Origin of the sequence: Lactobacillus sp. wkB10 (assembly GCF_000760615.1) — a bacterium.
Classification (GTDB): domain Bacteria; phylum Bacillota; class Bacilli; order Lactobacillales; family Lactobacillaceae; genus Lactobacillus; species Lactobacillus huangpiensis.
Window position 1 is genome coordinate 115,343 of record NZ_JRJB01000003.1, and the last position, 57,671, is coordinate 173,013.

Sequence of the window (57,671 nt, forward strand, 5' to 3'; positions counted from 1 at the left end):
AAACATATAATTTCACAATTTCAAGTGAGCAAAATTAACGATTATCACAAGGTGTAAGCGCTTTGTAAAAATATTATCTTCACAAAGTTAAGCAATTAATTTATAACTTTTAGGTAATAGCAATAATCATATTTGTGATTATTTGATCATTACGACAAAATTTGTGCATTCTTTTGTGTGCATTATTTAAAGAAAAATATTTTTTATAATTTTTAAGTTTTTACTAAATTTATTTATGAATTTTAACATAGCGACCATTTTGCACATAAACACTCAAAATCGCCATGTCTGCCGGATTAACCCCCGAAATACGCTCGGCCTGGGCAATTGTTTCAGGTCTGATTTTTGCAAACTTTTCACGTGCTTCTGTTGCAAGGCCATCAATTGCACCGTAATCAATGTCAGCTGGAATTTTCTTTGCCTCCTGTTTGTGCAATTTATTGATCTGCTGCTGCTCCTTCTTAATATAGCCAGCATACTTAATGTTGATTTCAATTTGTTCTCTGACATAACGCTCATCTGAAATATGCATCCCCGTCAAGCGTTCAATATCCACTACTTTGACCTTGGGTCTTCTTAAGAAAACATCAGCCTTAACACCAGCTTTGAGCTTCTCTTCTCCTATACTTGCAAGGTATTTCTGTACTTCTTTAGTGGGGTGAACCGTAATCTTTTTAACTGCGTTAGCTGCCTGAGCAATCTGTTCTTTCTTTGCCAAAAACTTGGAATAACGTTCTTCAGATATTAGGCCCAGCTGATAACCATAATCTGTCAACCGCAAATCAGCATTATCATGACGCAGAATCAGGCGATATTCCGCTCTTGAAGTCAATAAACGATAAGGCTCTTCTGTCCCCTTAGTTACTAAATCATCTATTAAAACGCCGATATAAGCTTCATCACGACCTAATGTAAATCCAGGCTGACCAGCAGCTCGCAAAGCGGCATTAATACCGGCAATTAGTCCTTGCCCCGCTGCTTCTTCATAGCCGGATGTACCATTCATTTGTCCAGCGGTGAATAAATTTTTGATATTTTTCGTTTCCAAGGTATGTTTTAACTGCCAGGGATCGATTACATCGTATTCTATAGCATAACCAGGCCGCATCAATTCCGCATCTTCAAGACCAGCAACAGAATGCAACATCTTTAACTGTATTTCTTCAGGCATTGAGGTTGAAAAATCACCAACATAAACTTCTTTAGTATTTTTCCCTTCCGGTTCTAGAAAAATCTGGTGACGAGGCTTGTCCGCAAAACGAACAACTTTAGTTTCAATTGACGGACAATAACGCGGTCCTACTCCCTTAATTTCTCCTGAAAACATCGGGGACCGGGTCAGATTTTGATTGATTATTTTATGTGTAGTTTCATTGGTGTATGTCATCCAACAGGAAACCTGATTTTTGAGGTAGTCTTCATCTTTAGTTTCATAAGAAAAATGACGTGGAACTTTATCACCAGGTTCTTCTTCAGTTTTAGAGTAATCAATGGTGTTGCTGTTAACGCGTGGAGGCGTACCGGTTTTAAAACGGCGCAGTTTGAATCCTAATTTTTCCAGATTCTCTGATAATTTAATTGCTGGAACTGTATTGTTAGGTCCGGAAGAATAATTTAATTCACCAATAAAAATGCGGCCACGAGCTGACGTACCAGTGGTTAGAACAACACTTTTAGCGTGATATTTAGCCCCAGTATTAGTAATTAGGCCTTTGCAAACACCATCTTCGACAATCAGTTCATCAACTGTTGCTTGTCTTAAAGTCAAATTGGGCGTCTCTTCAATCACTTTTTTCATTTGTTCATGGTATTGCCATTTATCGGCTTGTGCACGTAATGCTCTTACAGCTGGTCCTTTACCCGTATTTAACATGCGCATCTGAATATAAGTTGCATCAATATTTTTACCCATTTGACCGCCTAAAGCATCAATTTCACGCACCACCGTACCTTTGGCAGGACCTCCTACTGATGGGTTGCAGGGCATGAATGCTACCATATCCAGACTAATTGTTAAAAGCAATGTCTTTTGACCCATTCTGGCACTAGCTAAAGCTGCCTCACTGCCAGCGTGACCAGCCCCAACTACAATGACATCATAATCATTTGAGTCATAACTTTTAATCATTAACTTACACCTATTTTCCTAAACAAAATTGACTAAACAATTCATTAACTAATTCATCAGGACTACTTTCTCCTGTAATCTGGCCTAAAGTATCCCAGGCACCGTTGAAATCTATTTGGGCAATATCTAAAGGTACTTCGTCTTTTAATGCCTGAACGACATCTTGAAGCTGCTTTTTGGCCTTTTCCAAAAGACCAACTTGCCTCTGGTTAGTTACCATAACTTGATCATTAGAATTCTCGATACCCTGGAAAAACAGTTCCTTAATTGCATCTTCTAACTGATCAAGATTTTGTTTCTGTAAGATTGAAATAGCGATTACTGGACTCTTGGTCAACTTTTTAACCTGAGCAGCAGAAACTTTTTGTCCCAAATCCGTTTTATTCAAAATGACAATACGCTTTTTCCCGCTAGTAGCATCAATTAAAGCATAATCTTCAGAGGATAATTCCTTACTTGAATCAAACAAGAGCAAAACTAAATCAGCTTTTGCCAGTGCTTTTTTAGAACGTTCAACCCCAATTTTTTCCACCTTATTATCAGTATGTCTGATACCTGCAGTATCAATTAATTTTAAGGGGACGCTTTCAACTGAAACATATTCTTCCAATGTGTCACGGGTCGTACCTGCAACATCGGTCACGATAGCCGTATCGCTTTGAGTCAGATAATTAAGCAAAGATGATTTTCCGACATTAGGCTGACCAATGATTGCAGTAGCCAGGCCGTTACGTAACGCCGTTCCTTCATTTGCTGTTTTAAGCAATTTGTCTATTTTAGCAATAACTGTCTGGGAAACACTCGTCATCTGCTTGGCTGTGACAGTATCTGCATCATATTCAGGATAATCAATATTAACTTCTACATTGGCTAGTGTATCTAAAATTTCCTGCCGCATTGCCCTAATTTTCTCAAGCAGACCACCCTGCAGCTGAGTTTCAGCCACTTGTCTGGCTTTATCAGTTTTAGCACGAACAATATCCATTACGCTTTCAGCTTGCGTTAAATCAATGCGGCCATTAACAAACGCCCTTTTAGTAAATTCACCAGGATCAGCCATGCGCGCACCATTTTTTAATAATAGCTGCAAAATATGGTTAGTGACAACAATACCGCCATGACAGTTAATCTCAACAATATCTTCCCTGGTAAAAGTTTTAGGTGCCAGCATTACAGACACCATAACTTCGTCAATGACTTGCTCACTTGCAGGATCAACTATATAACCATAATGAATAGTGTGTGTAGGCACTTTAATTAAATTAGCACCCTTGAAAACCTTATTGGCAATTTTAACTGCTTCTTCACCAGACATGCGGACAATAGAGATTCCACCTTCACCAATTGGCGTTGAAATTGCTGCAATCGTATCAAACTCCGTTAAAGTTTGTGCCATGATTTTCTCCTTTTCAATAAAAAAAGCGCATTACTCCACCATGAATAATCACGATGGATAAAGCACTTTGACTACTTTATCTAAATCATTAATTTAGATTAACATTATTTTCTACGTTTTAATCGTTTATACGTTCTTCTTAGCTGCCGTTTTCGTTCGCGCTCCTGGCGTTCTTTTTCTTCCAGTTCACGCCGATACTTAATTGGGTTTTGCAGAATGAAAGTCTGAACTACCTGGAACAGGTTGGAAATTACCCAGTAAACTACAATAGCTGACTGGAAATATATACCCATTACACCAACCATAATTGCCATACCATAAGTCATAATCTTGGTTGACAAAGTTTGTGATTCTTTAGGCGTGGATAACTGACTGATATAAGTTGATATAAAAGTCAAAATCATAGACAAAATTGGCATAATAAAGTATGGATCTGGCTTACCTAAATCCATCCACATAAAGTGGCCAGTTTGCAGCTGCGGCGTTTGCCAAATTGCACCATACAATGCATACATAACCGGTAACTGAATAATTAACGGCAAACAGCCAGCATAAGGATTAATTCCAGCTTCCTTATAGAGTTTGTTTGTTTCTTGCGACAGCAAAGTTCTAGATTCGGTATCGCTGCCAGGATATTTCTTACGCAAAGCATCTATTTCTGGCTGAATTTTTTGCATCTTAGTAGTGCTCTTAATCTGAATCGCACTAAGTGGATACAAAATTAGCCGTACAATGATCGTAAAGATAATAATTGCCCAGCCATAGTTATTGCCTACCAGTTTAGACAGCCACAGCAAAAACGTGGACATGTAATAAATGACCCAGCGATTCCACCAGCTGCCACTTGTATGAGAAATAGGCACCGGCTTAGCATTTGACGCACATCCTGTTAATACAACTGCTAATGCAACTACTGTAAGCAGCACAAGTAGACGCTTGACATTCTTTTTAGTTAAAATGTCTTTCACTCTAATCTTCCTCAACTTTATTCGGTATCTCTTCAATTATATTGGCTAAAAAGAGTGCATGCAAGAGGTTCTTACGAACATCATCCCATCTAAAGTTACGTGCATATGGCCTAGCAATCACTAAAAAATCAATATGCGGCTTAATTAAAGGTTTATTTTCAGTAAGAACTGCACGAATATAACGTTTGAGGCGATTACGAACTACAGCAGTATGTCCGACCTTTTTACCAACAGAAATACCAACGCGAAAATGTTCGTTTTCCGGTTTCTCTAGTTGATAAATAACAAAAGCCCGGTTTGCTATTGAATTACCTGATTTAAAAACTGTTTGAAAATCATTTTCTGTTTTAACACGATAAGACTTTCTCAAAACGTTTCATTCCACTCTTATAAATTAAAAAAACCACTGGGATTTCAGTGGTTTAAGCAGATAAGACTTTTCTACCCTTTGCACGGCGTCTAGCCAAAACCTTACGGCCATTAGATGTACTCATCCGTTTCATAAAGCCATGAACTCTTGAACGGTGACGCTTTTTAGGTTGGTAAGTTCTTTTAGTTGTCATTAAACTACACCTCCAATTTTTTGTATGCAGACTGCACAATTTAATATCTAGAATACCATGATTAAAGTAAAAAACCAAGTAAAAAGACAAAAAAATGCGAATTTATTACCTGAATATACAGTCTCGTTCTAATAGATTTTAACCTTTTCCATTAAAGTGCTTGGTCAACCTTTTAATCTTTATTTTCCTCTTTCAAAGATGCAAGCTGTTTTTATTTTTTACCTTTAATATCTAGAACTTTTTCTAGGACAAGTCATCTTGCGTAATTTCAATTGACGGATAGTGCCCGAGATCTGGTAAATATTTATCTAAAGGGCAGCTATAAACCATGTAATAGTCTTCTTCTTTTTTACTGGCATTTAATTCACTTATCTTTTGTTTAGCTTTTGCAACATCTTTTGTAATGTAAATAACGCTGACGACCCCTATCTTATTCTGACCGTTATTTTCTACATTTCCTTTAAGGATCAGCTTTAAATTGCCATCATCTTTTAAGCCTAGCTCAACATAATCTTGATAATTCATATAATACCTTCTTAGCAGTATAAACTTAATAAAATAAAAATGTTTTAATTTATTATAATTATACGCTTATTGGTACTTTTAAAAAATCCCGCAATTAATCAGATAATTTCGGGACTTAATTTTTTATACTATATATAAAATATAAAGATATAAAACTTATTCTAAATACATATTTCTTAATTTTTCAACGTCATTTTTACTTATTTTCAATTCATTCTTTAAATATGAATCAATGCTACCTGAAATATTAATCATTTCAGCAAACGACGCTTCCAGATATTCCGACCTGGTATCAAGCATGGAAAACAGGTAATCTAACACATTTTGATCACTAGTTTCGTTTGCATACTGCGCCATTCGTCTTTTATTTCTTTGAATACGCAAAGTTTTAGTTAACATGTAATCTTCTAGAATAGTATCCATATTTACGTCAAGTAAATACAAAATCAGGGCTACACCGTAACCAGTCCGATCCTTGCCACCACGACAATGCTGATCAAGTGGTATATTCTTTTCGTCTAAAACAACAGTCAACATCTTACGATAAATCTTTTTATTTTCATCTAGCCGAACAAAGTCTTTCCCCTGATCAATCATTGTTTTACCAGAATTATCAAACTTAACATTTTTATCAACCTCACGTTGTACTAGTTGGCGTACCTTTTCTTTAGTACTACCTGCCTTTGCTGCTAAAACTGCTCTTTGTGCTTCAGGTACTAAATGCACAGTCTGTTGCAAAGTTGACCAAGTTTGATTCGGCTGTGACTGATACTCATCTTTACTGCGATAATCAATCACTGTTTTTATTCCGATACCATCTAAAACTTTTTTATCGTGTTCAGTTAAACGATGCAAGTGATCTGAACGAAAAAGTTTACCCCACTTAACACGTTTGCCATTTGCACCAATATAACCTCCTAAATCACGAAAATTATTACTTCCTTGAAGTGGTAAAACTCTGTTAGTATAAATTATTTGATTATCCTCATCCTTTAGCAAAAAATAAGGCCGGTAATATTTAGTTATTTTAAATTCTGCATGATTTGCCTTTGTTTCCGTTAAAAATTCGGATACTTCTTCATCAGGTCGAGGTAATAAATAGATTGCCACACTTTTAGCACTCTTCCATTTTAATGAATAGTTATTCTGATTCAGATATTTAACTTCAACTTGTGAAATCATCTATTTCCCCCTTTACTCGGCAGTTTGTGCCTTAGCTGCTTCTTCATTACAACATTGTTTATCAATTAGCTTCATAAACGGATACCATACTGCAAGTAGAATTAACAATTGGACGACATGCCAAATGACCATACGCCAACCGCCTAATAGAAAGGCTCTAAAGAATTCTGGTGTCCCAGCAGTTTGTACAGGGATACCATTAGGTCTTGGGATTAAACCTATATACGTTGCTAAGTATGTAGCGGCCACACTAATAGTTCCACCCATAGTCAGAGGAATAAAAGCCAATGGATTTAAAACCATAGGAATACCGAACTTAAACGGCTCACTAATACCAAAGAAGGCTGGGATGAAACCTACTTTACCAAGTGAACGTAATCTTTCACTCTTAGAACGCAAGCATAAAATCGCATATGCTAGTGCACGAGGGCCCTTTTGGTTAGTAATGAATGTCATTGTCACAATATAAGGTAAGGCTACTCCTGCCTTAAATGCATTTAAATTAGCCACATCGAACGGATAAAACAATGTATATAATACGGCTGTTGTTGCCATCGTACCATGTATTCCGAAAAACCAGCAAAATTCAGCGAAGAAAACCAAAACCAAAGCTGCAAACGGACTTGAACCTAAACCCTGAAGTGGTATTTGGATCAATTTCATAATCATATCATCAATGTTATGGTACGGTGTCAAAGCAAACAAGAAATTAACGATTGCATAAATTATTGTAATCAAAAAAATCGGTAGCATGGAAGCAAAAGTCTTTGAAACAAACTCTGGAACACTATCCGGCATTTTAATTACCAAATGCTTGTTATTAGCAAAAAGTGCAAATAATCTGGTTGCAGTTAGTGCTACTACCATTGCAACAAGCATCCCTTGTGAACCAATGTAATTCATATCAAGTCCAATAAATTTACCTTTTTGAACTAGCATTGGAGTAACCAATAAAAAAGCGACAAGAGAAGAGATTATTGACATAAACTTATCGACTTTTAGTTCTGCTGCTAAACTATTAGACAATGAAATAACAACATATATTGATAAGATATCTGTAGTAACTGCTGTAATAATATTAAAAATATTTTTTAAACCACTTTGAGTAATGAAAGCTTGATATGGGCCTATATTTAAACTGAAAAATATTGAAGCAAATGATCCTACCATTAAAACAGGCAGAATAGCCATCATACCACCAGCAATAGCAGAAACGTATTTGTTACGCTGGAACTTGCCCATTCCTGTTTGTATCTTATCTCGTAATTTACTTAGATTAGTTTTACTTGCTGCTGTCATTAGCTTTCCCCGCCTCTTTCAACACTTTCATTGCATCATTTAAAACTTTTTCGCCATTCATCATTCCGTAATCCATTTGGTCAATTACTCTGACTGGAATTGAAAATTCTTTTTCCAGTTCAGGCTTGATATGTCCAACTTGCGGTCCGAGTAAAATAATGTCCAAATCATCATAATTATTCAGAGCAGATTCAGCTACAGCATTAATTTCTACATCAATGTTTTCCTTCTTAGCTGCCTTTTTCATTTGTGTCACTAACATACTTGTAGAAAAACCGCCTGCACAGGCTAACATAATTTTATAAGTCATCTTTTGTCTCCTTTGAACTTAAAATTGCAATTATTTCTTTTGCCAAATCATTTACTGTCATTGCATTCATTAAATGATCTTGTGCATGTACCATTAATAAAGTTGGTGCTTCACCCTCACCATTAACTTCTTTTTGTAACAACTTAGTCTGTAAGTTATGTGCTTTGACTAGATCATCGTGCGCTTTTTGCATTAATAGTTCACTAGCCTTTAAATCTCGCTCACGGGCTTTTCTAATTGCCTCAATGCTATTAGATCTGGCACTACCTCCTTGTGAAATTAATTGCATTATTACTTGCTCATCACTCATCTTTACGCCTCCCTTTGTTGTTTCAAATGCAATTATAAGCGCTTACATTTTTTTACCCTTGATTTTTTGGAAAAGTACACTCGTAATCCCTTAAAAAAATAACAAGTGTGTAATATTACACACTTGTTATTTTCTTATTTAATTTTTCAGCGTATTTTTTAAATAAATCATTCATCACAAGTAATATCGGTGTTTTATCAGTAACATTGTAATCATCCACTCTTTTATCGGGAGAATAGCAATAAAGCCTTTCATCAGCCAATTTCGCTAAAGGATTGATTGAAAGATGAGTTAATGTAATCAGGAAGTTGCCATGACTTTTAATTTCCTTGGCCAATTCAATCAATTGCTTTTTGTTACCGGAAAGACTAATTAAAAAGAAAACATCGTCATTTTCACGCCCTATGATGTGAGTCAGGTCGTTCGGATAATCATAAAAAAACGACTTATAATCAAGTGCATAGAAATTGCCTACCACAAGCCTTGTTGCGTAAGCAGTCTGGCCCATTGAATAAAAATTGATTTTTTTGGCATTTACCAACTTATCTAACACTTTTTCGCTTTTCATCTGATTGATTAGTTCTAAGTTTATTCGTAATTCCTTCTGCTCGTAATCTTCCGTTTTAATGTTTCCCAGATTTTCATTTTTAATTGAACTCTTTAGGTCTGAAAATCCCGTATACCCTAACTTATGACAAAGCCTGGTAATTGTATTAGGGTAAGTATAAAATTGGCGAGCCAAATACGTAATTTTTAAATCACTAATATGTTCCTTATTTTTAAAAAAATACTTAACAATTTTATCTTCTAAATCTGTCAAATTTATTGATTGACTAATAACTCGTTCTTCAAAATTCATTAAATTTACCTTCTTTACATAATCAAAATTTTACTTAAGATGACTGTAAACTTAATTAATATGTAAACAAGTTATGAAAACATGTTCATATGACTCTTAGCTTTAACAATGTCATAACAATATCAAAGTATAATAAAAATAAACTAAAAATACATTTTCTAATATTAAGTGCTTATAATCAAAACAATAGTAATTAGATAAAATAATATATTCTTCGTAAAATAAAACGCGTACCCATTAAAAGAAACAAAATAAGTCCCAAAAGTTGTCTGACTTTTGGGACTTATTTCAAATATACGCTTTTTTCATCTAAAATTGATAATGAATCATATCACGGTATTCATTAATTAGTTTTTTGTTCTTTTGATCTCCCCCATCAATATTAGCTGAATAAAAAATTGGAGCCTCTTTATTTCCATGTTCTATTAATCTTTGACTTGCTTCTACAACAATATTATCTAAAATAGCTGCACCTACCACAGTAGAAGTTGGCCCTGCTTTTTGCTCCGTACCTTTTATAGAACATGCAGCATCCCCTATATCACCATGATTATCAATTACTACATCTGCAATTTCAAATAATCTTTTTCCTGATGAATGCCGGCTTGTTACTGATTTTGAATATTTTAAATTAGTCAACCCAATAATTGTTACGCCCAGTTTTTTGGCAGCAAGTGCAAGGTCAATAATAACGGGATTTCTTCCAGAAACAGAATGAAGTATTAAGACATCATTCTGTTTAAAATTCACTGTACTAGCCAGTGCAGAGCCGTAGCCTTCAAGTCTTTCCATTTTACTAGTAAAAGTAATAGGTTTCCTGTCAAGCATTACCTCTCTACCAAATATGGCATTAATTGTTATCATTCCTCCGGCACGATAGTACATCTCATCTGCCAATATACCTGCATGACTGGCACCAAATATATAAATAGAGTTCTTGTTAATGTTTGCTTCAGTAATTATTTTTATCGCTTTTTCAATATTATCCCTTTCGTCTCTCTTCACTGCGTCAAGAATGCTTTCAACTTTATCAATATAGCGATACATATTATTAAATACCTCCAAACAAACTTCCAATAAGTTTACTAATAATGCTCCATAAAGAAAGGTCATTTCCTCCAAAAATAAGGATCCAGTTTCTAATTGTGCTTCCCATCATCATAGCTGAGACTCCAACCAGGGCTACCATGGCAACAGATGCAACTGCGGTACCAATAATTGCACCCTTAATTCCACCTTGTCCTTCACCTATTACGGCTGCTCCCCCACATTCGAAGAAGCTTGTGATCATCAACGGCACAATCAAGATTCCAAAAAGATTAGTTACATTGGCAATCAGCACCAGAATAGTTGAAGTAATAAAGGCAGAAAGAAAGCCTATAATCACAGCATTAGGCTTGTAGTTGAACAAAATCGGCACATCAAAAGCGGGCTTTGCTCCTGGAACCAGCTTTTCAGAAATTCCTTGAAAGGCTGGAATAATCTGGTTGACCAGCAAGCGTACTCCATAAAGCAGAATCAATAATCCGCCGCCGAAAGTTAAACCGGCATTTAATGCAACAGTAAACAAATTGCTGCCTTTTGGAACCAATGTAGGGGCAATTATGCCCACGATAATATCTACCGTAAACATTACTATGCCACCCGTAATTGAAATATCACGGAAAAAAGATAACCCCTTTGGAACATTCAAGTCTTCTGTAGAATGTTTCTTATTACCAACATGTTTTGCTACAAAACCTGAAATTAATGAAAGTATTGTTGTCGGATGACCAATTAAGAAAGAGTCATCACCAGTAGCCGCCCAAACGTACTTCCGCATAATCCACGGAGCGATCGAAAAGTATAGTGCAGAAAGGATAGCACTCATAACAATTAAATTAATGCCTCTTAATCCACCTTCTACACCACCGGCTACAATAACAAAAGGAACCCACCAAAGCATATGACCAGTTAAGAAAATGGTTTTTATTGGAGTGAATCTGGCAATCAAAATGTGAATCACAAGTGCTAAAAACATAGCCATACCAACATCTCCGCCATATTGAGCTGTGAAGGTAATATCTGTCATGCCTTTTGCAACTGTAATACCCATTTTGGTTTGAATAGCAGTATTAATTGCTGATACCACACCAGTTAACATATTTACACCTTCAGTAAGAATTATCATACCAAAGGCAGCTGACATACTGCCTTTCACTATTTCTGCAATGGGCTTTTTCTGAACAATTAACCCTAGCATTGCAATTAGCCCAAGCAAAACAGGTGGATCTTGCAGAATATTATTTGAAATAAATTTTAGAATGTCCATAGTTAGTTACCTTTCTTATTTGCTAAAAATGCATTCATTGCCTTAAGGACTTCATCTTTATCCATGTATCGTTTAATTGCATAAACTGGTTTGTCTGTTGATGATTCAAGATCTGGCTTTAATTCAGCACTGGTAAAGTAAACATCTGCTTGTTCTGCTTTAGCTGATGCAATATCTGTATTCTTTACTTCAGCATCTAGTCCCAATTCTTTAACTGCTTTTTCCAATGTCATCTTTAAAACCATTGAACTGCCAACTCCAAAACCACATACTGCTAAAATTTTCATACTTAACCCTTTACTTTCTTAAACATTGAAACAATTGCCGACTTATTTGCACTCAAAATAGTTTTATAAGATTCTCTATCCATAAAAATCGAAATAACTTTCTGCAAACTTTGTAAATGACTAGTATTATCAATTGCAGCCATTACCAAAAAGATTTTGACTGGTTTACCTTCAAGATCAATTGGGTTACGTGAAACCAGTAAACTCATACCCATTTTATTAACACCATCACCTGGTCTGGCATGCATCAGAGCAAAATAATCAGTCAGGACCATATAGGGTCCATTTTTTTTAATGCTCTCAATCATGCTCGCAACATATTTTGGCGTAATAATATTTGCTTTTAATAGAGGCTCACTAGCTTTTTGTAATGCAATCTTCCAATTCATAGCACTATCTATTATTTGAACGTTATCTTCATTAAACAAAGAACATGTCACTATTATTTGACCTCCATCATTTTTGAAATAAACCATTCTTTATTTTTTATTCCATGCATAATTAGATTCATAAATGGTTCAACTATTTTTTTATCAGTTCTTTTAATCATTAACATTGCTATAATATCAACACGATTATTTCCCCAGTTGACAGGTTTATCTAAAATCGCGACAGCAATAGAACTCTTGGTAATAAATTTAGGATCGCCGTGAGGTATGGCAAAACCGTTACTGATATAGGTAGACTGTAATTCTTCACGTTTTTTCAGTGATTTTTTATAACTTTCAAAACTTTTTTCATCATTCCAAGTACCACTTTTTAATAAGACATCAATGATGTTATCAGTTACTTTTTCATCCATAAAAAATATGTTTCCCTTTAAGAAAGGTCCGACATCATTAATAACTATATGCTCGTCTTTTTTTTCAACACTTTGTTTTGTCACTACATCAATATAAGAACTGGCAATTTTCTTCATATCTGAAATTGTCATAATAGGTGAAATATTCACTACAGGTACATGTTGTTCACTTAATTTAACAGTTGAAATAATCAATGAAACATTCGACAAATCTTTTTTTACCAAATCATGCTTAGAAGTAACCTCAGTCAAAGCTGCGGCTGGTAATATTCTTTTCATTTTTGCACAAATTAAGGAACTCATTCCTATACCATTTGGACAGACGAAAAGAATTCTGTTTATTTCTTTATTACGTTCAACGGCCGCCTGAAAATGCAATGTCACAAAACCAACTTCATCATCAGAAACAACTAAATGATTATTTTCACTAAATTCACTCAATGCATACCAAACTACTCCATATAAATCAGGATAGTTATTTTTAATTTCTTGTAATAAAGGATTGATAACCGTAGTTTTTGATTCAAGCCGCAGTTTCATCTGATAAAGATGCACTAATAATTTTTCTAATAATGATGAATCTTTTGTTAAATCTATATTTAAGCTGTCACTAACATTAACTATTAACTGCTTCACTTCTGACTTAAATTCAGCAGGAATTTGTCCATTGTTCATGAAAAAATTAAAGCCATTGCCAATTATTATGTAATAAAGGTACTGCATTTCCGTATCATTAAAATGATATATTTCGCTTTCTTCCACGGTTTTCAACAATTGGTAAACTAAAGGATACTTATCAAATTGCATCAATACGCTGTCAAGCTGATCCTTCTTTTTCCAACTAATTTGATATCCATTCATACCTCTGAAAACTAATATTGCTGTAGAAATAGAAATATCGCCTATATTATTTTCTGGAACTTCAAGTTTCCAAGCTTGTAATTTTTGATGAAATAATTTAAAAATGGTTTTCAGCAATCTACTATCAATATATAAACTAATTAATTGCTTTCCTTCCTTATTACCTAACAAATCAATTACGACTCGTTTTATTATTTTTTGTTTATCTATTTCACCTCCGCCAATGTATGATCCAGAATTATTAAAAAGCAGAGGGATATTATCCTTAGATAGTCTCTTTTTGATACTAATAATGTCATTTGCAATACTGCTGCGGGAAACAAAATAATCATCAGACAATTTTTGATAGCTAACATTTTCTCCATTGATCATTCGGGCTAAAATGTAAAATTTACGTTCTTTACTGTTTAAGAGTTTTTTTGCATCCAAGAATATCACCCTCTAATTCAATGTTATAAATTTGCATTCATCTCAGGAAGAACAAAGAAAAATCAAATTTGTACTGGAAAAACTGAACACCCAAAAATCTTATCGTAAGAAGTACTTTTTTTGTTTAAAGTTTTTACTAAATACTTATCCACAAAATCAAAGTCACAGTATTTTGCACAGTTTTATCCACAATCTACAGCCTGTTTAAAAAGTTTTACACATCATGTGTATATTATGTTTCACGCTTTGTTAAAAACACTGCTGTTATAGCAAAAGATTTCCACAACTACTTATGTAAATAAGCAAAAAGTATTTCAAATTTACTTAGTTTTTGTGTATTTTTCTGTAAATTATATCCACAGCTTGTTAATTCTGAATTCTTTTTGTGCACTTGTGGAAAACATTTTTATTAGATGGTAAAATAAGTTTTGCTTAACGTACGCGGAGGGAATTATTTTGTTTGACATTAATAAATTTTGGCATCATTTTAACAGTGAGATGCGTGAACATTTTAATGAAGTTGCTTATAATGCATGGTTTAAAAATACAAGACCAATTTCTTATAATAAGGAAACTCATGAACTAAAAATTGCCGTGCAAAATCCTGTAACCAAAGGGTATTGGGAAAAAAATTTGGCCTCACAACTGATTCAATCTGCCTACGGCTATGCCAATATTGAAGTCATGCCAGTTTTTCAAATTGAAGGTGACAAAAGCACTGAGCGCCTTGTAACACCTAAGCCAAAAACAGACTCAATGTCAGAAAATGCGCGACCTCAAATGGAAAATGCATTTGTCCGTAATCTTAAGCTTAACGAAAAGTATACGTTCGACAATTTTGTTCAGGGTGAAGGCAATAAATTGGCTGCAGGTGCAGCCTTGGCAGTTGCTGACAGTCCGGGCAGCTTTTACAACCCTCTTTTTATTTTTGGTGGCGTAGGGCTTGGAAAGACGCACTTGATGCAAGCTATCGGACATCAAATGCTGGCAGAGCGTCCCAATGCCAAAGTCGTTTATATTCAAAGCGAAACTTTTGTTAATGATTTTATAAACTCAATCAAAAACAAAACTCAAGATCAATTTCGTGCAAAATATCGCACTTGCGATTTGCTGCTTGTAGATGATATTCAGTTTTTCGCTAAAAAAGAGGGTATTCAAGAAGAATTTTTCCATACTTTTGAGACTCTCTACAATGATCAAAAACAAATAGTCATGACAAGTGATCGCCTTCCTACTGAAATTCCTGATCTGTCAGAAAGACTGGTATCTCGTTTTACCTGGGGTTTGCAAGTCGAAATTACCCCTCCCGATTTGGAAACGCGCATCGCGATTTTACGTAAAAAGGCAGAGGCTGAAAATCTAATAATAGATGATAATACACTCGACTATATAGCTTCCCAAGTTGATACCAATATTCGTGAACTTGAAGGGGCCCTGGTAAAAGTTCAGGCACATGCCACAATTGAACACGAAGATATCAATGTTAATTTGGCTAGAGAAGCCTTGGCAGATCTCAAACTAGTTCAAAAGAATCAAGGACTGCAAATTTCTAAAATTCAAGAAGTTGTTGCTAACTATTTCCAGACTTCAACCTATGAATTGAAAGGTAAAAAGCGCGTTAGACAGATCGTTGTTCCCAGACAAATTGCAATGTATTTGTCACGCGAATTGACAGATTCCAGTCTTCCCAAAATCGGACAGGAATTCGGTGGCAAAGATCATACAACAGTGATGCATGCTTACGAAAAAATCAGTCGGGAAATTAAAACAAATGCTGATATCAAAACTGCAGTATTTGATTTAAAACAAATGCTTGATCGCTAAAAGTTATTAATTGTGGATAAGTAACGAACTTGTTCACATCTTCTTAACCGTAATAATTACGTTATTTTAAGAACTGTATAACTTTTCAACAGAAATCACAGGACCTACTAATACTACTAATTAAATATATAATTAATATAAAGGAAACAGACAAAACAACAGGAGGCACCAAATGAAATTTACAGTAAACAGAAATCTTTTCTTAGACAATTTAAACAATGTAATGCACGCAATTTCTTCAAGAGCAACTATTCCTATTCTTAGTGGCATTAAAATTAATTTAACTGAAGATGAATTACTTCTAACAGGCAGTGACACTGATATTTCAATTGAGATCAAAATACCGGTAAGTGAAGATTTAACAGTCGTATCAACAGGTTCAATTGTTTTACCAGCTCGATTTTTCAGCGAGATCATCAGACGATTGCCAGGAAAAGAATTTTCATTAGAAGTTAAAGAAAGTTTTCAAACACAAATTATTTCTGAAAACAGTGAATTTACTATCAATGGTTTAGATGCCAATAACTATCCAAGATTACCGGAAATTCCAGACGAGTCCTCTTTTGTTATTTCGGGGAAAACTTTTCGTGAAATAATCAACGAAACCCAATTTGCAGTTGCAACACAGGAAAGCCGTTTAGTGTTAACTGGAGTACACTTTACTTTTAGTCCAGACAAAATCCATGCTGTAGCAACAGACTCACACAGATTATCTAGTCGAGCATTGACTTTGGAAAATGGACCGCAAGCTAAAACGGATCTGATTATACCTGGAAAAAGTTTACTTGAATTAGCACGAATTATTGGTGAAACCGATCCGGAAATTAAAGTTTGTCCTGGTGAAAATCAAGTACTTTTTGAGATTGGCAATATTCTGTTTTATTCACGCTTACTTGAAGGTAGTTATCCTGATACTGAGCGCTTAATTCCGACTGACAGTACAACAACTGTAGAATTTGATTTAATGGAACTTTCGAGTGCATTAGACCGGGCAAGTCTGTTGACACATGCAGGACGCAATAATGTGGTCGATTTAACGCTAGATACCGAAAAGCAAAGTGCAAAATTGTCCGGTGAGTCAGCAGAAATTGGTAATGTGGAAGAAGACGTTAGTTTTAAGAAACTTGAAGGTAACAATCTAAAGATTTCGTTCAACCCGGATTACCTGCGAGACGCACTAAAAGCTTCAGTAACAGATTCTGTCATTATGGATTTCACGCAGCCACTGCGTCCGTTTACTGTCAATCCAGATAAAACTGATATTGATTTTGTTCAATTAATTACACCAGTTAGAACATTTTAATCATTGTCAAAACCACAAAAGATAAAAAGTCATCATTTGATGACTTTTTTTGTAGTCAAATTTTTGTAATCGACCAAAAAAGCTTGCTGGTTTATTTTTAATGTCGATCACTATGAATTGTTTATTTTGGAAAAATCCGTTTATATGGCTTTATATGGGCTTTTAGTTGTTTTTTGTTTGTGAAACGAATATACTTATTATAGGTATTTAAAGTGGCGAAGGTGGTTATGATCAAAGAAATAAAGTTAACGAGTGAATATATTACTCTGGGTCAATTTTTAAAAAAAGAAAGTATCATTTCTTCTGGTGGTCAGGCTAAGTGGTATTTGCAGGATAATCCAGTTTTATTAAACGGAATTAAGGAAAATCGCCGGGGTAAGAAGTTGCGTTCTGGCGATAAGCTTGAAATTAATCAAGAAACTTACGAATTGCGGTAGCATTAATGTATCTCAAGCATTTTATTGCCCAAAATTACCGCAATTTACAGCAATTTGAGGTTGATTTTGATCCTAATGTGAATATTTTTATAGGACAAAACGCTCAAGGCAAAACTAATTTGCTAGAAGCGATTTATTTTTTGGCTTTAACTCGGTCTCATCGAACTAGTAATGACAAAGAACTGATTGCTTTTGGCAAAGATTATGCCAATGTTTCCGGGCACATTTACAAAAGTCAAGTTGATTTGTCCTTGCGGGTTTTAATTACTACCAAGGGCAAAAAGGTTTGGGTTAATCGAGTTGAACAAGCAAAATTATCTAATTATGTTGGCGAGCTAAATGCTATTTTGTTTTCTCCGGAAGATTTAGACCTGATTAAAGGTGCTCCTAATTTAAGACGTCGGTTTATGGATCAAGAGTTTGGTCAAATTAGTGCAGAATACCTCTATTTTGCGGGGAAGTATAAACAGGTTTTGCAGCAAAAAAACAATTACTTGAAGCAACTAGCTAAAGGTGATACGCATGATACCCTGTTTTTAGAGGTTTTATCTGATCAATTAGCTGGAGTTGCTGCAGAAGTAATTGTTCGTCGCTTTCAATTTTTAAATTACCTAGACCAATATGCTAGGGATGCATATGCACATATTAGTACCAGTGCAGAAAAATTGGAGGTAACCTATCGACCATCAGTAAAGGAAATTTCTGCAAAAGACAGTGTCGAAGAAGTTTACCATAAAGTATTAAATAATTTTCAGAAAAATAAAAAGATTGAAATCCTCAAAGGTACGACATTGAGCGGACCTCACAGGGATGACATTGAATTTGGACTTGATGGAAAAGATGCACATTTGTATGGTTCTCAAGGACAACAAAGAACTATAGCACTTAGCATCAAACTAGCAGAAATACAACTTGTGCACCAAATAACTGACGAATATCCATTATTATTGCTTGATGATGTAATGAGCGAGCTTGATCATAACCGTCAAAGTGCTCTACTTAACTACATCCACGGCAAAACGCAAACATTTATTACGACAACAGATCTTGAGGGTATTTCCTGGGAAATAATTAAAAAGCCGAAAATATACCGCATAAAATCTGGACAAATTTATTTAGAAGAGGGGAAATTGCATGGCAGATAATAACAAAGAAAATCTTAATCAAATTAAGCAATACGAAAAAGAAGCCGATAAATATAATGCCAGTCAGATTCAAGTCTTAGGCGGACTTGAAGCAGTTCGTAAACGTCCAGGAATGTATATTGGCTCAACCAGTTCTCAGGGATTACACCATTTAGTATGGGAAATAATAGATAATGGTATTGATGAAAGCTTAGCAGGCTTTGCCAGCAAGATTGAAGTTACTATCAATGAGGATGGCAGTGTTACCGTTCAAGATGATGGGCGTGGAATTCCGGTAGATATTCAAAAGAAAACCGGTCGTCCGGCACTTGAAACGGTTTTTACTGTCCTGCATGCAGGCGGTAAATTTGGCGGTGGCGGCTACAAAGTATCCGGTGGCTTGCACGGAGTTGGTGCGTCTGTCGTTAACGCTTTGTCAACCAAACTAGACGTTACAACAATGCGTGATGGTAAAAAGTATTTTATCGACTTTAGTCGTGGTCGCGTAGTTGATGAAATGAAAATGATTGGAACCGTGCCCTTATCTGAACATGGAACAATAGTACACTTTTTCCCAGATCCTGATATTTTTACTGAAACTACTTCTTTTGATGATAAAATTCTCAAAAACCGAATTCGTGAATTGGCTTTTTTAAACAAAGGCTTGAAATTAACCTTTACCGATAAAAGAAAAGATAGTGCAGAAACCGATGTTTACCACTATGAAGGTGGCATTCAGGAATATGTGTCATTCTTAAACCGTGACACAGAAGTATTATTCGATGAACCAATTTACGTAGAAGGTAACGACAACGATATTAACGTTGAAGTATCTTTGCAATATACAAAAGGCTATAAAACAACGTTAATGACCTTTGCCAATAATATTCATACTTATGAAGGCGGAATGCATGAGGCAGGGTTCAAGACAGCCTTAACGCGGGTAGTTAATGATTATGCCCATAAAACCAAATTGTTAAAAGACAGTGATGATAATCTTTCAGGAGAAGATATTCGGGAAGGAATGACCGCTGTAGTTTCTGTCAAACACCCTAACCCCCAATTTGAAGGCCAGACTAAAACTAAATTAGGCAATTCAGACGCTCGAACAGCCGTTGATCATGCTTTTTCTGAAACTTTCAACCGTTTTTTAATGGAAAATCCTCAGGTTGGTCGCAAAATTGTTGAAAAGGCTCAGTTAGCTGAACGTGCTCGGACAGCTGCTAAACGCGCTCGTGAGGTTACACGTAAAAAATCAGGACTAGAAATTGCCAATCTGCCTGGTAAGTTGGCTGACAACACCAGTAATGATCCTAGCATTTCTGAATTATTCATAGTTGAGGGTAATTCTGCCGGCGGTTCTGCTAAACAAGGACGTTCAAGATTAACTCAGGCAATTTTGCCGATCCGTGGTAAAATTCTGAACGTTGAAAAAGCTTCAATGGATCGTATTTTGGCTAACCAAGAAATTCGTTCACTTTTTACAGCTTTAGGTACCGGTTTTGGTGCAGACTTTGATGTTTCTAAGGCTCGTTATCATAAGTTAATCATTATGACAGATGCTGATGTCGATGGGGCTCATATTCGGACCTTGCTCTTAACCCTCTTTTATAATTACATGCGTCCAATGATTGAAAAAGGCTACGTTTATATTGCACGTCCACCTCTATATCAAGTGCGTCAGGGCAAGGTTGTCAGATACTTAGATACCGATGAAGAATTGCATGACTATTTAGGTAGTTTACAACCAAGTCCTAAGCCGCTGGTACAGCGCTATAAGGGACTAGGTGAAATGGATCCGGAACAGCTATGGGATACAACCATGAATCCTGAAAATAGAAGACTCGACCGTGTAAGTCCGGAATACGCTAAAAATGCCGATGAGGTATTTGAATTGCTTATGGGCAATGAAGTAGGACCGCGGCGCAATTTTATTGAAACTAACGCTAAATACGTTGAAAACTTGGATGCATAGGAGGTTTAAATGGATAACGACAATCAAGGTCAGGATCACAGAATAAGAAACGTTGATTTGACCAGCGTAATGAATAGTTCATTCCTGGATTATGCCATGTCCGTTATCGTAGCACGGGCTTTACCCGATGTACGCGATGGCTTGAAGCCGGTTCAACGCCGGATTCTATATGGCATGAGTGAACTAGGAGTTACACCAGATAAACCATACAAAAAATCAGCCAGAATCGTTGGGGAAGTTATGGGTAAGTTTCACCCTCACGGTGATTCCTCAATTTATTTAGCAATGGCTCATATGGCACAAGATTTCAGCTACCGCTATATGCTTGTAGATGGTCACGGAAACTTTGGTTCAGTTGATGGTGATGAACCAGCCGCAATGCGTTATACTGAGGCGCGCATGAGCAAAATTGCAGTTGAAATGCTGCGCGACATCAATAAAAATACTGTTAATTGGCAACGTAATTATGATGATTCTGAAAATGAACCAGTAGTTCTGCCGGCTAGAATACCAAACTTATTAGTTAACGGTACTAGTGGTATTGCGGTTGGTATGACTACCAACATTCCGCCGCACAATTTATCAGAAGTGATTAAGGGCCTGCACATGCTAATGAACAATCCTGATGTCACTACTAAAGAACTAATGAAAGCAATCCCGGGTCCAGATTTTCCTACAGGTGGTACTATCATGGGTCGCGGTGGCATTTATCGCGCCTATGAAACTGGTCGTGGCAATATCGTTGTTCGTGCTAATACTAATATTGAAACTGAAAAAAGTGGCCGTGAAAGAATAGTTGTCACTGAAATACCATACTTGGTCAATAAAGCAGAACTGGTTAAGAAAATTGCTGATTTGGCACGTGCTAAAACAATTGATGGTATTACCGGTGTGCGTGATGAATCAGATCAAACGGGGATGAGAATTACTATTGATATTCGCCGTGATGCCAGTGCCAGTGTGGTTTTAAATAACTTGTTTAAGCTGACCCAAATGCAGGCTAATTTTGGCATGAATATGGTAGCAATTGTCGATGGTGCACCACACTTTCTCAGCCTCAAGCAAATGTTGCAATATTACTTGGAACACCAAGAAGATGTTGTTACTCGCAGAACTAAGTTTGAGTTGGAAAAGGCTGAAGCTCGGGCTCATATTCTTGAAGGTCTGCAGATTGCTCTTGATCATATTGACGAAATTGTTCATATAATTCGTCAGAGTCAATCAAGTGATATTGCAAAAGCTGCTTTAATCAGTCGTTTTGGTCTTGATGACAAGCAGTCACAAGCTATTTTAGACATGAGACTGGTACGGTTAACCGGACTGGAACGTGACAAGGTTGAGGCTGAATACAAAGAACTACAAGCCAAGATTGCTGATTATAAAGATATTTTGGCAAAACCAGAGCGAATTAATGAGATCATTTATAATGAATTGTTAGATATTCAAAAGCGCTTTGGTGATGATCGGCGGACTAAAATTGGCGCCAGTGAAGTTGTTTCAATTGAAGATGAAGATTTAATTGAAAAACAAGATGTTTTACTAACTTTAACCCATAGTGGCTACATTAAGCGGATGCCAATTACTGAATTTAAGACCCAAAATCGTGGCGGCAAAGGTATTAAAGGCATGGGCGTTAAAGATGGCGACTTCATTGCCAACCTAATTTACTCAAGCACGCATGATACGTTGCTGTTCTTTACCAACAAGGGCAAAGTTTATTCTAAGAAAGCCTATGAAATTCCAGAATTTGGCCGTACTGCCAAAGGATTGCCAATAGTCAACTTGTTGCAACTGGAAAAGGGTGAAAAGATCCAGACAATCGTCAATATTCCTGAAGATGCCGATGACCAGTACCTGTTCTTTATTACGAAGATGGGAACGGTCAAACGTACACATGTCAGTGAATTCGGCAATATTCGCAATAGCGGCCTAATTGCATTGACATTGCGCGATGGCGACGAGTTGAATAACGTTTTGGCTACAGATGGCAGTCAGGATATTTTAATCGGCACTCACTTAGGTTATGCAGTACGCTTTAATGAAAAAACTGTTAGATCTATGGGTAGAACTGCTGCCGGTGTTCGCGGAATTAATTTGCGCGAAAATGATTATGTTGTTGGTTCTGGGGTCGTTAAGAATAGTGATGAAGTTTTGGTCATTTCTGAAAAAGGTTATGGCAAGAGAACAGCGGCTTCTGAATATCCAACAAAGGGTCGTGGCGGTAAAGGTATTAAAACCGCAAATATTACCGAGAAAAATGGTCCATTGTCAGGAGTAACAGTGATTGATGGCAGTCAGGATATTATGGTTATCACTGATGATGGCATCATGATTCGCTTCAAGACAAATGACGTCTCTCAAACAGGTCGCAGCACTCTTGGTGTACGCTTGATTAAAGTTAATGACAACAATAAAGTTGCAAGTCTTGCAATTGTTCCTGCTGAAGAAGACCAGGAAGTAGCAGCTTCAGAAGAAACTGATGAAGAGCAAGATTAATTACTAAATCAAAACTTTTAAAAATTATCAGATTATTTTACGTACTTACTAGTAAGAAATAAAAATTTCTTATTGGATCACGTGAAGATAGTTTGGTAATTTTTTGTTTATGTGCTAAAATTAGAGACTGCGAGTAATAAAATTACTCCTTGTTCTTGATTTTTAGCAAGAACCATTTAGTCCAGAAGGAGGTGCACTAGTATGACAACTACTAAGTACGAAATAACTTATATTATCAAGCCTGACATTGATGAAGAATCAAAAAAGGCATTAGTTGAAAACTATGATAAGGTTATTACTGATAACGGTGGTACGATGGTTGAGTCAAAAGACTGGGAAAAGCGTCATTTCGCATATGAAATTAATAAATATCGTGAGGGATTATATCACGTTATGACTTTCACTGCTGATAATGCTGATGCAGTTAACGAATTTGACCGTTTGTCCAAGATTGATACTGCTGTTTTACGTTCAATGACCGTTAAAGTTGGATAATTACTAACAAAAACTTTATCGTTTTCGTGATTTAGGAAAGGAAGGACCTAAAGTATGATTAATCGAGTTGTACTTGTTGGCCGTTTAACACGTGATCCTGAATTGCGTACTACTGGGAGCGGAATCTCGGTTGCTACGTTTACTCTTGCTGTAGATCGTCAATATACAAACGCACAAGGCGAGAGAGGTGCAGATTTTATCAGTTGTGTCATTTGGCGCAAAGCTGCGGAAAATTTCTGTAATTTTACGTCTAAAGGTTCACTTGTTGGTATTGATGGCCGAATTCAAACCAGAAGTTACGATAATAAAGATGGGCAAAGAGTATATGTAACAGAAGTTATCGTTGATAACTTTGCATTGCTTGAATCACGTAAAGATCGTGAAGCCCGTGGTCAAAATGGTGGTTATACACCAAATAATAATGGCAATTTTGGTAATCAGAATACTAATAATACCCCTAACATGGGAGCATCTAACCAGAATAACTCCGCTAATAATGGACCAGACGATACTCAGGATCCATTTGCAGGTTCAGGTGATACCATTGATATTTCTGATGATGATTTACCATTCTAAATTAACAGAAAGGACCTAGGATATGGCTCAACAAAGAAGAAGCGGCGGCGCTCATCGTCGTCGTAAGGTTGACTACATTGCTGCCAACCATATTGATTACGTTGACTACAAGGACGTTGATTTGTTGAAACGTTTTATCTCTGAAAGAGGTAAAATCTTACCACGTCGTGTCACTGGCACCAGCGCTAAGAATCAACGTAAAGTAGCTAAGGCAATTGAAAGAGCTCGCATTATGGGCTTGTTGCCATTTGTTACTGAAGACTAAGATAAAAACTAAAGTAACCCTTTAGATTGGACTATTTCCTATCTAAAGGGTTTTATTATGCTTAAACTGGTTATTGCATATAATGGTTCTTTTAACCGTGGATATTTTATCAATTTATACTTGTTGTCTTTAACTAGTAATAGTATAAAATAATTATGTCCCGATAAAGAACGCAAATCTTAAAATAACAATATAAAAAACAGTAAATGACTATAAATAGTGTAATGTTTATAGAAATATTTGTTCGTTTTCAGTTTAGCTGAAAGTTATTCAACATAAAGATAAAATTTATAAGCATTATGAAGTATTAAACAAAAAAATATAAATGATATAATTGAAAAACGAAAGAGTACAGTTTTCATATCCAAATATTTTATTATTTCTTGGTTTATAGCGATAGACTCGGGAGTTTTTGTTTACCTTAGATAAATTTATATGAATTAATAGATTTGCCGTTTTTAGATTGAGAGTTTGAATTATGATGGAAAATAAAGCAAGAACTAAGTACCAAAAGGTAATGCTAGATTTACGTGAAAAAATTCTTACAGGTATATATCCGATTGATACAAAATTACCAAGTGAAGAAGAATTAAAAAAGATTTATGGAGTAAGTCGAATTACTGTACGTGAAGCCGTTAATGGATTAGTTTCAGATGGTATCGTGGAAAAGGTTCAGGGAAAAGGCAGCTTTGTTCGAGAATTACATCACGTCAAACGTTTACTAAAAAGTAATTCTATTGAAAGTTTTTCAAAAACCGCAATCAAAAATGGTTTTAAGCCAAAGATGGAAGTTTTAAAACTGGAAAAAATTAAAACTAATGCAGAGTTAAGAGACGGCTTAAAATGTAATAGTGACTACGCAATTCATTCTCTTAGAATTTGTTACTTAGACAATGACCCAACGGTTATAGAAAGTAATTACTACCCTCTTCCAAGATTTGAAGGATTAACAAATTATGATTTAAGTGGCTCATTATATCAAGTGCTTAAGGATAATTATGGAATAGATAATTTGAAAGATTCTGAAAGTATTTTACGTGTTGTTCTGGCTGATAAAGAGCAAGCAAGATTACTAAACCGCTCTGTGGGATTTCCGTTGTTTTATTTACGAAATCAAGTTTTTGACAACAATAAAAAGGTAATTCAATTTGGTACAGAGTTTATAGCAACAGATCGTTATGAATTCATGATTTAAGTTATTTGCAGTGTAAAAAATAGTAAACTAAAGGTCTTTTTGGTCTTTAGCTAATTTTTTGATAGGAAGCAGTATAGATGCAAAAAAGCCTCTTTACTGCTTTTTTATTTAATGATTAAACTCTAGATCTCAAAATTATGCTCAAAAGTCGTTGACAATTTCTCTTGAAAGCGTGTACAATCTAATTGTAAAAATATAACGACATATGATGTTATAAATATGGAGGAAAAATGGATAATAAAACAATTGTAAAAAATGTTGTAAAGCACAACGATGGAAAAATAAGTAATGTTTATTTCACTGCTTGTGGTGGCTCTTTAGTAGACATGTATCCAGCATATTATTTCTTAAAATCTGAAGCAGAAAATCTATCAACTGGGTGGTACACAGCAAATGAATTTGTACATGTTACTCCTAAAAAGATAGGAGCACAATCCATTGTTTTTGTTTGCTCACATAGTGGAAATACTCCTGAATCTGTGAAAGCAGCTAAAGTAGCCCAAGAAAAAGGCGCAATTACTATCGGATTAACATTTAACCCAAAGGCTGATCTATTAAAATACTCAGATGAAAAAATTATTTATGAATGGGGCAATGAAAATGAAGTTGTCAAGAACCCAATGGCAATAGTGCTTGATATTACTTCTCAAATTTTGGGTAAATTAGAGGGGTATGACAAGTTGGCTGAATTTGAGGATGGCTTTAATAAAATTGACACAATTGTTACTAATGCCTTAACTCAGGTGCAAGACCGTACCAAGAGATTCGCTGATAAATATCAACATGAACCTATGTTTTACATCTTAGGTAGCGGAGCTTCTTTCGGTCATACATACGGCTTTGCTATTTGCAGTTTAATGGAAATGCAATGGCTTGATGCAGCTCCTATTCACTCCGGTGAATACTTCCATGGACCTTTTGAAGTGACCGACAAAGACAAGCCTTACATTGTAATGGAAAGTATTGGCAGAACGCGCCCATTAGATGAAAGAGCAATTAAGTTCTTAAAGAAGTATGCTGAGAAAATAGAAATAGTTGATGCTAAGGAATTAGGATTAGACTTAATTGATAGTAGTGTTGCTGAATACTTTAACCCAATTTTGTTCTACTCAGTACTATGTGAATATCGAGCAAGACTTGCAGATATTCGTAACCATTCTTTGGAAGTAAGAAGATATATGGGAAAAGTTGAATATTAAAATAAAACCAAAACGATCGCTTTAGAGCTAATATTTATCAACTGCTTAATGATGGGGCAAAATAGTGATACTTTTTCTAAATTAATTAAAAAATCAACATAGCGATCGCAATAAATATGAAAGTTACTAATAGGAAAGGAGTAACTGAAAATTATGATAAAACTTTTTCGCGTAGATCACCGATTGCTTCATGGTCAGGTAGCAGTCTCGTGGTATGGGGCAGTAGGTGCTGATTGTATCCTGATTGCTAATGATGATGTACCAAAAGATCCCATTAGAAAAGCATCAATTAAAATGGCGAAACCTTCTGGAAGTAAGTTGGTGATGCAAAGTATTGACCGCAGCATTGAATCTTTGAATAGCGGAATAACAGACAAGTATCATTTAATGATTATAGTAGAAAGTATTAATGATGCATACAGAATTATAAGCAAAATGAATAACAAACCAAAGGTTCTTAATTTAGGCGGTACTAAAGAAACAAGCGAAACTAAAATTTTAGCACCTTCTGTTAATACAAGCTCAAAGGATGAAAAGCAGCTAAAAGAATTAATTGAACAAGGCGTTAAAGTTGAAGTGCAGCAAGTCTCAACATCGTCGATAAAAGTAGTTAAAGAAACTGATCTTTCTGCAGAATAGAGGATAAAAAATGCTTGTAAAAACACTATTAATTGGCTTAGTGGCTTTAGTTGGGTATAGTGAATACTTTTTAACCGGAGCATCAATGATTTTTAGACCAATTGCTTTGGCACCACTAGTCGGCATTGTTTTAGGCAATATACCTGAAGCAATTAAAGTTGGAGCAGCGATGGAATTAGCATACATTGGTGTTGTTGAAGTTGGAATCTCTACTCCTCAAGATATGGTATCAGCCTCAGTTTTAGGTACTACTTTTGCTTTATCTACTGGAAAAGGAATTTCCGCGGCTTTAACATTTGGATTACCTTTGTCTATGCTGGTATTGATTGTTCAAAATGTTATGTACATTTTTGTAGCGCCGTTATATGTTAACAAAATGGATGAATATGCCAAAAAAGCTGAAGATCGCAAATTAAGTTTAATGGCTTTTTGGGGTGGTACTGCAGTTAATTTCTTACCATCAGTATTATTCATCATGCTAGCCTATTATTTCGGAACAGGTTTTTCTAAGCAAATAATAAGTGTCATTCCCCAATTTGTTCAAGATGGACTAGTTGTTGCTAGTGGTTTGTTACCTGCCTTTGGATTTGCCTTGCTAATCCAGCAGATGCTGCGCAAGGACATCGTTCCATACATGATTCTTGGCTTTGCATTGACTGCCTACCTGAAAATTCCAATTATAGGAATAGCAATCTTTGGCCTGGTTATTGTAATGATTTTGTACTATAACGAGAAAAAATTAAAACAACAAATGGATTTGATTGGAAAAGGAGCTACAGACGATGATGAAAGTTTCTAATAATGAGATGCGCAAGGCTCTGTGGTCAACGTTTTGGCGGTCATTTGCAGCTAATGCTCCTTGGGAATTGACGCGCCAAGAAGCTACTGGATATGCTTTTAGTATGGTTCCATCACTGCGAGTAATATATAAAGACGATAAAAATGGTAAAGCCCAGGCTTTACAAAGACATATGCAATTTTTTAACATTACTAATGTGTTGCTACCCTTAGTTCTTGGAACGTCCATTGCTATGGAGGAAGAAAATAAAGCCAATCCTGACTTTGATCCGGCTATTATTAACAACGTCAAAGTAAGTCTTATGGGACCTTTGTCTGCAATTGGAGACTCAATGTTTTTGACGACCTGGAGAGTTATTTGTATGGGTATTTCTCTAGCTCTTTGTCAAGCCGGAAACATTTTAGGTCCTATTCTGTTTATGGCTTCCTACAATGTTGTGACTATCGCAGTAAGATGGTTTGGTCTGAAAATTGGGTATGAACAAGGTACCAAATTTATCCAAAGAGTAAGCGATTCTAACATAATTCAAAATATTTCTAATAAAGCATCAATTTTGGGAATGATGGTCGTAGGCGCTATGATTCCAAGCTATGTGGTTGTTAATTCACCGATTAAAATCGGCACAGGAAAATCAGCTGTTTCTTTAGTTAGTACCTTAAACCAAATTGTGCCTTCAATGTTGCCTTTAGCAGCTACTCTGATTGTTTTATGGATGATTAGAAAGAAATGGAAAGTTTCTTGGATTTTGGTTACTATCGTTGCTTTCAGTATCATTGGTACATGGTTACATATTTTATCAGCATAATTGAAATTGGAGGCTAATGTGACTGATTTGGTTTTACTTAGTCATGGTACTTTTTGTAAAGGTATTAAAGAAGGTGCCGAGATGATTCTTGGCCCTCAAAAAAGTATTCATACAATTGATCTAAAAGAAGGCGAGAGTCCGGAACATTTTCAAACGCGCTTTTTAAATTTGACAGGTAGTTTAGAAAAATTTGTTGTGTTTACTGATATTCTTGGTGGTACGCCCTATAATGTTGCTTATAAATTACTGCTTTCCTCAGAAAACAAATTTGAGCTTTATACTGGAATGAATCTCCCAATGATTATTAGTTATGTTAATGCACAACTTGTTTCAAATAGTCCTAACTTAATTGGCGATGCTAAAAATGGAATAAAGTTTATTGAAGCAAAATACGAAGATTCGCCAGATGACGAATTTTAGTATCATAGTCAAATAAAAGAAAAATTAAAAATATAACCTTGGACTATTTATTCGAGGGTTGTGATAACTTCTCGTCACAAGCAGATAGAAGTATGATAATACAGCTATCTGCTTTTTCTTTTGTTCTTAAGATTGATTGCTATAAGGTGTTGCTAACATAGCCTTTTGACATATTTAAGTATAAGTTGCCTAGTTTCTTATCCAGAGAATACAATGTATAATAATAATGATGTATTATACATTATTTTAGGAAGGACCTTACATGAAAGATTTTTTACGTAAGCTTGAATTTCCTGCTTTTATTAAAGATTCCAGGCTCACGGCCTCAGTCATTATAATTTTAGCGTTATCGCTTTTGGGTAGCATTGTTGCAATGATCATGAACCCTTTATTTGGCTTAGCCATGGTTTTGATCTTTATTTTGACTGTAGCATGTGTTGCTTATGGTGCATATATCTTAGCTGGCAATGCGAATAATTTTGCTGTTAGTTTGTCTTACCGGATTAAGCGCAGCGAACAAGAGGCAATGATTAAAATGCCACTCGGCATTTTGCTTTATGATGAGGATCGGCAAATTCAGTGGGCCAATCCTTACCTGCAGCTTTATTTAAAAAATGAAGATTTGATTGGACATACAATTGCCTCTGTTGATCCTGAACTAGATAAATTAATTGATGAATCATTGAAGGCTAAAACAGCTGAAAATCATGTAGTAAATTGGGATGGTCATCAATTTGAGATGGTTATCCAGGACAATCTCGGTGTTGTTTATTTACTTGATATTACGCGTTATGCCAAAATCGAAGAAAGATACAACAACGAATTATTGGCTATTGGCCAGATTTTTATTGATAATTACGATGAATTAAGCGAAACAATGCATGACCAGGAGCTAACGACTACTAGTGCATATGTTCAGAATACTTTAAGTGATTATGCTAAAAATTTTAATGCCTATCTTAAGCGTATTGATGAAGATCACTTTTTGTTGTTACTGCACATGCAAGATTTGGTTAAAATGGAAAAAGACAAGTTTTCTGTTTTGGATAAAATGCGTTTGGAAACCAGTCGTAATAATACGCCTCTAACTTTGTCAATTGGTATTGCTTTTGGCAGCAGCTTGATTACCGAGTTAGCTGATCAAGCACAGTCAAACCTTGACCTCGCGTTAGGCAGGGGCGGTGATCAAGTTGTTCTCAGTCAACCAGGCAAGGCTGCTCGTTTCTTTGGTGGTAAATCGAATCCGATGGAGAAAAGAACCAGAGTCAGAGCCAGAATGGTTTCACAGGCGATTAGTGAGCTGTTCAAAGAGGCAGACCGCGTTTTTGTAGTTGGTCATGCCAGCCCTGACATGGACTCAATCGGCAGTGGCATTGGCGTTGTTAAAATCGCACGTCTGCATCATGTGAAGGCAAATTTTGTCTTAGATGTTAATAAAACCAATTATGATGTCAGCCGTTTAGTTGCTAAAATGGAAAAGGTAAAGGGAGATAATGATATTTTTATTGCTCCTGGGGATGCCTTGGAAGCAGTGACTGACAAGTCCATGTTGGTTATGGTTGATCACTCGAAATACTCTATTACTTATTCGAAAGAATTATATGATCGGTTAAGAGATAGAATTATTGTCATTGATCATCACCGTCGCGGTGAAGAATTTCCTGAAAATCCAATGCTGACGTATGTTGAGCCTTATGCCTCATCAGCCTGTGAACTGGTGACTGAAATGGTTGAATACCAGCAGCCAAGTTCCGGCAAGCGCGTGTTAACTGACCTTGATGCTACGGCAATGCTGGCGGGAATTACGGTTGATTCGAAAGAATTTTCTTTGCGTACTGGTACTCGGACGTTTGATGCTGCCAGTTACTTGCGGTCGATCGGTGCAAGCACGATGGGTGTTAGTGAACTGCTGAAAGAAGATATAGACAGTTTTCTGCAGCGTACTCGTTTGGTCAGCAGCTTAAAAATGATCAAGCCCAAAATGGCTGTTTTATGTGGTCCAGATGACAAGGAAATTGATCCTATTATCACGGCTCAAGCAGCAGATACGGCTCTTGATTTAGAAAATGTTGAAGCCAGTTTTGCAATCACCAGGCGGAATAAAGATACAATTGGCATATCTGCTCGTTCAATGGGTGATATTAATGTCCAGTTAATTATGGAAAAACTTGGCGGTGGTGGCCATTTGTCTAATGCAGCTACCCAAATTAAAGGGATATCTGTTCAGGAGGCACTTGCCAAATTGATGGATGCGGTAGATACTTATGAACAAGAAAATGAATAAAAGGAGAGCACAATGAAAGTTATTTTTACTAAAGATGTTAAAGGCCGTGGCAAACGCGGTGAAGTTAAAAATGTTCCTGATGGTTATGCCCAAAACTTTTTATTTAAGAGGGGATTAGCCAAAGCTGCTACTAAAGCAAATATGCATACTTTGGAAAGAGTTGCTGCTAACGAAAAAGCGACTTATGAAGCTGAAAAAGCTGAAGCTGAAAAAATCAAGACCGAACTAGATAAGGATGAAACAGTAGTTAACTTTAAATCTAAAGCCGGTTCAGATTCTAGATTATTTGGCTCGATTTCTGGTAAAAAAATTGTCGAGGGCTTAGAAAAGCAATTTGGTATTAAGATTGATAAACGCAAATTAAATCTGCCTGAACCAATTAAATCGTTGGGCTACACCAATGTACCAGTTAAGTTATTTAAGGGCGTAGAAGGCAAAATCCGCGTCCATGTTACTGAACAGGATTAGCCTTTAGTTGAATTCTGAAAAAAGTGGGCGTGATTAATGGATAATATTGTCTCACAGCAGATACCGCATGACGATGAAGCAGAAAAAGCGGTTCTGGGCGCAATTTTTATAGATCCTGCAGCAATAGCTGATGCCAGTGCCGAGGTTCAGCCGGATGATTTTTATAAGAGAGCAAATCAGTTGGTTTTCCAGGCTATGCTTGATTTATCTGACCGTGAGGATGCAATTGATCCGTTAACGCTGCAGGATGAACTGACTAAAAAAAACCAGCTTGATGATATTGGCGGCATTGCTTATGTTTCTGAGCTGGCCATGGCGACTCCGACGGCTGCTCATGTCACTTATTATGCTAAAATTGTACACCGCAAAGCATTATTGCGGCGGCTTATTTCTGCCAGTCAAAAAATTATTACGACTGCAATGCAGGATTCCGATGATGTCACTGACATTTTAGATAACGCCGAAAGCGAAATTATGAATGTCTCATCGGAAAATAATGCGAATGGTTTTCGTAACATCAAGGATATTGTTAATTCCACGATTGATGAAATTAACAATATTCCTGAAGATGGCAATATGGTTACCGGTTTGCCTACCGGTTTTGTCGAACTGGATAAAATGACTACGGGTTTTCATGATGATGAGCTGGTAATTGTGGCTGCTCGTCCCGGAGTGGGAAAGACTTCCTTTGCGCTTAATGTTGCCCAGTATGTTGGTTTGCATACTGATAAAACTGTGGCAATGTTTTCCTTGGAAATGAGCGGAGAACAATTAGTGCAAAGAATGCTGGCTTCAGAAGGTTTAATTAATTCGCAGCACTTGCGGACTGGCCAACTGGACGAAGATGAGTGGCCTAAGCTGGTTGCGGCATCGGGTTCTTTAGCAACAGCTAATATTTATATTGATGACACTCCGGGTATTAAGATGAGTGAAATCAGGGCGCAATCTCGCCGCCTAGCTAAAGAAAAAGGCAATTTAGGCTTAATTGTCATTGATTACTTGCAGTTGATTGAAGGTCCGCACAGTGAATCACGGCAACAGGAAGTTTCTGCTATTTCACGGCAATTGAAGAAACTGGCTAAAGAACTTCATGTGCCGGTTATTGCCTTATCGCAATTATCACGTTCAGTTGAACAGAGACAGGATAAAAGACCAGTCTTATCAGATATTCGTGAGTCAGGTTCAATTGAGCAGGATGCCGATATTGTCTCCTTTCTTTACCGTGATGATTATTACCGAGATGAAGAAGAGGGAGAAGAGAATAAAGAGGTATCTGCTGAAGATGATAACGGTGAAGTGGAAGTTATCATTGAAAAGAACCGTTCTGGTAGCAGGGGGACAGTGAAATTAATGTTTTCTAAACCCTATAATCGCTTTTCGAACCTCGATTATAGTCATGATCAACCTAACGAATAGGAATTAATAAAAGCCACAGTGTTTTAAAGAAAAACACTATGGCTTTTTGATTTATACTATATTTTAACAAAAAATAAGTCGTTTTTAATGACAATATTTCTACTAAATTGTACTATTAAGGTGTGAATAGAAAAATTTCGCTAATTTTTTGGGAAAGGACCGATTAAAATGGCTGGTAAAGGTTTTAAAGACAAAGTAGCTGGTAAAGCTAAAGAAGTCAAAGGCAAAGTTCAACAAGCTGCCGGTGATGTCAAAGACAAAGCTCAAGAAGCTACTGAAAACGTCAAAGACAAAGTTGATGACGTTAAGGATAAAATGAATAAATAATTATTTAATTAGTTAAAAAGAGGTTGGAAAACTAAATGTTTTCTCAGCCTCTTTTTTGGGTTACACATGAAACAATTTACCGTAATTTACGCTGGATGCTTTTTGGCAACTTAAGATTGGGACGTTCCGGATCGTAAAATTCATAAAAGACTGGAGCCTTATTAGAATCATTACTTTTAGGATAAAGTTCATAGTTGCTGTTCATCAATGGCAGAGTCATATTCTTTTTATATGAATTCCAGATGTTGCTTAGTACCTGTGTCAGCAATTTTCTTTCTTCGGATTCCAGGGATAAAAAGGCGCGGCCAAAGCGATAAGTTCCTACTATTTTATTACTGGTTAGCTGGTGTAATTCATCAATATCGTAATTTTCAAATGCCTCGAAAAGATCAGAAAAAGCATCGCTTCTTTCTTGATCAGGGATTGAATTATTAAAATTAATAAGAGCATGTCTGATAACACGACTGCCTGACGATAACCCGTCAGCCAGGGTAAAACTGTCGCGCCCTACTGACCAGCGGCGCGGATCATGTTGGTTGCGCATAGGCACAGTACTTTTAACAACCAATACTTGTTCAGGATGATCCAGCATTGCACCAAAGATTGAGCCTTGAGGGATGTAGGTTTTCATTTTCGGCATAGAAGCAGTAAAGCCACTGCTCGTATACACTTTATGGAAAAAGCCCGGCCCGTCAAAGCTAATCGCTTTTATTACCCGTTTTTGTATTTCAGGGCTAACTGCACTTAAAGCAAATTGAGCAAAATTGCCTCCTTTTGAATGACCTAAGAGATAAATTTGCTGTTCACTAAATTTATGTGCAATTTCAGTAAGATATTTAGCGGCCACTTCTTGACCATAAATTTCCGGTAAATAATTCATGCCCATATCTTCATTTAGACCGATCATGGTGCCGTCGGTTCCCCGAAAGACAATGGCTATGGTATTTGAATCAATAAAAAAGGTGACAGCAGTAAATTGCAAGGGATGCGGTTCTTTTTCCAGCCTATCAGTCCAATCCAGAATTTTAATGTTGCCGATTCTAGGACTTTCTGGTAATAACATAACCTCGGTTGCAGTTTCGGCATACATTTGATGTTGAAAAGAGGGCAGCTTATACAGTTTTTCAGCTACTTCTCCTAAAGTATGACCAGTGGCAGAACTATCAGCTGGCAAATAAACAATTGATGACAATAGCGAAGCATCTACACTGTTGAATGGTTTTTCTGAGAAGCTTAAGTCACCACGCCAGCGTAAATAATCAAGTGGTCCAGCCATATAAATTCTCCTTTCACAAAAAAGTTTATATCAATATTGTAGTGAGTTTGCTCAATTAAGATAAAAATTATGCAAAAAAAACAATAGAATTAACTATTGCTTAAAAAGTAATTTGCTCTATTTATCTATACTGGCATAACTGATGCGCTTGATGTCAGGATACTTGCGCAGAGCCATAATAATATCATTTTCATCAATATTATTGTTAATAATACCATCTACAAAAAAGATGATTCTTTCGTCGCTGACAAAAAGTATTTTTACGGAAACATTTTCAACATGATTTGTTTCAAGCTCCTGCTCAATTATGTGCAGGATATCAGGCTTATTAACGGCTTCTATCTGAATGTTGAACCTGATATGCATGATGATTTTATCAATTATGGCATCATCGTGAAACATCATCTGGATAACAAAGAGCAAGGCAGTTGCTAAAATACCAATAAAGTATAAACCAGAACCAATCGCCATCCCGATAGCAGCTGTTGCCCAGATACCTGCAGCAGTTGTCAAACCGGAAATCTGTTGCTTTTTAATTAAAATTGTACCGGCACCAATAAATGAAATACCTGAAACTATTTGCGCAGCAATTCTGGAAGGGTCCAAAGCAACGTCTGACATTTTTAATAAGTCGCCAAAACCATACTTTGAAACTATCATAAATAGCGCGGAAGAAAAGGCAACTACAATATGTGTCCGCACTCCGGCACTTTTTCTTTGAATCGCACGTTCATAACCGATCAATGCACCGCACAAAGAAGCTACTACAATTCTCAATAGCCATGGGAGTTCTGCGTTAATCGATGCTAAATTTGCCATTACATCCACTCCATTTCTAAATCTATTCTTATATTATACTCTTAAAAAAGCGCGCCAAATGACAGTTATGACAAAAACTGGGAAAAAGTCAAAAAATGCTTGCGTAAACTTTTAGAATATGTTTTAATTAATATCGTTGTCGATATATGACAATGCTGACTTAGCTCAGTTGGCAGAGCACGTCATTAGTAATGATGAGGTCGGAGGTTCGAATCCTCTAGTCAGCACTAAGAAAACAATCGAAAGATTTCTAAGTCTGTTATCCAGGTTCAAAAGAATTTGAGAGAGCGGGCTTTTTTGTTATTTTTGCATAGTTTGTTAACTTTTAAAAACACTTATGAATATTTAGGTCAGCCACAAGATTTGCCACACAAGATGAAAATTTGAAATTTTGTGTGGTAATCTCTGAATACAAACGTCATAAAGGTTGATATGACTGCTTTTCTTGAAGTAGATCTATGTGGCAAAGTAAAGTAAAAAGCATAAATATCGTTCATGCATAAGTAACTACAAGCTTAAAAATACTTAGTTACTAAATGTATTTGTTATGTCATTTCCTTCCATATCGTAAATTTTTACATTTTTAATGTCTAAAATTTTTTCTAAAGGATCTACTAATTCTAAACCATTTTTAGTAACAATGCTGTTGGTTAATTCACTGTAAGAATAGATATTGCGATAGATTTAATTGATTATGGCTTTTCAGTTAATGGAATAAGTGATGGTCTAGCAAAAAAGAACTGATTTTTTTGAATAAGCAAGGAAACATAATAGGTTCAGAGCATTATAAGATTATTGGTAGCACTGAAAAAGCACAGACAATTTATGTTGGTAGTAGGAGAAGTGAGGCTTTCTTACGAATTTGTAATAAGAAGATTGAACAAGCACGATCAGACGGGCTATATCGAGCTGTTTCAATTGAATGTAAAGACTGGATAAGAATTGAAGCAGAATTTAAACATCGTCTGGCTAAGGAAATAGGTAAATTAATTGCTTTGATGGAAACAGATGATATTTACCCAAGTCTATTAAGCTGTGTATTAGACCGGTGGTCGTTAGTTAAGAATAGGGAGAAATAATGATAGATAAGGGATTGCTTTATTCTTCAGAATGGGTAGTTTTGCATGAATTAGCTAAGAGAAAAGGATTAAGCAATCTTGAACGTATTCAAACTGATGCCTCGTTGAATAAAAAAGTTAACTGGTTTCTATTCAATGGAGTAACTGGAGTATTAATGCTAATTAAGGAAATATATGGTTCAACTGACTTAAAAGAATTTTATATGTTTCTTGATTATTTTATGAAAGATGTTGATAAACCAGGACATTATCAGTATTCAGATAAGATAAAAAGTGATATTAAAACAGTCAAGAGCGCTGTTTAAGAAAGTGATTTTAAAAAATATTTGGAGCAGCTAAAACAAGAATTGATTAAATTGGATTCGGGAAAATGGGGTAGAAAGTAATGTTCGGGACACAATTTTTGAATGCGCGGCAAATAGCGCAAAAGTTAGGAATCAGTTATACGTATTTTTTTAAGGTGCTAAAAAGGGGTGGAAACTGTCCCCTACCATCAACTAGGAAATGATGGGCGAAAATATTATGTTCTAGAAGAAGTCGAGCATTGGCTACTTGAAAGTACTCAAAAGTAATATTAAGTGTGGCAAATAAGTTGTTACACCTTTTCTGAAGGAAATAAAAATGTCAATTACAAAAAACACATCGGGGAAAAATGAAGGTAAGTACCGCGTACGAATACAATCGACTGACAGTGAGACTGGTAAGACAATGTCAATTCCAATTAGAGTGACTCAAACAGCTAGTAGGAGCGAAGCTAAGACGCTTGAACAAAAAATGTGGGTAGATTACCGCAAAAGACAAAATTTGGCAGACGATGTTTTAAATCAACCACTTACTAAGGCTTTAAATAATTATGTTGAAGAAGAATATAATTCTAGACGCTGGTCATCAATTACAACTTACAATAATTGGAAATATACCGTTAAATTAGTTTCACAATATTTTGGTAAAAAGAAAATACGTAATGTAAAAGAAAAAGACATACGTGATTTTGCAAGGGAGTACGTTAGAATACATAAAACAACGGTAGCTCCACATAGTACGATTGCACGATAATTACAAAATTTACGAGTATTTTTCTTCGCACTACAAGATTATGGCTTAACTACAAATCAAGTGCCAATTGAAGTACTATCTAAATTTTTTAGACGTGATGAAATGGAGCTACCTGTTAAGAAGTACATATTTACTAACGACGAAATTACTAGATTAAAAATAGAAATTTACCGACAACTAAAAAATAGTAGTGTCAGTCATTGGACTACTAAAATTGCTATTTTGATTGCACTGGAAACGGGAACGCGACCGCAAGAAATTCAAGGTTTAAAATGGTCTAATTTAGAGGCGGACGGTAAGTATCAAGCCTTTAATATAAATAATTCATGGAATGAAAAAGAAAAGCAATTTAACGGACATTTGAAGAGTAGACGTAAAGGTGTATTTAGATTAACCCTTCCCCTACCTGAACCACTTTTCAGTTATTGGATAAGTTTTATCACTGTCAGAATAAGTTTATCTATGAACATGATTTGACTAATAAAATGAATAGATCACTTTGAATATTAAAGATTATCGGCTATGTGCTTTTGGCTATCCAGTTGTGCAACATGGTATGAATGATATGTTAAAAAAATCATGTAATAAAGTTGGAATAAATAACGGTAGGTTAAGTATTAGTATGTATACGTGTCGGCATACGGAAGCAACAAAATTAGGTAATACTCCGGGTATGAGTTATCCATGGGCAGCAAGTCGTATGGGGCATACAGTAAAAATGTTTATGAAAACGTATGTCCATGTAGATGAGGATCGGAATGTGGAAATGTCGGAGTTAGTGATAGATAATATCAGCGTGAAATCTTGAAATAATGAATAAATTTATCATTGTGTTTATAATTGTTTTTTTATATAATACCTTTGCATTTTATGTTATGTAAAGGTAGTTAATTAAATGAAAAAGATAAAAGTTTATTTAATAATAGTTTTATCTGTATTTTTATTAGGAATGCAAACCCTATCTATGTCGACAAAGACCTAAAGTATTACTCCTGCAAGTAATTATAGATTTAATTCAAAAGAATCAACTTACCTAATCGACAAACAATCTAAATACTATAAGACTGTTTGGAAAAAAGCAATATCGGCTTGGAATAAAGTGGGTTTTAGTTGGAAAAATTCCAGTAGCTCGAAAATTTATTTGATGTCACTTACTATGAAGCAAGATAAGCGTAAAGTTGACAATAAATCTGATAGAATGACAAAGAATATTGCAGGAACATGTATTATATGGTCGTATAAAGGAACCGATTAAACAAATTAAATTAGAGCATGTTTCATTTGCCTATCCGTTTTCCAAAAATGAAGTCTTGCATGATTTGAATTTTAAAATTAAACAAGGTGAAAAAATCGCCGTAGTGGGTGAAAATGGTTCAGGTAAGTCAACTTTAATAAAACTATTGTTGCGTCTTTATGATCCTAGTAAGGGAAAAATCGAACTTAATGGTAATGATTTACGTGAATTTACGCTTGCAAATTACCGGCAAAATTTATCTGCAACTTTTCAGGACTATTCTAAATTTAAGTTGAGTTTAGCCGACAATGTGGCAGTTTTTCGCCCAGGCGGTAACGCAAGAATTAAAGCTGCGTTGAAGAAGGCAGGTTTAGAAGCATTGCTTAAAGATAAAAAGATCGACTTAAATGCAATTTTAAATAAGGAATTTGCCAATGGTACAGAACTTTCAGGAAGACAGTGGTAAAGAATAGCACTTGCAAGGGACCATGTATACTAATGCTCAAGTAGAGTTCTTAGATGAACCTACTGCGGCTTTGGATGCAAAAAGTGAAAATGAAATTTACCAACATTTTTTGAGAGAAAACGAAGATAAAACAATTATTTTTGTAACACATCGCTTGTCGGCCGTGAAATATGCGGATAAGATTCTCTTTTTACAAAATGGCAGAATTCTGGGCTTTGATACACACGAAAAATTAATCAGGAATAATGCTGATTATCGTAATATGTATAATTTACAAAAAGAGGCTTATGTCTAAATTCGATTTGGTCTAAAAAGTGCATTTTGCTACAATTAAAGTATTTTAGTAAGCAAAGCCGAAATTAAGAGCAGCAACAAACTTTGAAATTAAACTATTTTAAGTAAGTATTTGCTATATATTCTAGAGAAATGGAAGGTGTGACAAGTTTGAATTCTATTAAAAAGTTTTTAGATTGGCTAACAAGTTTATTACTGATTATAGTGGTCGGACTGGTTTTGATCACACTTTTTTCTGCATATTATAGTTTTGGCACTATGATTTTTGGAGTCCATGAGGCAAGCGCAATAAAGGATTTTTGGTTCACAGAAATCATGTTGGGTACAGTTTATGTATCTGTAGTTATGGTCATTGCTATATATACAGCAATAACTCGTTTTTTAAAGAAAAGAAAAAATAATGCTTCTTGTTAAGTAGTATTGATTATAAATATAGCAAGATGAAGACAGGTAGTTCAATTGAACTACCTGCATTTTGTTGTCCAAGAATACTGTGGTTTTGATATAGCCTGCTTTAGTAAATATCAATAGCAGAACTACCAAATGCATTATTGTGTGAAAAATAGGTGAATATGCAAATTACATTTAAACTATAAATATAATGATATTTATAATTATACATTTTAAATGAGCTGTGATTGAAATTGTTATCATTTGCAAATGCTATACGACTAATAATAAGACCGTTATTTGAAAAAGAAAAATCAGTTCACTATTATTTGAACTGATTGATTAGATATTTAAAGAAACTTTGAATTGTTGGTAAGTGTTCAACTCGATTTTATAAGCAACTAAGCTCTAATTTAACCCTGATTTTGTGGATCCTTTGTATTGATCCAATGCAGATTTTAAATCTTTGTCTGTAATTTTGACGTTTTGATCTTTCAAAACTTGGCTGATTACATTTCTCATAACAGTGGAATTTGCGGCCCATTTGGCATAAAGGTTATTTGTTAGTTCTGCTCTATTGTTTTCAAAACGCCCTTTAGCTGGATGGTTAATCATTTTTATTATCTCATAGCCATTAGTAACTTTTACTGGAGTGTTGGTATATTCACCATTTTTAAGCTTGTATGCGGCATTTTTGAAAGTGGAATCCCAATTTTTATTTGCTTGATTAAAAGGTGCTAATTTTCCGCCATTAGTACTGGTAGAACTATCTACAGAATACTTTTTTGCTAAACTTGAAAAACTTTTTCCATTGTCTAATTGATTGATAATTTCTTCAGCTATTGAGTGACTGGTTACTAAAATATGCTGCACAGTAATCTTTGGTTGATATGTTTTCCACTCTGCTTTTAATTCTTTATTTGTGGGTTTTATTTGAGACCTCAATGCAATTTCACTAAGTAGGTTAATTTGAATCATTCTCTTAAAAGATGACTTAGTGTATGAATTTTGTGCTAAAAATTCATCAAATTGTGAGCCATAGCGTTCTTTATAATTATTGTATTCTTGAGTAACTTCTTTAGAATTCAACTTTTCCCCATATTGGGCCTTTAGAGCATCATAAATTAACAAATTAGCTAAGATATTTTTACTTGAAGGAGCTGACTTGAGTTCCTTATAAAACTCTTGTTGCGTAATTTTTTTATCTTTTCCATATTGAGCAACTTCTGTATTATTTGATTTTGAACAGCCTGTTAAGCTTAGTAAGGAAATACCAGTTACAGCAGTTATTAACCCTTTTAATAATTTGTCCATTATATCTCCTCCAATGAAGATTTTTTATTTAATTATTAAAAATATTAAAACAAATTGCAACTTTTTGCTAAATAAAATTATAAAAAATAACTTAAATAATATAAATTTGTTCACAAATATAGATAAAAATTGAATAGTAAAGAAATAAAATAATTAAAAATAACAATTATTAATAAAACGATTGTTATTTTTAATTTCTTACTATATAATATTTAATTAATTGATAATGTTATTAATTTAATCAGACAAACACACTATTATTAATTAGGTTGGGGGACTAGCTATGAAAAGAAATAAGTATGTGGGAGTGCTAGTTTGTGCCGCTGCACTTTCTGTCGTCTCTGTATTTTCTAATGCTGAACAGCACGTTAAAGCTACTGTTGACAGTCAAACAAAAACTGTTGCAAACAGCTCTAAAGCAGCAGAGTCAGCTACAGTGGGCGTAACAAACAAAGCAATTGAAGCACAATTAGCTGCAAAAGGGGTTAATCTTAAGCATTTAACTTCTGACGAAAAGCAAACTGTATATGTTGATGTAATTGTTCAATTGTCTGCTGCACCTGCAGCTACAAATGGTTCAGTAAGCACAAATTCAAGTAGTGCAGAAATTGAACAGGCTACAAAACAAGTAATTGCACAACAGGGTTCAGTTAAAGCAAAAGTAAAAGCAATTACCAACCAAGCAATTGGCAAAAGCTATGGTTATGTAGTTAATGGTTTTGCTACTAAAGTAAAGGTTAAAGATATTCAAAAATTAAGAGCTATTCCAGGTGTTAAATCAGTAACTTTGGCAAAAGTCTACTATGCTAATGACTCTTCAGCTGATGATATGGCTAATGTTTCAGCAGTTTGGAATAATTATAAATACAAAGGTGAAGGCACTGTAGTTTCTATCATCGATACAGGTATTGATCCTAATCATAAGGATTTACGGTTGAGTGATGAATCTAAAGCGAAATTAACAAGAGAAAAGGTTGCTGCCTTCACAAAACAAGCTGGTTATGGGCGCTACTTTACTGAAAAGGTCCCATATGGTCATAACTATTCAGATAACAATGACAATATTACTGATAATAATCCTAGCGAGCAACACGGTATGCATGTTGCAGGTATCGTAGCTGCCAATGGTACTTCAGATTCTGTTAATTCGGTTGTAGGTGTTGCTCCAGAAGCGCAATTATTAGCAATGAAAGCTTTTTCTAATTCAGCTAGTTCTGCTACTACTGATTCTACTAATATCATTGGAGCAATTGATGATTCAGCTAAACTTGGTGCTGATGTTTTGAACATGTCCTTAGGTTCTACTTCTGGTCAGCAAACGGATGATGATCCAGAAATTGTAGCTGTTGACCGTGCTACTAAGACAGGTACTGCCGCTGTAATTTCTGCTGGTAACTCTGGGACCTCAAACTCAAAAGCTGATGGAAACAATAAGGCATATTATGGCAATCCAGATATGGGAACTTTAGGTAGTCCGGGTACTGCCAGAACTGCCACAACGGTTGCATCAGCAGAGAATAATAAAGTTACTACTGATGGTATAACTTTTACTTCATCTGATGGTAAAACTGTAGTAGTAGGTCCAGAAACTACTCAGCTTTCAGGAGGTACTGATCGTTCATTCTTTAATGACAAGCAATTCTACGTTGTTAAAGATAATAATGGACAATTAGGTATAGGTTCTCCAAATCAATACACATCTGATGTTAAGGGTAAAATTGCCATCGTTAAGCGTGGGACTCTTACTTTTACAGATAAACAAAAATTTGCACAGGAAGCAGGGGCTGCGGGTTTAGTCATTGTTAATAATCAAGCTGGTGCATTAACTAACATGCAACTTAATGCTGGGTTCCCTACTGTTGGATTATCAGGGGATGCTGGAAACAAGTTAGTAGAATATATTGATAAACATCCTGATGAAGCATTAAAGGTAAACATTGCTGTGCAGCCATTAGATAATTCAGCGCTTAAGACAGATTTAATGTCTAACTTTACTTCATATGGCCCTGTTTCTAATTTGGCCTTTAAGCCAGATATCTCAGCACCAGGTGGAAATCTTTGGTCAACTCAAAACAATAATGGCTATACTAACATGTCGGGTACTTCTATGGCTTCTCCATTTATTGCTGGTACACAAGCACTTGTAAGTCAAGCAATGAATGATAAAAAGGGTTCTTTCTATGAAATTTATCAAAAGATGAGTCCAGATGAAAGAACAGCATTTATAAAAACTTTGGAAATGAATACTGCAAGTATTCAACCTGATGTTAGTCATGATAATGTGATTGTCTCACCTCGTAGACAAGGTGCTGGGTTCATCAATGCACAAGCTGCTATTCAGGCATTGGCTAAAAATCCTTCAACCGTTGTTGGTAGCAACGGCTATCCGGGTGTTGAACTTAAGAGCTTCACAGATAGAAATCTTAAATTCCAAGTTAAGTTTACCAATAGAACAAATAAGGATTTAACTTATAAGCTAAACAATAATGGTAAAGAATCGGATATTTATACTTCTGCTACTGATAGTAGTTCAGTTTTGTATGACAAGAAAATTGATGATGCTTCAGTTCAAACTGATGATTACGTAGTTGTACCTGCAAATTCAACTAAGGAACTTACTATTACATTAGCACTGCCAACTGATTTTAAAGAAAATCAGTATGTTGAAGGATTCTTGAACTTTAATGGATCAGACGGTTCACAATTACGTTTACCATACATGGGATTCTTTGGCGACTGGGCAAGTTCAGATCTACCTATCTTTGCTAGCTTAAATGATCCAGATGTATTCCAACCTTACAATAATATCTTGGGTACTATTGTAACCGCTGGTAATGACTCTTTTAATGGTAACCCAGGTTTAAGCATTGATGAAAACGGTAATTATGTATTTGATTCTTCAAAATTCGCAATTTCTACTGCAAATAATGTTCAATTCCAATGGTTTAAACCAACTTATTATTTATACAGAAATGCTAATAACGTTAAGGCTCAAATTTTGGATAAAGATGGCAAAGTAATTAATACTTTAGCTTCGTTGAGTAATGCTACTAAGACTTACTATTACGCACAAGCTCAAAGATACACTTACTTTGATGAAGCTCCTGAGTGGGACGGTACATACTTTGACCAACAAGCTAACAAGACAGTTAAAGTGCCTGATGGAACATATACTTACAGAATCTCTGCTACTGTTGATGGAACAAATACAGAACAGCATTACGATATCCCCGTTAAGGTAGATAGTGTTAAACCTGTATTAAAGAACCTCAAGCTAGAATCAAGTACAGAAAAGGATAGTAATGGCCAAGAAAAAACTCGTTACTACTTGTATGCTGAGGCTAAGGATGATCTTAGTGGCTTGAGTGGTGACGCTAATGTTTCTGTAAATGATGTCTTTAGTCAATTAACATACGATCCAACTGCTAAGGCAGATAAGGATGGTTTCCAAAAGATTGAAATCGACTTATCTCCTGAACAGGTAAAAGCTTTACAAGCAGGTACTAATGACTTTGCTGTAGCACTATTTGATAATGCTTCAAATGCAGGAACTGCTTCAGGTGAAAGCAATAAGCCGGGTGAAACCGGCTATGGCTTGGTTCTTAAAGACGGTGGGTTACCAGATAAGATCTCTTCAACAACTGACAACTACGATCCTGACACTAAATCCTTTGTCTTTTCAGGTACTTATTCAAGCAAGGTATATGGTACTTATACTGATAAGTATGGTAAGAGCCACGACTTAGATATCGAAAGTGAAGATGACAAGTCATTTGTTGCTAATCTGCCACTTACTAGGGATGATTACAAGACAACGGTCACCCTCTATGCTGATGCTGACCATAAGACCGTCCTTAAAGAAAAAGAAATTACAGTTAGTCTTATACCAGCTAAGGTTGAAAGCTTAACTGTTGATAAGATTGATACTTACGATGCAAGCAAGGATTCATCAGCTGAATTGGCACAAACCTCTGAAGATACTGTTAAGCTTTCAGGTAAGGTCAGTGCTGATACTAAGTCATTAGTAATTAAGCAAAATGGCGCAAATAACGTATCAGTTGATCTTAGTGCCGATCATACCTTCTCTGTTGAATTACCAGTACACTTTGGTGAAAATGACTTTAATATTGTAGCAACTGACGAAGATGGTAATTCATCCAGTGTTGAGCAAAAGGTTAAGTCTAGTGATCGTGGTAAAACAACTGTAGAGAGCAATGACGTTAGATTCGATGGCGGCATCAAGTGGGGTACCAACAATGTTAGTGCTGATACCAAAAACTATGACCCTAAAACTGGCGAGCTGACTATTACTGGTAAGGTAAAGAGACCAACTACTACTTTGCAAATCGATGGTAAGAACGTCAAGATCAATTCTGATCAGACATTTGAAGTAACTCTAAATGTTGGTACTCACGGTGCTAAGATTGTATCTGCTTTGATTGGTGACTCAACTGTTAGAGAAACTACTCAAGAGAGACTGAGTTTCTATGTAGATGCGGAATCACCTGATTTGGCTCTGGATAATGATGGTCCTGTCTACACTAACAAAGATAAATATACAATTTCTGGTACTGTCACTGATGACTACAACTACTATGAACTATCAATCAATGATAATCACATTGAATCTGCCTGGGGTGATGTAGACTTCCACAGCGAGGAAGGCTTCAAAAAGGACTTTAAGCATGAAGTTGAATTGAAGCAGGGTAAGAATACTTTTAATATTAAAATAACTGATTCTCAAGGTAATGAAACTACTCAAGCTTTAATTGTTTACTATGAACCAGAAAAGGTCTTAGATGAGCCTGATATAAAGCAAACCGTAGCAAAAGATGGCAAGTCTGCTCTCCTTGAAGCTACTACCAAGGAACCTGATGCAACGGTAGTTTATAGTGCTGATGATGGCAAGACTTTCAAGGATGTGCCAGCTGACGGACTCAAAGTCACTGAAAATGGAACTGTTGAATTCAAGACTGTTGATAAATATGGCAATGAATCTGATGTTAAATCTGTAGAGGTCAAGGATCTTAATGAGAAAACCAAACCTAGTGCAGATGACGAGAAATTATCTAATGCAAAAGAAAAGCTTCAGGATAGTGTTGCTGCTGGCGAAAAGAAAGACTTGAGTGGCTATACTGATGATTCTAAGAAGGCTTATGAAGCAGCTTTAGACAAGGCCAAGGAAGTCTTAGCAAGCAAAGATGCTACATTGGAAGATGTCCAAGCTGCAACTGATGTATTAGATAAAGCAGAAAAAGGGTTAACTGCTAAGAGTACTGAATTAACTCCGTCAACTCCATCAACTAATACCACTCCAAGCTCTAATCCTTCTAGTTCACAAGCAAGTGAAAATACAACTGCTTCAGATAAGAACAAGGCTAATGAGGAAAATAAGGATGCCAAAGAAGAGGGTAAATCAACTAAGGTAATGTTCAAGTCCGTTCTTTACACTAAGGACCTTAAGAAAACCTCTAAGACTGCCAAGGCATATAGCTTCCTTAACTTTGTAGTTGAAAATGATAAGCTAAAAGTTTATACATTTAATGGTCAACATTTCTACAAGGTAGTAGATAAGGATGAATATGTTCGTGTAAGAAATGTTACTGGTACCAAGGCTAAGTTGAAGAGAAACTCTTACGTTTATAAGTCTAATGGTAAGAAGACATCACGTATTCTTCTCAAGAAGGGTACTACTGTGACCGTCTATGGTGATCAATATAAGGCTTTAAAGAAATACAAGAAGACAGCTTATAGAATTGGCGAAGGTAAATACATCAAGAGCGTAAACTTTTATAAAGTTGATCTTGCAAAATAGTTGATCCATAACTAGTCTTATCATATAAAACTTATCTAAGAAAATAGTTTCTAGAATTTAAAAGACGATCAAAATTCTCAATTGAGTATTTTGATCGTTTTTTACTTGTTCTTTGTCGTGAAAATTTGCTATGTATCTCATAATTTTTGGCGTTCTATAACACAATGTATTGAGAAAGGCGACTTAACTAAGTTAATAATACTAAACCTCCAAAAAATTTTGTCTTAATTTCGAGATTAAATACTTTTAGCAAGTTGTAGTATCAGTCTTTTGCCTAACCTTTAACAGAGCTAACCGCCTTAAAAGCGGCTGCTTGAAATTCAGAGATACAAGGCCTCTTTTTTCATATCCAACACTATAACATGAATAAATAAAATTGCTATAGAAGGTAGAAGAGCCTTAAGCAATGTAAAAAACAGATATTTTGGTCTAAAAAAGTTGCTAAACAGTCAGTAGCTATAGCTGCAGTTCTTAGAAAGTAATGCCCCAAAAACGAATTAGAAAAAATTAAAATCTCAAACATGCTTAATAGTGAAAATCATTCATTTAAACTCTATATTTTTTGCGAGACATAATTACTAAATTTTTAGATCCTCTTTTGAAACATGTTTCATAAAAAAGTTGACTTTTGGAAACAAAATGATTATATTTATATGTAAGCGATTGCATAATTGCTTTTAAACTAGTAGTAGGAGTGAGGAAAATGTCTGAGAAAAAAGAAAATAATTTTCTTAACGAAAAATTGATTCCTTTTTTTAACAAAATATCTAGTGCCAGACACATGGTAGCATTGCGTGATGGTATGACAGCTGCTGTACCAATGATCATTATTGGTTCAATTTTTATGATTATTGGTCAATTTCCCGTTAAAGGCTATTTGGACTTTATGGCCAGTATTTTCGGCCCAAATTGGTCTAATGTAGTACAGTATATTACCAATGCGTCATTTCATATTATGGGGTTAGTGGCTGTAGCCGGTATTTCATACAGTTTGGCTAGAAGCTATAAAAATATTGATCCATTTTCAGCAATGATTGTAGCGATAGGAGCTTTTATCTTAACAATTCCAATGCAAGTTGGAAAAGATGGCGGATTGCTAATCCCTCTGAATCAATTTGATTCATCAGGGTTATTTACCGCATTGCTAGTTGGGTTATTTGTTACTGACTTGTATGTTTGGTTGATGCATAAAAATTTGGTCTTTAAAATGCCAGATTCTGTCCCGCCAGCCGTGAGCAATTCGTTTGCTGCACTATTTCCGGGAGCAATCTCATTATTTGTAGTTTGGTTAATCAGACTTGGAGTTGAAGCTACCCCAATGAAGAGCATCCCAAATGTAATTACTTTCTTCTTACAAGCACCAATGAGTAAAGTTACCAATACTTTAGGCGGTGCGATCGTAATTGAATTAGTGGTATGTATACTATGGTTCTTTGGTATTCATGGTGCTAACGCAATTTCTGGTGTTATTGATCCAGTATTATATGCTGCATTAAGCGTAAACTACACGGCTTTTAAGGCCAACAAGCCTCTTCCTAATATTATTACCAAAACTTTTTTTGATAATTTTGTCCGAATAGGTGGTTGTGGTGCTACACTCGGTTTTGTTATTTTAATGGTTTTTGTTGCTAAAGACCAGGAAATGAAGGCACTGGGGAAAATTTCAATCGGTCCAGCTATTTTTAACATTAACGAGCCGGTGGTCTTTGGTACACCTATTGTATTAAATTACCGTATCATTATTCCGTTTATCTTAGCGCCAATGGCCAATATTATTGCAACTTACACTGCAATGAAAATGGGCTGGGTAGCTAAAACGATTGGAATATATCCACCTTGGACAACACCGCCAATTTTATCCGGAATTCTTTCCACGGGACATATTTCTGGCGGAGTGATGCAATTGTTTAACATCGTAATGGATACATTGATATATTATGGCTTCTTTAAGAGTATGGATAATGCTAAACTAAAAGCTGAAAAAGAAATGGAGCAGGCAAAGGCTTAAATTAAAAATCTAAATTGAGGTATAAAAATGCATACAAAGCAGAAACTGACAGCAACACAATTGCAAATATACAATTATATTGTAGCTAATAAAAGGAAAGTAAAAGATATTACTTTACGTGAGCTTGCTGGCATTCTGTCCGTTTCACCTGCTTCTGTAGTGCGAACCTTAAAAGCTTTGGGCTACAAACATTATTACGATTTACAAAATGAAATTAAAGAAGAGTTGAACAGAAATAAAGTAGTTGATGATATTACTTATCAGGCACAATATTATTTTTCGCAAGATTTTTTAACCGATTATGACCAAAAGATTGCTGATTTCAAAAAAATTGCGAGCAAGACAAAAGATTTTATCTTTTTTGGAATAGGATCCTCTGGTGACTTGTGTGAATATGGTGCCCGCCAATTTGTTAATAATGGGCGAAATGCTTTTGCAATTGGTGATCCCTATTATCCAGTAGAGCTAAGCCGGGATTTATTTTATGGTAAAACTGTTATTGTGCTCTCAGTAAGTGGTGAGGGTCAGCCAACTATTGATCAGGTAAAAAATTTTCGGCAATTAGGTGCAACAATTGTCAGTATTACTAATAATGAAGATAATACGATTGCGCATTTGTCGGATTTAAACTTTGCTTATCATCTAGAATTTAAAATTATCGGTCAAACTATTAATTTAACTACTCAGGTTCCAGTTGTATATTTGCTTGAACGATTATCGCGGGCGCTAAATATTATAGAACAATAAATTTGATATTGAGCATAATAAAACAGTTAGAAATAATAACACAGGAATTACTTCTAACTGTTTTTGTTAGTAGTTTTGAATCAATAATTTAAATTATAGGTGATCTTAAAGTCAAAGGCTTTATAGTGAAGTGAGTTTTCTTGAACTTTTTAGCTAATTTGGGGCTGCGATACCAATGAACGTCTTCACTTTCAAAAGTGTCTCCATGTGCGATAGCATATCCCAAAACCGAATTTCCTTTTAACTTTGCTACACTGTAGTATTCACCTGTTAAGTCTGGACGCATGGTTATTCTGTTTATGCCGTACCATGTATGACCTTTAATTTTGGTGGTTTCAGAATGATAAATCCAATTTTTATTCTTTTTACTAGGTTCAGGAAAAAACTTAGGTTGTTTGTGTAAGTAGCGTATATGTTTACCCTTTGTACCGTAATGATTTCCTTATCTTTAGTAAAAGTCATTTTCCCAATTTTTTTCTTATTAAAATAAGCGTACCAGGTTCCACGCATCTTTTTGGGAAAAGCGGTTATATTGATTTTTGCTTATACAGTACTTACAGACCTATGCGCAATGCCAAAACCGGCAGCTACACTAATTAGTGCTAATAATGTAATGATTTTTTCTTAAATTTCATTTTTACCTCCTAATTATTACTACTACTGCCCATTAATAATAAAAAATAGTACTGATATTTTTTAGCTTTGACCAGCTCATTTATGTGCGCAATGGATCATTCTGTTAGTAAGTTGAATATAGATTTAGGCAAACAAGCAAAAATTTATATACTATAAATTAAGTATTTTTTAAGAAAATTAACTCCTGCTTTGTGCTAAAACAGATATAAGTCCAGTACGTGATGCTAGAAAAATAGTCAAAATAATTTTTTATGCGGGAGAAAATAATAATGAAAAATATTCAAAGACTAACTATGGTGTTAGCAATTGTTTTGTGGCTTGTCGTGATTGGTATTTTTGCGGTAGCCATCGCTAAAAATCAGTTGTGGAGTATGGGACCGATTATTTCATATAACAGACCGCGAAATGCCCTTGGCTGGTTGATTGTAGCAGCTATTGCAGCATCAGCCGTCAGTGCAATTCTTAAGTTAACGCAAGATAAATAAAATTAAAAAAGATTATGGCATCATTAAATAAGGTCAAATTATATATATAGTTACTAATAGTCTTTTTAAAAATCTTGCACACATTTCTAAAAAAGTGCCACTGCAATTAATAAATCTAACAGAAAATATACAAGAGAAAATACCTGACAAGATTTAAATATTGTCAGGCTTTTTTGATGAAAGACAAATACTAAAGTATAATTAACATTAACGTGAACCATACTAAGATAGTTCAATTTAAGTCTTTTTAGATAATGATTAAGCAAGAGATAAAAGCTTAAAAACCAAGGGAGGGGTAGAAAATGAGTAACATAAAAGTTTTAGTAACAGGAAGAATGCCAGAAGCTGGTTTAACGGAGTTAAGAAAAAACTTTGCTGTGACCCGTAAACCAGAAAAAGAAGGTAGAGCCTGGGTTTTAGCACATCTATCTGAGTATGAAGGTCTGATACTCATGGGGACACAGGCTGACCGTGAATTAATTGATGCCGGAACTAACTTGAAAATTATTTCTGCTAGTGGCGTTGGCTATGACAAAATTGACATTGACTATGCAAAGCAAAAAGGAATTGTTGTTGCCAATTGTCCTAAAAGCGTTCTTATTCCCACCGCTGAAATGACATTTGCCCTAATTCTAGCAACTATGAGACGTTTGCATTTTTATGATAAAACCATTCGCACTGAAAAATGGGTTGATGTTTCTAAACCGGAAAATATGGGGACGGGACTCCAGGGAAAAACGCTTGGTATTTACGGTATGGGACGTATCGGCTCTGAAGTAGCCAAGTACGCTCAAGTCTTTGGCATGAAAGTTATCTATCATAACAGACATCAGCTAAGTTCTCAAGAAGAAGCAAAAAAGAATGTTCATTATGTAGATTTTGATACTCTTGTTAAAACAGCAGATGTGATTACTTTGCACGCCCCAGCAACTCCTTCTACAACAGGCGCTTTCGATGCTCAAGTATTTAAGCAGATGAAAAAGACAGCATATATTATCAATGTTGCTCGAGGTAAGCTGATTAAACAAAATGATTTAATTGCCGCATTGCAGAACGGTGACATTGCCGGAGCAGGTTTAGACGTATATGAAACTGAACCAGAAGTGCCACAAGCTTTATGCGAACTAGATAATGTAATTTTGTCACCTCATGCAGGTTCAGGAACACTGTCTGCCCGCACGAATATTGCTGCTGAGGCTTCACAAAATCTCATTTCATATTTACGGGATCATAAACCATTAAATCAAGTTAATAAGTGATCTTTTAATTAGTAAAAATAATCATGAATAAAAACCAAGTTTTTACTTGGCTTTTTTCTTTTACAGTAATATAATATGAAGCTAACTACATGAAGTATACTTCACATTACTAAGAAGGTGAGATTATCACAAATTTAGTTAAAGAAAATAGAAAAAAGCTGCACTTAACGCAACGTGAACTTGCCGCTAAAGTGGGTGTCACTGAACGAACGATTATCTCAGTAGAAAATGGTAAATACAAGCCATCACTCATCTTGGCGTATAAACTAGCGCAAGTTTTTAGGACCGATATTGAAACCTTATTTTGTTTACAGGAATATGTAGAAAATGAAGAAGAATAAGAAAAGAAAGATCAAATATTATTTCGCAGCATGCTTTTTTACATTTTTAGCACTTCTTGAATTGGTGCTGATCTGTTTAGAGGTTCTGCAGCACCGCAGGCAAACCGATATACCGAAAAATATTATTTATGCAGTCTTTGCTATTAGTTTTGCTTTTTATCTTTATTATAAAGCCAAAACTGTGGGCACAGATAAAGATGATGAAGATGAGCGTGATGAGTTCATTGCAGTAAAAACTGATCACCAAATGTATAAAATAGCTAACTGGTTAATTTATATTCTGAGCTTGGTCTTTATGACTGGGGCGGCGTTCATGTATGAAGCTCAAGGCTTTACGACACCGGTCATAATATTGACAACCATTGCCGCTACTTTAAGCGTCTTATGGAACTTATTATTACTAATTGAAATGATTATAGGTATTACCAATGAACTTAGAAACTGATGAGGCATAAATACTGCTGAATAAAATCCGAGCGACCCTGCATTTTAGTACAAAATTTTTTCCACTTGCTTTCCTGATAGTGACCTCTTAGTTAAATAGTATTGTAATCACGGTTTTTCTCAAGTATATTTAATTTATTACTTTTAAAAAATAAAAAATACATTAAAAATTGGGGAGAAAAATAATGATTTACCATAACTATTCACATTTAAAATTCTTTTGGCTCAATGTTTTCGGTTTGATATACAGTACTTTAAATATCTTTGCCGCTTATATGCTTAGCAATTTGATCAATATGGCAACTAAGAGACAATTTTCAGTCTTACCTTCTTTAGTAACGCAGATCATAGTAGCGCTGGCTATAATCTTAATTTCAGGCTTACTATTTAATTACTTAAAAACCGATGCAGTTAAGCAGATTAACACTAAGTTGAGAACTAAAGTGTTAAGGGGGATGCTGCAAAATAAAGAAGAAGATAGTGCTAATTTAGGTTTTTTAACTAACGACTTTAAGTTATTAGAAACTAATCGTTATGAAGCTGAAATTGAAATGCTGATCTATGCTTATACCGTTATTTTGGCGCTAGGTTATGCTTTATATCTAAACTGGTTTGTTACCTTGATTTATTTCGTGGGCTCAGCAATCCCTACAATCGTCTCCAACTTTTTCCAAAAACCAATTCAAAAGGCTTCAAGTGATTGGACTAAGGCCAACGACAAGTATGTCAGCCAAACCAAAAACATTTTAGCTGGTACCAGTACTTTTAATTTATACGGCGAGCAAGACAATGCTGTTAAGCAAAATAAGAGTGCCGTTGAACGCCTGGAAGAAAAACTGGCCAAAATGAATGTGCTGAATAATAATACTAATACCTACCTTAATATTATCGCGATTGCCAGTGCCTTTTTACTACCATTTGCTTTTGGGACATTACTGGTAGTCAATGGTCAAATAACATTGGGAGCATTATTTGCCATCACCCAGCTTTCTAACTCTTTTGTTAATCCTATTCTGCAAATTTTAAATGAACGAAACAATTTATCTACCACTAAGGGTATTGTTAACAAGATCAAGCAGTTTATTGCTAAAGGTGAGCAAAAACCGCAAAGCAGTGTTGCTACTGATGACTTTAAGCAATTAGAAATAAAAGACTTAACTTTAAAGCGTCAGGGTAAAGAATTAGCTAGTCAAATTAATTTTGCAGTTGCAAAAGGACAAAAAGTTGCGGTCATTGGACCGTCCGGCTCTGGTAAATCCACCATGCTCCAATATTTAATGTATGGTGATTACGGCCAAGCACAAGAAGAGTTGCTTAATCAAAAAGCAGTACAACCAGGTTCTTTTACCAACCTGTTTGCATATTCAAGCCAAAGCGCGGTCATCTTTGCCGACTCATTGTGGTTTAATCTTACTTTGGGTGCAGACATCCCCTTAGAAGAAGTAACAGCAGTTTGTGATCATTTAGAACTGGGACAGCTGGTTAAAGAAAAAGGTTTTGACTACCAATTAGGTGATAATGCTGACCAATTATCGGGTGGTCAGTTAGCCCGAATTGAACTGGCAAGGGCTATCTTAGCCAAACGACCAATTTTATTACTGGACGAAGTCAATGCCTCATTAGATAAGGCAACTTCTCAGGCGATTCATGATTACTTGTTTGATTCAGACTTCACTTTTATTGAGGTTATTCACCATTATGAGCCAGCAGAATTAAAGCGTTATGATGCTGTAATTGACTTTAATAATTATATTTAAAACATGGTTTCAAATAAAAAATAAATGTATGGTAAATAAAAAGCTTACTTTTTGTAAAAATAAAGTAAGCTTTTTTATGACACCAAGTATATATCTAAATTATTTCCAGCTATTTTTAATACAGTGGCTTTAGTAGTACTGCCACTGACTAAATATATTTATTTTCCTTTCCGTTTACGTGTAAACCAGTCAATTACAGCAACTGTTCCTGTGACAATTATGCCAGTGAGCATTATCATGAAATTGCTTTCTTTACTTTCACCAGTCTTGGCCAATACATTAGTGCGTTTAGAAGTATTACTTAAGTTATGGCTTTTAATAGTAGAATGCCGAATAATCTGGAATCGCCGACCCGTTTTCTTTACATGATGCTGTTTTGAAACTGCTTTTTGTGGCTTTGGCTTGGTTGGATTTTTCTGTTTATTTGGTTTTTCTGGTTTGGTAGAAGAATTAGTCGGGTTATTAACACTCGGATTATTATTATTTTTGGTGTAAATATAGGTGACATCTTGAGTCTGTGTACTAAAGAATCCAGTCGCATTCGTCGGTCTGGACTTTAAAGTATAGCCTGCAAAATCCTTGGCTCCAGTAGTATACCCGTCACCAACGTTACCGCTTAAAACAATGTCGGAAGTAAGTTCGTTACCATTTTCATCTTGGTAGTGAACAATAACATCAGCAGCTTTACTTGGGACATTAGGATTTACTGGCATCTTAGTAGGAGCTTTTTTGTAGAGATAAACAACATCAGTTATAGTATTATCAGCAAAGCTACCACTGGCATTGGCAGGAGTTTCTGCTAAAGCGTAGCCAGTAATATCTTTCGGCTTTGTGGTATATGGAGTGTTTAATCCACCAGTTTGTACATCATTAGATGCTAGTTGGTTGCCCTCTTGGTCTTGATAATGTGTAATAACAGCCGCATTGTATCTAACATAGGCATCGGCGTCTTTAGCAGGATTATAGTTAGTTAAAAGTTGTGGAGATGTCCAACGCTTATCTTTAAGCGCTTGAGGATGCTCTGTTGTCCCATCACCGACGTTAACCCAGACTCCGGGCGTATCTAAGCCAGTATTTGATAGAGAATTTTTAGCACCTAGTTTTAAGTAATTTAAACCTGCCAGTCCGTTTAGCATATTATCGCTGCTAGTAACAGAGTCCATATTGAAATTACTGATATCAAGGCTAGCTAAGCCACTATCTCCTGAAAACATTTCCATCATGTCAGTTACCTTGTCCGTGTTAAAGTGACTAACGTCTATCTTTGTCAAATTGGTGCAAAAGGCAAACATTCCGTTCATGCTAGTAACATTACTAGTGTTGAAGTGGCTGACATCTAATTGATTCAGACTCATACAGTATAAAAACATGCCCACAGTTTGTTCAGCGCTGCTGGTATCAAAGCTAGCAACATTTAAGTTTGATAACTTAAGACACATGCCAAACATAGCAGACATATCCGTTACTTTTGCTGTATTGAAGCTACTAATGTTTAATGCTGTCAAGTTTCGACAGGCATAAAACATAGAATTCATGTTTTCAACATTTTTAGTGTCAAAATTATTCAGATTTAAGTTGGTTAAGCTTGTGCAAAAATTAAACATAGTACTCATGTCTTTAACTTTTGCTGTATTAAACGAACTAACATCAAGATTTGTTAAGGCAGAACAAGACTTAAAAAGCTTGTTCATATCAGTTACATTACTCGTATTAAAGCTACTCAAATCTAGACTTTTTAAATTTTTATCATTAGAGAACATAGAGGCCATATTCGTAACTTGACTTGTGTCAAAGTTAGATAAGCCCTCAAACTCTTCTAAGTCGTTTAAATCACTGAAGAGACCAGCCGCAGATCCCTTGATAGCTAGAGGTCCGTCGATAACAATCTTTTTGGGTTTATTAGTGAGAAAGAATTGGCTAATTGTTCTAGGTACATCATTACTATCAGCTGTTATATTACCAGAAATAGTGGCA

The 57,671-nt window shown here is 35.5% G+C and carries 54 protein-coding genes and 1 tRNA gene (1 of these 55 cut by a window edge); 35 read left to right on the plus strand and 20 right to left on the minus strand.

Annotated features, from left to right (window positions below; all coding sequences use genetic code 11):
- Positions 1-229: 229 nt before the first annotated feature.
- The 16 genes from mnmG to LACWKB10_RS02965 all read right to left on the minus strand — a co-directional run bounded on the left by mnmG (position 230) and on the right by LACWKB10_RS02965 (position 14,230).
- The gene (mnmG, locus tag LACWKB10_RS02890; protein WP_034978593.1) at positions 230-2,128 is read right to left on the minus strand and encodes a tRNA uridine-5-carboxymethylaminomethyl(34) synthesis enzyme MnmG; all 1,899 of its coding nucleotides are present in this window, start codon (positions 2,126-2,128) and stop codon (positions 230-232) included.
- 10 nt (positions 2,129-2,138) lie between these two features.
- Entirely contained in the window at positions 2,139-3,524 is a 1,386-nt protein-coding gene (gene mnmE / locus LACWKB10_RS02895) for a tRNA uridine-5-carboxymethylaminomethyl(34) synthesis GTPase MnmE (protein ID WP_034978595.1), read from the minus strand.
- A gap of 104 nt (positions 3,525-3,628) precedes the next feature.
- Positions 3,629-4,492 (minus strand): membrane protein insertase YidC, encoded by an 864-nt coding sequence (locus LACWKB10_RS02900; RefSeq protein WP_034978596.1) that lies wholly within the window; start codon positions 4,490-4,492, stop codon positions 3,629-3,631.
- A gap of 1 nt (position 4,493) precedes the next feature.
- Entirely contained in the window at positions 4,494-4,862 is a 369-nt protein-coding gene (gene rnpA, locus LACWKB10_RS02905; protein WP_034978598.1) for a ribonuclease P protein component, read from the minus strand.
- A 52-nt stretch (positions 4,863-4,914) separates the two neighbouring features.
- The gene (gene rpmH, locus LACWKB10_RS02910) at positions 4,915-5,055 is read right to left on the minus strand and encodes a 50S ribosomal protein L34 (RefSeq protein WP_003549412.1); all 141 of its coding nucleotides are present in this window, start codon (positions 5,053-5,055) and stop codon (positions 4,915-4,917) included.
- A 243-nt stretch (positions 5,056-5,298) separates the two neighbouring features.
- Complete coding sequence (locus LACWKB10_RS02915) at positions 5,299-5,580, minus strand: hypothetical protein (RefSeq protein WP_034978600.1); 282 nt, start codon at positions 5,578-5,580, stop codon at positions 5,299-5,301.
- A gap of 156 nt (positions 5,581-5,736) precedes the next feature.
- The gene (locus LACWKB10_RS02920) at positions 5,737-6,762 is read right to left on the minus strand and encodes a tyrosine-protein phosphatase (RefSeq protein WP_034978602.1); all 1,026 of its coding nucleotides are present in this window, start codon (positions 6,760-6,762) and stop codon (positions 5,737-5,739) included.
- Positions 6,763-6,774: 12 nt separating this feature from the next.
- A complete protein-coding gene (locus LACWKB10_RS02925; RefSeq protein WP_052060255.1) occupies positions 6,775-8,061 on the minus strand; it encodes a PTS sugar transporter subunit IIC in 1,287 nt (428 codons plus the stop codon).
- Positions 8,045-8,371, minus strand: coding sequence for a PTS sugar transporter subunit IIB (locus LACWKB10_RS02930; RefSeq protein WP_034978604.1), 327 nt, complete (start codon positions 8,369-8,371; stop codon positions 8,045-8,047). Before LACWKB10_RS02930 ends, LACWKB10_RS02925 begins: the two co-directional genes overlap by 17 nt.
- Positions 8,361-8,681: a PTS lactose/cellobiose transporter subunit IIA gene (locus LACWKB10_RS02935; protein ID WP_034978606.1), complete on the minus strand. Its 321-nt coding sequence runs from the start codon at positions 8,679-8,681 to the stop codon at positions 8,361-8,363. The genes LACWKB10_RS02930 and LACWKB10_RS02935 overlap by 11 nt, the downstream gene beginning before the upstream one ends.
- 115 nt (positions 8,682-8,796) lie before the next feature.
- The gene (locus LACWKB10_RS02940) at positions 8,797-9,540 is read right to left on the minus strand and encodes a MurR/RpiR family transcriptional regulator (RefSeq protein WP_052060256.1); all 744 of its coding nucleotides are present in this window, start codon (positions 9,538-9,540) and stop codon (positions 8,797-8,799) included.
- A gap of 309 nt (positions 9,541-9,849) precedes the next feature.
- Positions 9,850-10,587, minus strand: coding sequence for a sugar isomerase domain-containing protein (locus LACWKB10_RS02945; RefSeq protein ID WP_034978608.1), 738 nt, complete (start codon positions 10,585-10,587; stop codon positions 9,850-9,852).
- Between the two features lie 4 nt (positions 10,588-10,591).
- Positions 10,592-11,851, minus strand: a complete 1,260-nt coding sequence (locus LACWKB10_RS02950) for a PTS ascorbate transporter subunit IIC (RefSeq protein ID WP_034978610.1) — start codon at positions 11,849-11,851, stop codon at positions 10,592-10,594.
- Between the two features lie 2 nt (positions 11,852-11,853).
- A complete protein-coding gene (locus LACWKB10_RS02955; protein WP_034978611.1) occupies positions 11,854-12,138 on the minus strand; it encodes a PTS sugar transporter subunit IIB in 285 nt (94 codons plus the stop codon).
- Between the two features lie 2 nt (positions 12,139-12,140).
- Positions 12,141-12,584, minus strand: coding sequence for a PTS sugar transporter subunit IIA (locus tag LACWKB10_RS02960; protein ID WP_369792480.1), 444 nt, complete (start codon positions 12,582-12,584; stop codon positions 12,141-12,143).
- Positions 12,581-14,230 carry a PRD domain-containing protein gene (locus LACWKB10_RS02965; RefSeq protein ID WP_034978613.1) on the minus strand — a complete coding sequence of 550 codons (1,650 nt, stop codon included), beginning with the start codon at positions 14,228-14,230 and terminating at the stop codon, positions 12,581-12,583. The genes LACWKB10_RS02960 and LACWKB10_RS02965 overlap by 4 nt, the downstream gene beginning before the upstream one ends.
- 456 nt (positions 14,231-14,686) lie before the next feature.
- On the opposite strand from LACWKB10_RS02965, the gene dnaA reads away from it, so the two are divergent.
- The 19 genes from dnaA to LACWKB10_RS10105 all read left to right on the plus strand — a co-directional run bounded on the left by dnaA (position 14,687) and on the right by LACWKB10_RS10105 (position 34,277).
- Entirely contained in the window at positions 14,687-16,054 is a 1,368-nt protein-coding gene (gene dnaA / locus LACWKB10_RS02970) for a chromosomal replication initiator protein DnaA (protein WP_034978615.1), read from the plus strand.
- Between the two features lie 172 nt (positions 16,055-16,226).
- On the plus strand, positions 16,227-17,357 hold the full coding sequence (gene dnaN / locus LACWKB10_RS02975) for a DNA polymerase III subunit beta (RefSeq protein ID WP_034978617.1): 1,131 nt from the start codon (positions 16,227-16,229) through the stop codon (positions 17,355-17,357).
- Positions 17,358-17,584: 227 nt separating this feature from the next.
- Positions 17,585-17,794, plus strand: a complete 210-nt coding sequence (gene yaaA, locus LACWKB10_RS02980) for a S4 domain-containing protein YaaA (RefSeq protein ID WP_052060258.1) — start codon at positions 17,585-17,587, stop codon at positions 17,792-17,794.
- Between the two features lie 5 nt (positions 17,795-17,799).
- Positions 17,800-18,939, plus strand: coding sequence for a DNA replication/repair protein RecF (gene recF / locus LACWKB10_RS02985; protein ID WP_034978621.1), 1,140 nt, complete (start codon positions 17,800-17,802; stop codon positions 18,937-18,939).
- Positions 18,929-20,893 (plus strand): DNA topoisomerase (ATP-hydrolyzing) subunit B, encoded by a 1,965-nt coding sequence (gene gyrB / locus LACWKB10_RS02990; protein ID WP_034978623.1) that lies wholly within the window; start codon positions 18,929-18,931, stop codon positions 20,891-20,893. The genes recF and gyrB overlap by 11 nt, the downstream gene beginning before the upstream one ends.
- 9 nt (positions 20,894-20,902) lie before the next feature.
- A complete protein-coding gene (gene gyrA, locus LACWKB10_RS02995) occupies positions 20,903-23,389 on the plus strand; it encodes a DNA gyrase subunit A (RefSeq protein ID WP_034978625.1) in 2,487 nt (828 codons plus the stop codon).
- A gap of 201 nt (positions 23,390-23,590) precedes the next feature.
- Positions 23,591-23,884 carry a 30S ribosomal protein S6 gene (gene rpsF, locus LACWKB10_RS03000; RefSeq protein WP_034978626.1) on the plus strand — a complete coding sequence of 98 codons (294 nt, stop codon included), beginning with the start codon at positions 23,591-23,593 and terminating at the stop codon, positions 23,882-23,884.
- Between the two features lie 54 nt (positions 23,885-23,938).
- Positions 23,939-24,460, plus strand: coding sequence for a single-stranded DNA-binding protein (gene ssb, locus LACWKB10_RS03005; RefSeq protein WP_034978628.1), 522 nt, complete (start codon positions 23,939-23,941; stop codon positions 24,458-24,460).
- 22 nt (positions 24,461-24,482) lie between these two features.
- Positions 24,483-24,725: a 30S ribosomal protein S18 gene (gene rpsR / locus LACWKB10_RS03010; RefSeq protein ID WP_034978630.1), complete on the plus strand. Its 243-nt coding sequence runs from the start codon at positions 24,483-24,485 to the stop codon at positions 24,723-24,725.
- Positions 24,726-25,203: 478 nt separating this feature from the next.
- Positions 25,204-25,920: a GntR family transcriptional regulator gene (locus tag LACWKB10_RS03015; RefSeq protein ID WP_034978632.1), complete on the plus strand. Its 717-nt coding sequence runs from the start codon at positions 25,204-25,206 to the stop codon at positions 25,918-25,920.
- Between the two features lie 230 nt (positions 25,921-26,150).
- Complete coding sequence (locus LACWKB10_RS03020) at positions 26,151-27,119, plus strand: SIS domain-containing protein (protein WP_034978634.1); 969 nt, start codon at positions 26,151-26,153, stop codon at positions 27,117-27,119.
- A gap of 153 nt (positions 27,120-27,272) precedes the next feature.
- Positions 27,273-27,758: a PTS sugar transporter subunit IIB gene (locus LACWKB10_RS03025; protein ID WP_034978636.1), complete on the plus strand. Its 486-nt coding sequence runs from the start codon at positions 27,273-27,275 to the stop codon at positions 27,756-27,758.
- A gap of 10 nt (positions 27,759-27,768) precedes the next feature.
- The gene (locus tag LACWKB10_RS03030; RefSeq protein ID WP_034978638.1) at positions 27,769-28,557 is read left to right on the plus strand and encodes a PTS sugar transporter subunit IIC; all 789 of its coding nucleotides are present in this window, start codon (positions 27,769-27,771) and stop codon (positions 28,555-28,557) included.
- Positions 28,541-29,362 (plus strand): PTS system mannose/fructose/sorbose family transporter subunit IID, encoded by an 822-nt coding sequence (locus tag LACWKB10_RS03035; RefSeq protein WP_052060259.1) that lies wholly within the window; start codon positions 28,541-28,543, stop codon positions 29,360-29,362. The genes LACWKB10_RS03030 and LACWKB10_RS03035 overlap by 17 nt, the downstream gene beginning before the upstream one ends.
- 18 nt (positions 29,363-29,380) lie before the next feature.
- Positions 29,381-29,782: a PTS sugar transporter subunit IIA gene (locus tag LACWKB10_RS03040; protein WP_034978640.1), complete on the plus strand. Its 402-nt coding sequence runs from the start codon at positions 29,381-29,383 to the stop codon at positions 29,780-29,782.
- A 262-nt stretch (positions 29,783-30,044) separates the two neighbouring features.
- The gene (locus LACWKB10_RS03045; protein WP_034978642.1) at positions 30,045-32,066 is read left to right on the plus strand and encodes a DHH family phosphoesterase; all 2,022 of its coding nucleotides are present in this window, start codon (positions 30,045-30,047) and stop codon (positions 32,064-32,066) included.
- Positions 32,067-32,078: 12 nt separating this feature from the next.
- Positions 32,079-32,534 carry a 50S ribosomal protein L9 gene (rplI, locus tag LACWKB10_RS03050; RefSeq protein ID WP_034978644.1) on the plus strand — a complete coding sequence of 152 codons (456 nt, stop codon included), beginning with the start codon at positions 32,079-32,081 and terminating at the stop codon, positions 32,532-32,534.
- A gap of 36 nt (positions 32,535-32,570) precedes the next feature.
- The gene (gene dnaB / locus LACWKB10_RS03055) at positions 32,571-33,950 is read left to right on the plus strand and encodes a replicative DNA helicase (RefSeq protein WP_034978646.1); all 1,380 of its coding nucleotides are present in this window, start codon (positions 32,571-32,573) and stop codon (positions 33,948-33,950) included.
- A gap of 168 nt (positions 33,951-34,118) precedes the next feature.
- Positions 34,119-34,277: a CsbD family protein gene (locus tag LACWKB10_RS10105; RefSeq protein WP_141639294.1), complete on the plus strand. Its 159-nt coding sequence runs from the start codon at positions 34,119-34,121 to the stop codon at positions 34,275-34,277.
- Positions 34,278-34,353: 76 nt separating this feature from the next.
- Here the strand turns inward: LACWKB10_RS10105 and LACWKB10_RS03060 are convergent, their stop codons facing one another.
- Both LACWKB10_RS03060 and LACWKB10_RS03065 read right to left on the minus strand, forming a co-directional pair.
- Complete coding sequence (locus tag LACWKB10_RS03060) at positions 34,354-35,553, minus strand: DUF2974 domain-containing protein (protein WP_034978648.1); 1,200 nt, start codon at positions 35,551-35,553, stop codon at positions 34,354-34,356.
- Positions 35,554-35,670: 117 nt separating this feature from the next.
- A complete protein-coding gene (locus tag LACWKB10_RS03065; protein ID WP_034978650.1) occupies positions 35,671-36,372 on the minus strand; it encodes an MgtC/SapB family protein in 702 nt (233 codons plus the stop codon).
- 154 nt (positions 36,373-36,526) lie between these two features.
- Here LACWKB10_RS03065 and LACWKB10_RS03070 point away from each other — a divergent pair.
- The 8 genes from LACWKB10_RS03070 to LACWKB10_RS03095 all read left to right on the plus strand — a co-directional run bounded on the left by LACWKB10_RS03070 (position 36,527) and on the right by LACWKB10_RS03095 (position 40,915).
- A tRNA-Thr gene (locus LACWKB10_RS03070) sits at positions 36,527-36,599 on the plus strand.
- 522 nt (positions 36,600-37,121) lie between these two features.
- A complete protein-coding gene (locus LACWKB10_RS03075; protein ID WP_052060260.1) occupies positions 37,122-37,451 on the plus strand; it encodes a replication initiation factor domain-containing protein in 330 nt (109 codons plus the stop codon).
- Positions 37,451-37,756, plus strand: coding sequence for a hypothetical protein (locus tag LACWKB10_RS03080; protein WP_235191489.1), 306 nt, complete (start codon positions 37,451-37,453; stop codon positions 37,754-37,756). Before LACWKB10_RS03075 ends, LACWKB10_RS03080 begins: the two co-directional genes overlap by 1 nt.
- A gap of 316 nt (positions 37,757-38,072) precedes the next feature.
- Positions 38,073-38,507 (plus strand): hypothetical protein, encoded by a 435-nt coding sequence (locus LACWKB10_RS10285; protein ID WP_235191490.1) that lies wholly within the window; start codon positions 38,073-38,075, stop codon positions 38,505-38,507.
- Positions 38,508-38,609: 102 nt separating this feature from the next.
- A complete protein-coding gene (locus LACWKB10_RS10290) occupies positions 38,610-38,984 on the plus strand; it encodes a hypothetical protein (protein ID WP_235191491.1) in 375 nt (124 codons plus the stop codon).
- Between the two features lie 734 nt (positions 38,985-39,718).
- On the plus strand, positions 39,719-40,207 hold the full coding sequence (locus LACWKB10_RS10295; RefSeq protein ID WP_235191492.1) for an ABC transporter ATP-binding protein: 489 nt from the start codon (positions 39,719-39,721) through the stop codon (positions 40,205-40,207).
- 22 nt (positions 40,208-40,229) lie between these two features.
- Positions 40,230-40,502, plus strand: coding sequence for an ABC transporter ATP-binding protein (locus LACWKB10_RS10300; protein ID WP_235191493.1), 273 nt, complete (start codon positions 40,230-40,232; stop codon positions 40,500-40,502).
- 140 nt (positions 40,503-40,642) lie between these two features.
- Positions 40,643-40,915, plus strand: coding sequence for a hypothetical protein (locus LACWKB10_RS03095; RefSeq protein WP_152560553.1), 273 nt, complete (start codon positions 40,643-40,645; stop codon positions 40,913-40,915).
- Positions 40,916-41,299: 384 nt separating this feature from the next.
- Here LACWKB10_RS03095 and LACWKB10_RS03100 read toward each other — a convergent pair whose 3' ends face one another.
- The gene (locus LACWKB10_RS03100; protein ID WP_034978654.1) at positions 41,300-42,205 is read right to left on the minus strand and encodes a peptidylprolyl isomerase PrsA; all 906 of its coding nucleotides are present in this window, start codon (positions 42,203-42,205) and stop codon (positions 41,300-41,302) included.
- 283 nt (positions 42,206-42,488) lie between these two features.
- Here LACWKB10_RS03100 and LACWKB10_RS03105 point away from each other — a divergent pair, with 283 nt between their 5' ends.
- The 8 genes from LACWKB10_RS03105 to LACWKB10_RS03145 all read left to right on the plus strand — a co-directional run bounded on the left by LACWKB10_RS03105 (position 42,489) and on the right by LACWKB10_RS03145 (position 55,697).
- Entirely contained in the window at positions 42,489-48,020 is a 5,532-nt protein-coding gene (locus LACWKB10_RS03105) for a S8 family serine peptidase (protein ID WP_034978656.1), read from the plus strand.
- A 703-nt stretch (positions 48,021-48,723) separates the two neighbouring features.
- The gene (gene celB, locus LACWKB10_RS03110) at positions 48,724-50,028 is read left to right on the plus strand and encodes a PTS cellobiose transporter subunit IIC (protein ID WP_034978658.1); all 1,305 of its coding nucleotides are present in this window, start codon (positions 48,724-48,726) and stop codon (positions 50,026-50,028) included.
- A 27-nt stretch (positions 50,029-50,055) separates the two neighbouring features.
- Positions 50,056-50,775 carry a MurR/RpiR family transcriptional regulator gene (locus tag LACWKB10_RS03115; RefSeq protein WP_034978660.1) on the plus strand — a complete coding sequence of 240 codons (720 nt, stop codon included), beginning with the start codon at positions 50,056-50,058 and terminating at the stop codon, positions 50,773-50,775.
- Between the two features lie 905 nt (positions 50,776-51,680).
- On the plus strand, positions 51,681-51,896 hold the full coding sequence (locus LACWKB10_RS03125) for a hypothetical protein (protein ID WP_034978664.1): 216 nt from the start codon (positions 51,681-51,683) through the stop codon (positions 51,894-51,896).
- 302 nt (positions 51,897-52,198) lie between these two features.
- Positions 52,199-53,155 (plus strand): NAD(P)-dependent oxidoreductase, encoded by a 957-nt coding sequence (locus tag LACWKB10_RS03130; protein ID WP_034978666.1) that lies wholly within the window; start codon positions 52,199-52,201, stop codon positions 53,153-53,155.
- A 125-nt stretch (positions 53,156-53,280) separates the two neighbouring features.
- The gene (locus tag LACWKB10_RS09970; protein ID WP_034978668.1) at positions 53,281-53,496 is read left to right on the plus strand and encodes a helix-turn-helix transcriptional regulator; all 216 of its coding nucleotides are present in this window, start codon (positions 53,281-53,283) and stop codon (positions 53,494-53,496) included.
- A complete protein-coding gene (locus LACWKB10_RS03140) occupies positions 53,483-53,941 on the plus strand; it encodes a hypothetical protein (protein WP_052060261.1) in 459 nt (152 codons plus the stop codon). The genes LACWKB10_RS09970 and LACWKB10_RS03140 overlap by 14 nt, the downstream gene beginning before the upstream one ends.
- 184 nt (positions 53,942-54,125) lie before the next feature.
- Positions 54,126-55,697: an ABC transporter ATP-binding protein gene (locus tag LACWKB10_RS03145; RefSeq protein WP_034978669.1), complete on the plus strand. Its 1,572-nt coding sequence runs from the start codon at positions 54,126-54,128 to the stop codon at positions 55,695-55,697.
- A 158-nt stretch (positions 55,698-55,855) separates the two neighbouring features.
- Here the strand turns inward: LACWKB10_RS03145 and LACWKB10_RS09795 are convergent, their stop codons facing one another.
- A protein-coding gene (locus LACWKB10_RS09795) for a BspA family leucine-rich repeat surface protein (RefSeq protein ID WP_052060262.1) crosses the window boundary here: on the minus strand, positions 55,856-57,671 show its 3' portion. Its footprint extends 422 nt past the window's final position; only the last 1,816 of its 2,238 coding nucleotides appear in the window; its start codon lies beyond the right edge, outside the window — the gene reads right to left on this strand; it ends in the stop codon at positions 55,856-55,858.

Bases quoted from the DNA above. Each gene is read 5' to 3' on its own strand.
- mnmG (WP_034978593.1), bottom strand. From the start codon at position 2,128: ATGATTAAAAGTTATGACTCAAATGATTATGATGTCATTGTAGTTGGG.
- mnmE (WP_034978595.1), bottom strand. From the start codon at position 3,524: ATGGCACAAACTTTAACGGAGTTTGATACGATTGCAGCAATTTCAACG.
- rpmH (WP_003549412.1), bottom strand. From the start codon at position 5,055: ATGACAACTAAAAGAACTTACCAACCTAAAAAGCGTCACCGTTCAAGA.
- LACWKB10_RS02915 (WP_034978600.1), bottom strand. From the start codon at position 5,580: ATGAATTATCAAGATTATGTTGAGCTAGGCTTAAAAGATGATGGCAAT.
- LACWKB10_RS02920 (WP_034978602.1), bottom strand. From the start codon at position 6,762: ATGATTTCACAAGTTGAAGTTAAATATCTGAATCAGAATAACTATTCA.
- LACWKB10_RS02925 (WP_052060255.1), bottom strand. From the start codon at position 8,061: ATGACAGCAGCAAGTAAAACTAATCTAAGTAAATTACGAGATAAGATA.
- LACWKB10_RS02930 (WP_034978604.1), bottom strand. From the start codon at position 8,371: ATGACTTATAAAATTATGTTAGCCTGTGCAGGCGGTTTTTCTACAAGT.
- LACWKB10_RS02935 (WP_034978606.1), bottom strand. From the start codon at position 8,681: ATGAGTGATGAGCAAGTAATAATGCAATTAATTTCACAAGGAGGTAGT.
- LACWKB10_RS02940 (WP_052060256.1), bottom strand. From the start codon at position 9,540: ATGAATTTTGAAGAACGAGTTATTAGTCAATCAATAAATTTGACAGAT.
- LACWKB10_RS02945 (WP_034978608.1), bottom strand. From the start codon at position 10,587: ATGTATCGCTATATTGATAAAGTTGAAAGCATTCTTGACGCAGTGAAG.
- LACWKB10_RS02950 (WP_034978610.1), bottom strand. From the start codon at position 11,851: ATGGACATTCTAAAATTTATTTCAAATAATATTCTGCAAGATCCACCT.
- LACWKB10_RS02955 (WP_034978611.1), bottom strand. From the start codon at position 12,138: ATGAAAATTTTAGCAGTATGTGGTTTTGGAGTTGGCAGTTCAATGGTT.
- dnaN (WP_034978617.1), top strand. From the start codon at position 16,227: ATGAAATTTACAGTAAACAGAAATCTTTTCTTAGACAATTTAAACAAT.
- yaaA (WP_052060258.1), top strand. From the start codon at position 17,585: ATGATCAAAGAAATAAAGTTAACGAGTGAATATATTACTCTGGGTCAA.
- recF (WP_034978621.1), top strand. From the start codon at position 17,800: ATGTATCTCAAGCATTTTATTGCCCAAAATTACCGCAATTTACAGCAA.
- gyrB (WP_034978623.1), top strand. From the start codon at position 18,929: ATGGCAGATAATAACAAAGAAAATCTTAATCAAATTAAGCAATACGAA.
- gyrA (WP_034978625.1), top strand. From the start codon at position 20,903: ATGGATAACGACAATCAAGGTCAGGATCACAGAATAAGAAACGTTGAT.
- rpsF (WP_034978626.1), top strand. From the start codon at position 23,591: ATGACAACTACTAAGTACGAAATAACTTATATTATCAAGCCTGACATT.
- ssb (WP_034978628.1), top strand. From the start codon at position 23,939: ATGATTAATCGAGTTGTACTTGTTGGCCGTTTAACACGTGATCCTGAA.
- rpsR (WP_034978630.1), top strand. From the start codon at position 24,483: ATGGCTCAACAAAGAAGAAGCGGCGGCGCTCATCGTCGTCGTAAGGTT.
- LACWKB10_RS03015 (WP_034978632.1), top strand. From the start codon at position 25,204: ATGATGGAAAATAAAGCAAGAACTAAGTACCAAAAGGTAATGCTAGAT.
- LACWKB10_RS03020 (WP_034978634.1), top strand. From the start codon at position 26,151: ATGGATAATAAAACAATTGTAAAAAATGTTGTAAAGCACAACGATGGA.
- LACWKB10_RS03025 (WP_034978636.1), top strand. From the start codon at position 27,273: ATGATAAAACTTTTTCGCGTAGATCACCGATTGCTTCATGGTCAGGTA.
- LACWKB10_RS03030 (WP_034978638.1), top strand. From the start codon at position 27,769: ATGCTTGTAAAAACACTATTAATTGGCTTAGTGGCTTTAGTTGGGTAT.
- LACWKB10_RS03035 (WP_052060259.1), top strand. From the start codon at position 28,541: ATGATGAAAGTTTCTAATAATGAGATGCGCAAGGCTCTGTGGTCAACG.
- LACWKB10_RS03045 (WP_034978642.1), top strand. From the start codon at position 30,045: ATGAAAGATTTTTTACGTAAGCTTGAATTTCCTGCTTTTATTAAAGAT.
- rplI (WP_034978644.1), top strand. From the start codon at position 32,079: ATGAAAGTTATTTTTACTAAAGATGTTAAAGGCCGTGGCAAACGCGGT.
- dnaB (WP_034978646.1), top strand. From the start codon at position 32,571: ATGGATAATATTGTCTCACAGCAGATACCGCATGACGATGAAGCAGAA.
- LACWKB10_RS10105 (WP_141639294.1), top strand. From the start codon at position 34,119: ATGGCTGGTAAAGGTTTTAAAGACAAAGTAGCTGGTAAAGCTAAAGAA.
- LACWKB10_RS03060 (WP_034978648.1), bottom strand. From the start codon at position 35,553: ATGGCTGGACCACTTGATTATTTACGCTGGCGTGGTGACTTAAGCTTC.
- LACWKB10_RS03065 (WP_034978650.1), bottom strand. From the start codon at position 36,372: ATGGCAAATTTAGCATCGATTAACGCAGAACTCCCATGGCTATTGAGA.
- LACWKB10_RS03080 (WP_235191489.1), top strand. From the start codon at position 37,451: ATGATAGATAAGGGATTGCTTTATTCTTCAGAATGGGTAGTTTTGCAT.
- LACWKB10_RS10285 (WP_235191490.1), top strand. From the start codon at position 38,073: ATGTCAATTACAAAAAACACATCGGGGAAAAATGAAGGTAAGTACCGC.
- LACWKB10_RS10290 (WP_235191491.1), top strand. From the start codon at position 38,610: ATGGAGCTACCTGTTAAGAAGTACATATTTACTAACGACGAAATTACT.
- LACWKB10_RS10300 (WP_235191493.1), top strand. From the start codon at position 40,230: ATGTATACTAATGCTCAAGTAGAGTTCTTAGATGAACCTACTGCGGCT.
- LACWKB10_RS03100 (WP_034978654.1), bottom strand. From the start codon at position 42,205: ATGGACAAATTATTAAAAGGGTTAATAACTGCTGTAACTGGTATTTCC.
- LACWKB10_RS03105 (WP_034978656.1), top strand. From the start codon at position 42,489: ATGAAAAGAAATAAGTATGTGGGAGTGCTAGTTTGTGCCGCTGCACTT.
- celB (WP_034978658.1), top strand. From the start codon at position 48,724: ATGTCTGAGAAAAAAGAAAATAATTTTCTTAACGAAAAATTGATTCCT.
- LACWKB10_RS03115 (WP_034978660.1), top strand. From the start codon at position 50,056: ATGCATACAAAGCAGAAACTGACAGCAACACAATTGCAAATATACAAT.
- LACWKB10_RS03125 (WP_034978664.1), top strand. From the start codon at position 51,681: ATGAAAAATATTCAAAGACTAACTATGGTGTTAGCAATTGTTTTGTGG.
- LACWKB10_RS03130 (WP_034978666.1), top strand. From the start codon at position 52,199: ATGAGTAACATAAAAGTTTTAGTAACAGGAAGAATGCCAGAAGCTGGT.
- LACWKB10_RS03140 (WP_052060261.1), top strand. From the start codon at position 53,483: ATGAAGAAGAATAAGAAAAGAAAGATCAAATATTATTTCGCAGCATGC.
- LACWKB10_RS03145 (WP_034978669.1), top strand. From the start codon at position 54,126: ATGATTTACCATAACTATTCACATTTAAAATTCTTTTGGCTCAATGTT.